The sequence below is a fragment of the Roseimaritima multifibrata genome (assembly GCF_007741495.1).
Taxonomy (GTDB): domain Bacteria; phylum Planctomycetota; class Planctomycetia; order Pirellulales; family Pirellulaceae; genus Roseimaritima; species Roseimaritima multifibrata.
Window position 1 is genome coordinate 5,248,101 of the sequence record NZ_CP036262.1, and the last position, 57,671, is coordinate 5,305,771.

Sequence of the window (57,671 nt, forward strand, 5' to 3'; positions counted from 1 at the left end):
TCATGCCTTCTCCCGTTAAGGGTTCGACATAGCGAGCACAATCGCCAATCGCCACGACACGTCCCTGACCGGCTTGCCTTTGCCGCCGCAGTGGCGGCGCGGACATCCAAACCGCATCCTGCTGGAGCCAGCTTTGCCAGCTCTGATCAGGAAGACGGTTCCGTTCAGAATGACTGTTCAGATCTGGATGGCTGAGCAATAACCGGACCACCCGATCCACTGGCGATCGCTGTCCCATCGAGGAGGTTTTCCCTTTGCCACGTGAACGCAATGCAGCCGCGATATCAATCGCTCCGTTGGGCATGCGCACCATGCCGACGTACCCGTCATCGCCACAAACCATCTGAATTTCGCCAACTGGAATCGGCCAAGCGGCAGCAAGCGGATGATCGCCCGGAACATGAGCGGCGATCCCAAGCGGCCCATGAGGCGGCTCGATCCAAGGCAGATCCCACCGTGTGGGCGAAGTCTGGCAAGCATCGCCAGAAGAATTTTCTGCCGGCACATCCCCCTGTAGTTCAGGGTCGATCCGACCTTGAAATGGACCGGTCAATCCCGTCGCCAAGATAACCGAGGAGTATTCGGTGGTCGTCGTCCACGAACCATTGCCACTATTGGCGGCGCCGTTGTTTTCACGATCCGCTGAAACCTGGTTCGCCTGTTCCACCCGCGGCCGATGCCGGACGGTCACCGACGTCGAATCACTACGTAAGACCTGGGCCTCGTGAGGCTGAAGCACGTCGACGCCGGCTCGTTTCGCCTGCTCTAAAAGATAGGTGTCTAATACGCTTCTTGAAATCGCAACGCCAGGAACGATCGGCAACCGAACCGGCGGCCGACAGATGCCGTCGGTGTTTGACGGAGAATCTTTCAACGGTCGCGCCGTTTGCAAGTATCCGACAAACGTGTGTGTCGGCACGCCTAAACGCCGAACGCCATCGCCCAATCCAAGTGCATCAAGCGCGGTAACCCCGGCTGCCCCTAAGCAACAACCACAAATTTTTTCACGCGGAAAACGGGCCCGCTCCATCAACGTCACGTCGAACCCAAGATGCCGTAAACGAATCGCTGCGGCACAGCCCGACACGCCCCCCCCAACGACCAACACTCGATGACTGGCCGAGATCGAATCAAATGATTCCACTGGAGATCTTTGCACCCCAGTTTTCATAGCAAGTCGCCCGTCAACTCAGATTCCGTTCGAGGGACGATTTCAGCTTTGCTTTGTTGGTCGATGACCGCCATCCACCGACAAGGGAGTGAGCGGCGAATGGCGACGTTCAAACCAAGCGACTGCTGGACCAGCGTTGCGAACTCCGCGCGGGTATAAGCTCCGCGGACGCTTGCCGACGCATCAAAATGGACGACATCGCTGCGAGTCACCAACCGTGCGGATGCAGCAATCAACGCCAGATTCATACGAGATCGCTCCAAATCACAAATCACGACCGCTCGCTCACTTGCACGCCACATTTCCTGAACCAAACGACTGACATCGGGTGGATCAAGGTGATGCATAAAGAGGGAACAGGTCACAATATCAAAACCATCCGGCAGCCCGTCTTGCAGGCAATCACGACAGATCGTCCCCAGTTCAACGCCTGCCTCAGCCGCCCATTTGCTGGCGGTCTGCAAAGCCACGTCGCTGATGTCCAACGCGGTCACCGACAACTGGATCCCACGTCGACGAGCCATTGAAAGCCACGCAATCGGCAGGTCACCACTCCCCGCCGCGATGTCCAGAACCTTTAACGGACGGTGCGGCGTGGCTGCCGCAAACCGCATCAACTGCCGCATCATCGCGCCCGACACACCGCTGATTTGATTCAGCCGATGCAACCCCAGCAGGGCATGGCGATGTCGTTCTGGCGACAACGCAGGATCATCCATCCATTCGGCAACGCGTTGGCGTGGGAAAGACATGTCAATCACGGTGCTTGGGATGGTTTAAAATGAAGGGATCTTGGGGATCTGTTTACAGCGCTGCGGCGCATCCATCCACCGCTTGTTGCCGCGTCCCCTAGTATACTAGCTGCATGCGTGCGAGTCCGATTATTCAAAGTCGCGATTCGCTTGCGACGCGGATCCTTGGCTTATCCCCAACAGCAATGCATCTGCCAATCGCTGGATTAAAAAGACCATCCCGACACCCTAGTGCCGAATGGCTTGGGCGCTGACCAAGGTGGCGGTGCTGGATGCTGCTGGAGGAAACTGACAAAATGTTTCGGCATCCGAACGCGTTGGGAAACAGGCGAAGACCGTGGGCCCCCAAGAACTTTGCCCGACGCCCTGAATCCCCATCTCTCGAAGCTGAGTAATCAACCGGGTCACTTCCGCTCCGTTATAGGCGCCCCCCTGGCTGGCTTTAAACAATTCTCCGCTGCGATGATTGTACTCGTAGACGGCTTCGGAAAACTCCGCGAAGTTCTGTTGTTCGACGGCGGAGACCAAACGCTGTAGCCCCTCCATCAGTGACCGCCGATGGGACTCCGCAGGGACCGGCAATTGCGAAAACCGCTGACTCTCTTCCAAACCAGCAACCGGTTCTAAAGCCACCTGAGGCTGCAACAGCACCATCGTCCATTCACCGGGAAAGTCGATCGCTCGCACGGGTGGCGTATCGACGATCATACCTCCAGAGAAAAAACCTTCGTTACCGACTCCAGAACGAGCGCCGCGACCCGCGACGGTCTGGATGATCCGCTTGGTTGCAAAGGTTGGCTTCAAATGTTGGCATAAGCCACTGGCGATGGCCAAGGCCAACTGAGTCCCTGTTCCCAGTCCCGTGTGGGCTGCGGGACGCTGGAAAACCGTGCACGTCACCGCAGGCAGTTCCGGAAAATCGGCCGCAAATTGTTGACAGAATCGGCGAGTCACACTCAACACGCGTTGCTCGACATCCGCTTTATCGCGATCGGATTGACCTCGATCCAGTTGTTCGGATACCGCGGGCGTGCGAACCGCAAAACGTTCGCCTGGCTCGACGCGAACAAACGTCTGCGGGCGATCGATCATCAACCCCACGCCACCGAATGGAGCCATGGTATCAAGCAATCCAAAATGCAACCGTGCCCCGGTCCGAATATCGATACCCGAGCGATCAGAGTTCACGTTTGGAGGCCGTTTGGTCAATGTATTTCTCAAGCAGCGCAAAAGCTTGCTGTTCGTTGTCTCCGCCGGTCCGCTCGACCAATGTGGCCAATTGTTGTAGCTGGGGACGAAGGACGTCATCGGTAATCAGGTGAACGCGAGTCGCCAAGATGGCCGCTTCAACCACCGCCGACTGAGCTCGATTGAAGCCAAAAAAATCGCGTACTCGCTGCTGCTGCAAGATAACGGATTGCACCGTCGGTCGCTGGGGGTGATCCTCCCAGTCGGTCATCTGCAGTGCATACCAGCGGCAGCAGTCCTTTAAGACAGGAAAGCGATCGCCCGCGATATCTACCCATTCAACCAGCGTTTCGGCCGGGACATATCCGATGGCCGATCGCGCCAACAGCAGGGAATCATCCGTGACATGGACAACGGCTCTGCCGGTCGCCTGCAAATTAGCGAAAGTCCGCGTCCCGACAAACGGATGCAATTGGAAACTTTCGAACTGCCGATCAACAACGGGCCCCAAAGGAGCAAGATGAGGTTTCCCAGTGGCATCGACCGTCGTGACCAGAGATTCCAGGATCACGATGTTGCCACAGTCGCAGGTTTCCGGACCGCACAAAAATTTTGCAAGATTTCCATCCCAAACTGAGTCAGCACCGATTCAGGATGAAACTGAACGCCGTGAACGGGCCAGTCTTGGTGCTGGACCCCCATGATTTGGCCATCTTCACTGACCGCGGTCACTTGCAAACAGTCGGGCAAAGAGTCGCGTCGTACCGAGAGGGCGTGGTATCGGCCAACCGAAAAGGAGGAGGGCAAGCCGGCAAAAACAGAAAGCCCTGAATGGCTCAGCCGACTACTTTGGCCATGCATGGTAGGGCAGGGAGCGACCGTTGCGCCGAACGCATGAGCGATCGTCTGGTGCCCCAAGCAGACCCCAAGAATCGGAATCTGCATGTGCAGTTGCTGCACCACTTCCACTCCACAACCGACATCGGCCGGACCGTGTGGTCCCGGCGACAGAACAATCGCTGCCGGATCGAGTTGCTCGATTTCCGCAACCGTAATCTGGTCACTACGGATCACCTTGGTTTCTTTCCCCAGCAATCGCAAATAGCGAGCCAGGTTCTGAACGAAGGAATCGTAATTATCGAGCAGTAAAATCATCCGCAAAGGTCATCCGCAAAAATCATTCAAAGTTCGATTCAGTGCGATCAGGAACGTATCCTCTTCTATGGCCGCTGATCCAGAGGCACAAATGCACGTTCGGTCGCCCCAGTGTAAACCTGACGAGGGCGATAGATACGTTTCCCTGGGGACTGATGCATTTCATGCCAATGGGCAATCCAGCCGGGCAACCGGCCGATCGCAAACAGGACCGTAAACATCTGCACCGGAATTCCCAAGGCTCGATAGATCACACCCGAATAGAAGTCGACATTCGGATAAAGTTTTCGTTCAACGAAATACTCATCCTGCAACGCCGATTCCTCCAATCGCTGAGCGACTTCGAAAAGCGGATCATCCAGGTCTAGTTTTTCCAGCAAGCGATCGCAGCTGGCCTTAATAATCTTGGCACGCGGGTCAAAGTTTTTATAGACGCGGTGACCAAAGCCCATCAAGCGGAAGTTGTTTGTTTTATCTTTCGCCATATCGATATACTTCTGGACGTCGCCACCATCGGCGACGATCTGTTCAAGCATATTGACGCACGCTTCGTTGGCTCCACCGTGCAATGGCCCCCACAGGGCACAAATTCCTGCGGAGATTGAAGCGAACAGGTTTGCGTTACTACTGCCCACCATCCGCACGGTCGAGGTACTACAGTTTTGTTCATGGTCGGCATGGACAATCAACAGCAACCGCAGTGCATCGGCAAAATCGGGATCGATTTCGTAAGATTCCGTCGGCGTGGCAAACATCATTTGCAAGAAATTCTCGCAGTACCCCAGGCGGTTCTGCGGGTACATGAACGGCTGGCCGTTTGATTTCTTATAGCTATAAGCAGCGATTGTCGGCAGTTTTGCCAACAAGCGATGAATGGAGATTTCCACTTGTCGCGGATCGGAAGGATCAAGTGAATCTTGATAGAAGGTCGACAGGCCTCCAACCACACTGCTCAAAATCGCCATCGGATGGGCATCGCGAGGGAAGCCATCGTAGAACGAACGCATCTCTTCGTGGATCAGGGTATGTTCACGAATGTTGCTGCGGAACTCAGCCGCTTGAGCCGCGTTAGGCAAATCGCCGTAGATCAGCAGGTAACTGATTTCTAGGAAATCGCAATTTTGGGCGAGAACTTCGATCGGGTAACCACGATAACGCAGGATTCCTTTTTCGCCGTCTAAAAAGGTAATCGCGCTGGTGGTGCTACCGGTATTAACGAAACCTTCATCCAAAGTAATCGCCCCGGTCAGCTTACGTAGCTGACTGATATCGATCGCAACTTCCCCTTCGGTTCCCTCAAGAACCGGAAGTTGTATGTCCTGCCCTTGTAGTGTCAGGTTTAGCGGGTCTTTCTTGGACGGTTCGCGACTGACAGCCGTAGACATTCTGCTCTCCGGAGGACCAATGATGCTTTGCAAACTATTAAGCCGCAGTGTAGCGGGCCAATCTCTGGGCGACAATCGACGGTCCCCCACTGACCACCAAATCAGGGCGAATCGGTAACCACGTAGACGGAATTAATCATCCCCCGCCCACGGGACGCCCACCGTCGACACCGGGCCTCGTCCCCATCCCCCCTTGGAAAGACGGTCACTCTCGTTACGTCCACCTGCAGTGGCGCCCCCACCTCGCCCAAGAGGGCAGGGCAGCAAGCAGGTTTCAAGGGCTGCAATCCGGCGAAATTGGTCATGGAAGAATAGGGACCTCCTGGATGAATCCAATCCGCATGGCTTAAACTCGAAGAACGCCGCATGGCTTAAAATCGAAAAACATCGGCTCCTTACAAGCACAACCTCGATATTGCGGGATGGACCTAGGTTCCGAATGGATATTCCCAAAGAGACACCGCGCCGCCCTCATTATGGTTTCTGGGTTGCCCTGGCATGCGTGGTTCTGCTGTTGATTTGCCAAGGGGTCAAACCCTGGACAGACAATCAATGGATGAACATGGGCAGCTACGTTCTTGGCGTGATTGCCTTGGTTTCGCTTAGTGTTTGGTCGATTCGGCGGGGACCGATGCCAGTCCTAAGGTGGATCCCAACGTTATCCGTGATCGCAGCGGTGGCACTGTTTCTATCGCTTTACAAGATCACCGGAGTGACCGGCGAATTGGTGCCGACCTTTGAATTACGTTCACTCCGGCGTCCCCCGGTCGCATCGCAAGGTCTGGGAACGGCCGATCTGCAAGTGACGCAGGTTCCGGAATTCGCAGGATTCTTGGGAAACATGCGAAACGGCGTCGTTCCGGTTCGCGAATTTTCCACCGACTGGACCGACGCAGAAGTTTTATGGAAGAAAACCGTCGGTCCCGCGTGGTCGGGGTTCGCGATCGCGGGAGATTACGCGATTACGCAGGAACAGCGTGGCGAAGGGGAATCTGGCGAGCAGTGGATCACCTGCTACCGGATCGACGACGGGGAATTGATTTGGTACCAAGCAACCCCCGGAGCCCACTACAACGGGCTAGGTGGAACGGGCCCTCGCGGCACTCCAACGATTTTCCAGGGTAACGTCTACGCCCAGACAGCCGTCGGCGTGGTCGTCTGTTTGGATGGCGCAACCGGGCAGCCGATCTGGCAACACGACCTATTCAAACGAGCCGGGCTGACGCAAGCCGAAGCGGAACAAGCCGTCACTTGGGGCCGGTCCGGATCGCCGCTGATTGTCGACACGGAAGAGCGGACGATCGTTGTGGTTCCCTATGGCGGCCCTTCGGAACCGGACAGCCCCTTGGCCCCCGATTCGCAACCCGAAATACCGGTCAGCAGCCTGATCGCATTCGACGCCTCCACCGGCGAAGTGCTGTGGACCGGAGGACAAACGCAAATCAGTTACGCCTCTCCCATCCTGGCAACCCTGGATGACCAACCACAAATCGTCTCGGTCAATGAATCGAACGTAACCGGGCATGCCATCGAAAACGGCGAGGTTCTGTGGACCGCCGATTGGCCGGGCGCCAGCAACGGAGGGGCGAACTGTGCCAGCCCGATCCCGTATCAAAGCGACCAATTATTGCTGGGCAAAGGCTACGGAGGCGGCTCAAAAATGCTCTCGATCGACATGGACGCGGACGTCGACGAACGGGTAACGACGGAATGGGCCGATTCACGGATCCTGAAAACCAAATTCACAAACGCCGTACTGGATGGCGACATTGCCTATGGATTGTCCGACGGCACGCTGGAGTGTGTGGACCTGCGAAAACCGAAACGGCTTTGGCGGCAGTCACGCGGCGACCGATACGGACAGGGACAAGTGCTGCGAATCGAAGACGTTTTGCTGGCTCAAAGCGAACCGGGGGCGATTGCACTGGTCCGCTGCGACGAGCAATCCTTTCAGGAACTCACCCGTTTGCCGGGGCTGTCTGCGAAAACGTGGAACTACCCTGCGGTCGCCGGGCGAATCCTTCTGATTCGCAACGCCCGCGAAGCGATTGCCTACCGCCTTCCTCCTCGCGTTACCCCATCATCCCCCTCCGAAAGTCTTGAATAATGGACATGCTTGTTATCGCTCCACACCCCGATGATGCGGAACTTAGCATGGGTGGAACGATCGCTAAAATGATCGCGGCTGGCTGGGACGTGGGGATCCTGGATTTAACCACCGGGGAACCGACGCCTCACGGAAGCGAATCGATCCGGGCTGCCGAAACGGCGGCAGCGTCCGAGGCGTTGGGAGTCCGCTGGCGAAAAAATGCGGGCCTTCCCAATCGATCCCTCCAACCGACTTTAGAAGCGAGGGCGATTATTGCCGGGTATATCCGGCAAACCCGCCCTCGCTGGCTATTCGCCCCGTACTGGGAGGACGCCCACCCCGACCACGTCGCGGCCACCGAACTGGTCGAAGCGGCTCGCTTTTGGGCAAAACTATCCAAAACCGACCTGCCGGGCGAACCTTATCACCCGGAACGGATCTACTACTACTTTTCGATTCATCTTCGCCTGGCAGTTCAACCGGCCGTCATCGTTGACATCAGCGACGAATGGGAGAAGAAATGGGAAGCGATCAACGCCTATGAAAGTCAATTTATCACAGGGCGTCCCACCGAACCGCCGACTCTGATGGACCGATTTCGCGACGATGGGGCTCACTGGGGAAGGCTGATCAACCGCAAATACGGTGAACCTTTTGCGACCCGCGAACCGCTGGCAGTCGATTCCCTACGTGATTTCCTGTAGGTCACAGCCCCCCCATCCGTTCAAAACCGGCCCAGTTTCTTCCAGGAAAGTCCTGATTTGGGCCTCTCCCTCATGCTACTGTTTCGCATAGCCAGCATTGTGGTTAGAATTCGTCCGACCTTCCGATCTCCTTATTTGTTTGTAAATCACGATGCCACAAGGCCTTCAAGTCGTTGTGACGGGTATTGGTGCTGTCACCCCAATCGGTGTTGGCGCGGATAGCTATTGGAATGCGCTTTGTAACAAAAAGAGCGGCCTGACCACTCTGCCGCATGCCAGTTCGCCGCCGCAGCCGGGAGACATCGGTGGGATCATCCCCGATTTCGACCCCAAGGCCTTTGTCCGGCCCCGAAAAGCCCTGAAGGTGATGTGCAGGGAACTGCAAACCTCCTTTGCGGCTTCTCGGATGGCATTTACCGACAGCGGATTCGAAGCATTCCTTGATCAGGAAGCCTCTTTCGATCGTGGGCGGATCGGGACCGTTTTTGGATCGGAGATGTTTTATGGGTCGCCTGAAGAATTGGCGGGGACGATCGACACATCGGACGACCCGGAAAGCAGTCCCATCGTTCACTTCGGCAAAGTGGCGATGAAAGAGATCTATCCGCTGTGGATGCTAAAGTACCTACCCAACATGGCTGCCTGCCACGTCGGGATCGCCGTCCAAGCCTTTGGCCCGAACAATACCTTGGTTCTGGGGGACACTTCCGGCCCTGCCGCTATCCTGGAATCGATGTCCTGCATCGAGCGAGGGATTGCGGATGCCGTGTTTAGTGGCGCCGCGGGAAATCGCACCAACGAGTCGGGAATCGTCTATCACGGACGAGTCCCCTTGGCCCCAGCAGCCTCCAGCCCCGAAAATTGGTCTCGACCTTTTGCTCCAGACCGCGGCGGGATGGTTGGCGGCGAAGCAGCCGCGACGCTCCTGCTGGAAAGCAGCGAATTAGCGACTCGACGAGGCGCCAAAACCTTGGCGACGGTCGTCGGATCGGCTGTCCGATTTGTCCCCTCGCAACAACGCGGAAGCCAGCGAGCAATTGAACTGGCGATTCAGGCGGCTCTAAAACAAGCGGGACGCCAGAGCGAAGAGATCGGGTTGGTTGTCTCGCATGCGATGGGCGACCCCGAACAGGACGCGGCGGAACTACAAGCGCTCACCAGCCAGCTTTCACAGGCGGCCATAACCACGCCGATGGCCTCCACGGGGCACTGCGGCGCCGCCTCGGGAACCCTGGCAGTCGTCACCGGAGTCCTAGCGCTCCAGCACGGAACCGTGCCGCCAGCGAGGACGTCCGAAGCGTGGCACAAGGATTTTCCTTTCACGCTTCCCTCCGAACCTCAACCGTTAGAAAAACGGTTGGTCCTGTGCGTCTGCCACACGGCACAAGGACACGCCGTCGCCATTCTACTCGCGTAGGGCTTCGGCTTTTTTAACGTTGAAAGGCCCCGCAATTTACCTCGCACGGTAATTTCCCTGCCGCGGGACAAGCCATGCGTCGATCTATTAAAGGCTTAATGCTTTAGGCCCTGCGTCCTTTGGCCCCTGTATTTTTCAGCCCCCGCTCCGCATTCATCCTGGCGGAGCGGCAACGGCTAGCTACCGGCTCCCCCCACAAGCCCGGCGAAAGCCCAAGGCTTCGCCGGCGAAGACCCGACCGCCTTACTAGGCAGGTTCGTTCACCAAATGGTCATCCAGGTTTTGACTAATTTCCTTCAGTCGCTGCAAGTCACCACCACCAACTTCGGCAGCGACCCAACCGGTGAATTTGATCTCTTTCAGGGCGGCTCGAACAGAAACCCAGTCGAGGTCTCCCTCTCCGATTTTGGTGAACTTATCGTTGGCTCGCGAAAAACCTTTTGCGTCCAGCTTGATCACGCGATGATTCAGGGTCCGAATCCAATCCGCCATATCACCATATTTCCAGTGATTCCCGATATCAAACTGCATGCCCACCATCGGCGAATCAAACGCGTCAATGAAGCGGACGTATTGTTCGGCGGTCTGCTTATGATCCCCGCCGTGGTCATACAGCATTTGGTTCCAAACGTTTTCGATCGCAATTTTGACGTTGTATTTTTCAGCCGTTCCCAATGCCTGCCGAATATTATCGACCGCTCGCTTAAAGATGACTTCCGGTTCGCCATCAGCTCCGACGCCTGGAACCAACAGAATGGTATCTCCGCCCAGTTCAGACGTTTCACGAATCCCGTTTTTAAGGCTTTCCAAAGCTTGCTTGCGGACCGCTGGATCAGGATCGGTGTGATGGATTTTCCAGTGCGAACCATTCACGGTTCCATCGATTGGCAATTCGGCTTCATCGCGAGCTTTTTTCGCCGCCTCGATATCGATCCCAGGAGCACTCAGTTCGATTCCATCAAACCCAGCCGCCTTGGCTGCCTTAAATTTATCGGTCAATGTTCCGGGGACCCGAACCATCCCAACCTTCAATGTTTTTAACAACCATTTCTTTGAATCCGCTACTGGCGGTGCTGCTGCGGAGGCCCAAGAGGGCGCTAGTCCAGCGGCAACGCTTGCAGTCGTAACACTTTTTAAAAACAATCGCCGAGACGCCATGAGGGAAACTCCGGAGGTAGCAGTAGAAACATAATCAGGGATCATTGTAATCGCATCCCAATCGACTTTGGCAAGCGAACTGGTAGATCGGCAGCGGATCTGCCCCGAATACGTCCGCCGAACCAATAAACCGAGCGACCGGCCGACAGCGGAGCAGTCGGGCGAGGAGGTCAGGGCAGGCACTGTCGCCATATTGAAGGGATTTATTGATCCGGTAAGCTGTTGCCAGAAGAGACGATCACGCTTGCCGCCTGTTCTTCGATCCGTACCACTTTTTTTCACGGTATCCGCGATGCTACGCCATCAACTGATTCACCCGCAAATCAATGGTATTTTGGGAACCGCTGGACACCACAGTTCGATCTTGATCGCAGACGGAAATTACCCCGCGGCGACAAAACGCGGCCCCAGGAGCGAGCTGGTTAGCTTGAACCTGATGCCGGGTGTCGTAACGTGCAATCAGGTTCTGCAAGCGATTCTTTCAGCGATCCCCATCGAATCGATCCAGACAATGGAAACCGAAAAAGATGGGCCCTATGCCTTAGAGGGCGACCCACCTGTCTGGGAAGAGTATCGCCAGACCATTCAAGCCGCTGGGTTGGAAATCGATTTACAACCAACCGAGAAGTGGGCTTTTTACGATGCGGTCACCACCCCTGACCACATACTGACCATTCAAACCGCCGACCAACAACGCTACGCCAATCTGCTTTTGTCAGTCGGCGTTCGCATGGATTGATTTATGACCACCTCTTTTAGCGACCGTCTATCCGCCCAGATCCGCAAAACGGGTTCGGCCACCTGTGTTGGCCTTGATCCTCGCAAGGCCTCGCTCCCCGGCGAACTGCGTCTTGCCGACGATGCATCGCCGGAAGCTTGGGCGGCTAGTTACGAAACTTTTGCAATCGGCGTGATCGATGCGGTCGCCGGCAAAGTCCCCGTCGTCAAACCTCAAGCGGCCTTCTTTGAACAACTAGGCCCCGCTGGGATGCAGGCCCTTTACCGAGTTGTTCAGCATGCTCATCGCGCGGGCTTGTTGACGATCATGGATGGGAAACGCAATGACATCGGCAGCACCGCCGAAGCCTACGCCGACGCCTACCTTGGGGCCGGCGATCGCAGCCCATGGGGAAGTGATTCGCTAACGGTCAGCCCTTACTTGGGCGCCGATAGTTTGGATCCGTTTATCGCCCGCTGTGATGAACGCGCCGCAGGTATTTTTGTGTTGGTTAAAACCTCCAATCCCGGTGGCGGAATGCTGCAGGATCGGCGGAGTGATTCCGATCAACAAACCATTTACCAAACGGTTGCCCAGCACATTGCAAAACAAAATGCGACGCGTGTTGGTGCATCGGGATATGGTCCCGTCGGTGCCGTCGTGGGAGCAACCTATCCCGAACAGCTAGCCGAATTGCGGAAAGCAATGCCGCAGGCCTACCTCCTGATTCCTGGCTTCGGAGCCCAAGGTGGCGGTGCCCAAGATGTTGCAGCAGGGTTCCATCCCAATGGACTTGGCGCGGTTGTCAATAATTCCCGCGGAATCATCTTTGCCCACCAGCGTCCCGAATATGCGGAGAAATTTGGAGCGTCCGCATGGCAAGACGCGGTCGCCGCAGCCACCGATTTGATGAACCAACAACTCGCAAGCGTTGTCCAGCCCGCTCAGACATAAAGGGACGGCGAACCTGGTTCGTTTCCGCTGTCGATTTCCCCACGATCGGGTTCGCCCAATGCCATCGACTTTGGCATCTGCGGGCGGTTTTCCTTGCCGGATCGGCGCAAGCCGACCGGCAATCGTATTGAAAACACAATGAATTTGCCGGACGGCTCGCGCCGTTCCGCTAAGAAAGCAGATGGCATTGCACAGGCCAACCCAGCGTTTACTCCAGCTGGCCAGCGCCGACATGGTAATTGTGGCACTTGATGCAGCTGTCTCCGGCAGCGGACGCCGTATGGCATCCTGCACAGGTCGCTTTACCGAGCGGCAGGAAGTCATGAGCTCGCTTGGCCGTACTTGTCAGTTCGATTTGTTTCTCGTCGCCGATGCGATGGCAATGGGTGCAATCGGCTAAAACGGGCAGATTGAAATGAGGCTGATGCGAGAATTTGGTGAATGGTCTTTCCATCACCCCACTCTTTAACGATTGCTCTAAAGGACTCCATACAAACGCGCCGTGCTGCCCACTTCGCCGCTGACCACCTCCGGGATGGCAGCGAAGGCAAGCGGCAACGGCTGGCGTCTTTAGCAATTCCGCAAGATACGGAGATTCGCTCGGCAACATTTGCAAGGTTTCAATCAGTTCCTTCAGAACCGGATCGGCATGCCCTTTGCCAACGTATCGCAATCTGGGAGGAAGGTCGCCAGGTTCCGCGGTGTGGCGTGCATAGGCTTCGATTTCTCGTTCCAGTGCGGCGGCGAACTTGCGAGCCTGATCTTCCGGAATCCCTAGTTCGGTCCAGCTTGAAACCAGTCCTGTTTGCCCATCGGTCTTGATCTGGTTGGACATCTGCTGGATAGCAAGTGCAATCGTTTCGGCCGCCTTCGCTTGAACCACTTGGACCGGCTGGATTCTTGAGAAATCACGATCGTACGGCAAGCGTTTCAGGGCGTCCGCCAGACGTTCATCCGAGGCCAGAAACAGGGCCGTCAATGGAGAAATTTTTCCATCATAAAACCCGGTCGCCGAATCAGGCCACGCGGTGGCTTCCTTCGGCGCGGTCGGTAGCGTCGGCAATGCAAACAGTTCAACCCCTTCCTCCGCCTGCAAGCGAAGTGATTGTTCGTGACACGCTGCACAGGTTTCCTGGTACGCGCCAGACCGAACCATCGCTCCCGAATCGGTTGTCGCATGACAGCGGACGCAGGAAACACCAGTTTGCCACTCCGCCTGCCCACTCGCGGCAAAATGTTCCCTTAAATGAGAGCCATGATCAAAAGCGATGACATCGGTTTTCCGATAAGCCCAATCTCCCCAGTCGGGATGGTCGGCAGCAAACGAAGCAAAACGATCTTGGTGACATGTTTGGCACTGATGGTTGGTCAAAGCCGACAAAGACCCATCGGTGCCATGGTGCTCACGATGGCAAGCCGCACACTGGGTCGTGTTGTTTCCGACCGCCGAACGAGGCATCCTGTCGTGCCAACTGGACGGGGCCGCGGACTTGCCTGCGCGCGTCGAATTCAGCGAAACGGTCTGCAATTCGGCTGCGGTCAGATTGTGCGCCAACGTCGCCCGGTCCTTGGCGATCGTCGCATGGTGACAATCCATACAAAGCTGTGTTTGGGTCACATTGGAATGGTCGTCATCTACCGGCAGAAACCAATTCAATAGCGAACCGCGGGCCGCCGGATGGCAGGCGGCACATCGTTGACTGGGCAAGGTTCCGCTAAGGATTTGTGCATGGGACCGGTGCAGCGGGCCTGGCCGCAGCGGCTCATCGGCGGCCGGAATACCAATCATCAATAGGAGACAGGCGATGGCCAACGCAGCCCCACCCAAAACCCACTGGCGTCTGCGTTGGTGCCAGCTGTAGCGAGGGATACAGGGGTTCGGCATCAACCCGCAGTTGCCATCGCCACCGGGTCCCGGGTCACACTTACCACCCAGGCATGCGGGGCGGCTGCATTTCCAAGACGTTCCATCTCCAATCGGCTGGCAGGGGCCTGCCAACGAACACGATCCGTCGGGTCCAGGACCACGCGTGCACGGTTCCCCGGCGTCCGCATTCCCACAGACCCAACGATCCAGTGGTCGGTCGGTACGCGGCGGTTGCGGTAATTCAAAATCTTCGCGTCGCATGACCGGTATTCCTAGGACCCCAAAAACTGCAAGGCCAGCAGGGCATGCGCCGAAGCCCAAACCAGCAAGCCAATCGAGAGCATGGAATGCACAACCAACCAAACACGCAGTCGAAATTGCAACGCGTAGTGATAGTCCAAATCGTCGCGCATCCGTACCAGTGCTGCAAACCGCCCGGCAACTTGCCTCGTTTCATCCTCAAGGTACCGATCCAGTTCACGCAACCGAGACAGCAAACGTCTCTTTCGTGCTCCACCTGGCATGGCCACGTACGACAGACTGGGAGGCGAGCGGAAAAAGGGGAACAAGTTATCGCGATAAAACCGAGCCAACACGGGGGCTGCGGTCGAACGGCTATCGGGATCGATCAAGCCGGAAGCCAACTGGGCGATCTGCTCGCGATGCCAGCCAATCTGTTCATAGCGAAAGTCCCCTTTGACAGCCGTCAAACGTTTCGGAGCCGTCCGACTGACATACAACCCATAGAAACCACTCAATGTGACTCCTAAAAACAGCAACGAAAGGCCTCCTTCGAAAAGTCCATCGGCGAACAATTTTGGTACATGGAAAACATAGGCAGCCGTGCAAAACAGGCCGACGTACAAATGGACTTGGACCCACGTCGACATCTTCCAAAGCGGCAACATACGAATCCGTCGCCGGACGCCGATCAGCATCAACAGAAACAGGCAAGCCAAACAGGTGGCGCCGGTCAGAATCGAGGCATGCCCCAACCGCTGCTTCACCAACCAAGCCGTTCCGCCTAGCAGCACCATTGCCAGCAGAGTAATGGTTCCACCCACCAGCCTTCGTTTACCGAATTGATTTAGAAAGGGCTGGTTCAAGGAATGTCTCCTGAATCGATGCCGCGTTCCTGCATCCAAGTTCCCAGCGGAGCCAAGTTGCTTAAATCGATGCGGACCAGTGCATCATGGGGACAGGCTGCCACACATGCGGGACCAGACGGTTGCGACTGACACATATCGCACTTCGTCGCTTTTAAGATGGGCATCGCGGTTTCTTCGTCGCGGAAGAAACGACCATTTTTATCGCGTATTTCTACCATCTGAATGTTCTGGTAGGGACAAGCCGCCGCACAGGTTCCGCAGCCAACGCAGATCGGTTCATGAATCCGGACCGTCCCCGTGGCGCTGTCCCGTGCAATCGCTCCGGTCGGACACCCGATCATACAAACGGGGTCCTGACAGTGCATGCAGGCCTGCGCAAACTGCAATCGCTGGTGCGACATCCCAATGCGTGCAAACCTTGGGTTTCCATCGTGAGTCGTCGCGCAAGCTTTCACACAGTCATCGCAACGCGTGCATCGATGCAAATCGATCAACATCGCCTGCTGACCATTGTTCAACCGATTTTGAACCAAAAATTCCAACAGGCCCGTCGGCAAATCCGACTCTCCGTCGGGACGTCCTGCCGCGGATAACGGAACCGGCCCAGCGGCCCCAACCTCCTTGTTTGCAGTCTGATTGATTGCAGCCCCACCACGCCGCTGAAAATCAAGGATGGGACGCGGCATTTCGCTTGCCCGGATGTAGGGCAGCACATCCGCAGCAACGACCTCGATCGGGATCTGCAGGGTATCTAAAAAACCGACGGCGCGGAGAGATTGCTGTAGTGGTATTGGCGGCGTCTGTTCCGGCCGACGCGCGTTGTGAGCGATCTCTTGCAGACCGAACAATTGCCCTTTCCCTAAGTAGGCACTCGTTTGATGTCCGGCCCCGTGCATTCGGCTCAGGCGTGCGAACCCCGCACGGATCAGTGTTAATTCGGTCGGCAAATGTCCTTCCGAAGCGACCAACGGCTCGGATTGAATCTGCTCGGCTGCCGGCAGTTCGCGGGTCTTGCGGAATTCCGCGTTCCATTCATTTCGGCCGTACGATCGCATGACAACCGAATCGGCCACGCGTTGCAACGCGTCGGCGGGCAGGTAGCGAAGCTGTGGAGTTTCCTTCAAATGGACTTTTAGCCAAGTGCTTCGGTAGTGTTGTTCCATCTGCTGGGCAAACGGAAGGTCGCGGCGTAGCAACCGCAGTCCTTGCCAGCGAATTTCTAGCAACGTCGCTTCAGTTGTCGCAATCACGGTCGCGGTGCGTGGCGACCGAAACATCGCCGCGATTTCGCCGAATAATTCGCCCGGTCCCAGCTCCAGTGACTTGTTCGATCGCAGAACCCCATCGAAGTCTTGCAGGAACACCGCCTTGCGATGGTCGACCGTTGATAACCTAGGACCCAAGCCGATATTGACTTCCGAGCGGTCGCGGGATTCGGCAAACGTCGGGCGCCGCCACAGCTGCTTCAGTGCTTGTCGCCAACTAAGTTGCTCGGGCACTTGGTGCCCCAGTTGCTCGGGAGGCAATTTGGAAAGGAGCGCATCGACACTTCCAGCCAAGACCAGAAAGGCACTATTTCCGTAGTCCCCTTCGCGGACAATGATTTCGCCAGGAGGAGACCTCCGCAACCGGCAATCATTGCGGAGAATCCCTTTCAGCGGGGTCCCGCGAGGAAAAGCGTTCTCGGACATTTGTACGAAAGGGGGACGCGTCAGCAGCCAAGCCACTTCGCTCTCATCCATGCCTGGATCGAACGGCTCGTCCCAGCGTTGTGGACGCCGTACAGGCACAGTGTTTCCGGTACTCTCCTCGCCCAACGCCATTGTATTGCTAGCAACCTTGCTCAATTATCACCCGCATCAAACCGCAACGGGTGGAGTCTAATTCAGTGAACCTGAGTATCGAAATAGGACGCTTGCGTCTGCGAAGTCAAGGGCAATGAAAAAACGGCCACCTATCCTTACGGAAGGGTGGCCGTCATGGCGATTCAAAGCTGGATTTTCGACCGTAAGACTGTGGTCTAGCGATTCAGGGTTACGCCGAAGGTATAGCCTGCAACGAACAGAGCTTGATCATTCGCATCAGCAATCCGGCCTCTCCATACCCCTTGAGCGAGATCCATGATCTGCAGGCCGCCGCGGAGACTGAAGTCCCGAGACAGGTTGTAGGAAAGTTCAGCACGCAGGTCGAATCCGAACACAAACTCATCGGCTCGTGCCACGACTCGTGAAGTCTCTCGCTGCTCATACCGGATCGTTTCTCCGTCGATTTCCGCATCGGCGTAAACCGTCGTGTCGATCGTCGTCACATCTTGATTGGCCTGGAAGTTCTGCATACCAAAGACTCGCAGGTCGGTGCTCAGCATGAAGCGGTTGTAATACTTGAAGTATCGGAAACCGATCTGCCCACCGTACATTCGATTCTCTGCGGTCGAAGTGTCGGCGATGAACGATTCTGTCGGATCGTCCGTCGGCGAAATAATGATCGGATAGTTGATCGAATCGGTCGATCGATACTCCGAGCGAAAGTACTGGTCTTTCAGGCTTACGTAGCGAAAACCGATCATTGGTTCCAGGATACCGCCATAGTGATAAGGCTCCATCCGAAAGGTCTTATTGAGTTCAAAGTTCCGCATTTCCATAATATTCAGGCTTTCACCTGGGAAATAGATACGCTCGGAGTACCCGGGGGTATTCCGGTCAGCGAACGGAACCATGTAGCCTCGCGAGTTGAGGTACTCAGGTTCGCCATCGGGCAGGTCTTCTGCACTCAGTCGATTGATTCGTTCTGTCGGAGTGACATTGTACGAGTTAGGACCGTCAAGATAGCTGTAAGTCGCTAACCAACCATGGTCCTTCTCGTTCATGAATCCGACGTCGTAGCGATTTCCCCAACCGTCATCAAGACGTGTGTAGGAAGTGCTATCTTCCGGGCGAGTCACGTACAGGTTCATGCGATCAATCGCACCGAACCAGCCGGTTGCCGCTCGTTTGTTAGGTCGCATGTCCGCGAGATCTTGATCATAGACCGGTTCGAACCACCGAAAATCGGGCTCGAATGCCATAGGGTCTACGAACGGTACATGCTCTCCATGCTGGGCTGATGCATTATGCATTCCGCATGTGATGGCAAAAATGGCCAAAAGGCCCAGCGTCAGCTTCCGTACCGACATGACTATATTCCACCGTTGTGCGTTCGAATTCCAGCGGGATCGCCCCCCGCTATGGTACCCCCTAGCCGCGGTAAATCCGGGCGTTGAGGTCTGTCTGTGCGGATAGTATCGGTCAGATCGATCGGAACAATTCAGCTTGTTTTGCTATTCCTGCCTGCAAAATCGGTAAATCTTCTCCGACTGGCGGAACCGGAGGTCGATTCCCAAAGACTTTCCTTGTGCCACGACACGGCAATCACCTTATAAAACGCTAGGTTTCAGGACGGTATCCCCTCAGATGTTATCGCCTCAGGTCAGATCGGGTACGATACAAATCTCAAGTTCCTCGCTGTAAGAAAGTTTCTCCTGCTGCCAGTAAAGCGAGTCCGACAATCGCCAATTCACCCTCCATTCAGTCTCGAACGGTGATTACCAACCGAATTAGTCGACTTGGCGTACACATCTGTTTCATCGCCTTGTTTGCGGTTCTGGGCGGATCCTTGCGTGGTTTCAACCTGCTGTTGATTGTGGCAGGGCTACTGTTTGGAACCCTGATCATTCAGTGGCGTTTAGCACGCCGCATCGGTGAGAAACTAACCGTGCGGCAACGGAGCCTTCCCGATGTGTTTGCCGACGAGCCATTCACGGTCCGCTACTCATTGAAGAACGAAAGCCGCTGGCTGCCTGCTTGGCTGATCGAATTAATCGTTCCAATCACGCCTGCTTCCAAGACGTCCACAACCCCCGTCCTGAAAGGACGCTGCGGCGTCGGGTTGCTCTCAGCCCAGGCAAGTCAGGAACCGCACTTCCATTGTGTCATCCATCGCCGCGGTCGCTATCACCTCGGCCCCGCCTCGGCAGTCACACGGTTCCCATTCGGATTCACGACATCGACAACAACCGACCCTCAAACGACGCAAGAAATCTACGTCTACCCTCGGCAACTTGCCCTGCGTCCGCGATGGGATGAACTGTTGGCGGCTCAGAATCGCGGGCTAAAAACCACCAGCAACCGCGCGGGGATGAACGAAGGGAATTTTTACGGTTTGCGGGGCTGGCAACATGGGGACAGTCGACGTTGGATCCATTGGCGAACCACAGCGCGTCTCGATACGCTGGCCGTCCGCCAGTTCGAACAACAGCGCCGCCATGAATACTGCCTAATCCTCGATACCAGCGTTGATCCGGACGCAGACGATTCCGAAAAGACTCAAACAGAGAAATTCGAGCACACGCTCAGTCTTACGTCGACTCTCTTGCTTCGGCTGACGCAGCTTCCATCCAACCGGGTCAGTTTGATCATCGCGGGAGCCACTGTCGAATCCCTGCAGGTTACCAATGCACGCTTAGCGATCCAGCAAGCGATGCGGCGGTTAGCGGAAAGCCAACCTCTCCGCAAGAAAGCCGATACAACCGCAGCCAATCTGTTCCCGGCAATCCTCGCGGGGATGGAACTATCGGGCAAGAACACTCCCTCACTGGTTATCAGCTCGCGTCCCAAAGACCCACAGCGATTAGTCCCTCAAGAAGGAACCGGGTGGCATGGAGCTCAGGACATTTCCTGGCTACAAGCCGATGGTCCCCTTGCATCCCTCTTAATTGCGGAAGAGAAAACCGATGCATCGACTTGAAATGCTGCTAAAAATTCACTTCGCATTGCTTGCCCTCCTGGGCGGCCTTGTCTTAGGGCTGAATGAACAGAGCGGGGGCTTGCCGGCCGTCGCAGTCATTTCGGCATTGGGAGGTTTCGTCCTTGTTGACTGGTTAAAACTGTTCGCACTTCCGCCATTCATTGGATACATCGCGATGGGGGGGATCGCGATCTATTGCATCGGCAGCTTTATCCCCTTGTCCCCAACAAGCAATCGCCAGCTCCTGGCCGTTGCCGAGCTGCTGGTTTTGGTACAAGCGGTTTTGTTGGTGCAGGCTAAATCACGGCGGACCTTCGAACAGATCGGCATCTTTTGTCTTTTGGAAATTGTCGTTGCCGCGGTTTTCAACGACGCGTTGACGTTTGCGATTCTATTGGTCCCGATCGCAATTCTGGGGATGAGTGCCGCGGTCCTCCTTCAGGCCTATAGCTTGGCATCGCCGCAAGACACCCCGTTCCTTGGGACTTCCCTAGTGCTAGGAAAGAAAAACAAGCAGGCAGCGGACTGGGGCTCCTGCCATTCGCCAAGCAGTATCCGAAACTGGGCACGTACCGGCGTACGGATGCCGCGGCCGATAATTGCAACGTTAGGTCCTGCGATTTCCATTATTGGGCTGGTCTTTTTCTATACGATTCCGAGGACAACCGAAAACGAGGGAATGGCGCTGGGAAGCACCCCACAGGTTGGTTTTAGCGATTCCGTTTCGCTTGAGCAGGTTGGACAGCTTCAGACGAACAGGTCGATCGTGATGCGTGTCGGCCTGACCAATGCGGAGGACGGCCAGCCCTACCACCTTCTCGGCCCGCTGTACCTGCGAGGGCGGATCGTCAACATGTACGATTTCGGAGGGCGAAGTGGTCGCTGGACTTCAAGCCCCGTCCCCCTTTTACTTGCCAATCGTCGATTGCCACGAGAGTATTGGCCGAACCGCCGGACCGACGATCTGTTTTTTGATCGCGTTAACGTTCAAATCCACCAACAGCCCCAAAGCACTTCGGCAGCCTTTTCAATCCCGCCGTATTACGCCATCGATTCAGCAAAACAGGTCCGCCACACCGTTGGCCGCTGGTTGCTTGATCGTGCAAACTTTGAACTCGAATCCTCTCGCAGCCGAATCACCTACCGGTTCGGCACCCATGCTTATCGCAAAGGGCAAAGCTCGCGAATCCTGCGAGCCTATGCTCCTGGCGAAGAGGAGACGATCGTGAAACGCCCCAAGTTCCAGCGTGAACAGTGGCTACTTCGTACCGACCTTCAGATCGACCCTAATCGCGTCCCCTCAGTCGTCCAAGCAGCGGACGACCATGTCGCGACGCTCCCGGAAAGCAAAAGAAATCCGTTTGATATTGCCACCTCGTTGTCGAACTATATTTCCCATGGCGCGGGTTTGCGGTACACCCTTGACCTGACGATGCCGCATGACCAGCAAGTCGATCCAATCGAAGAGTTTTTTGTTCGCAACAAGGCAGGGCACTGCCAGTACTTTGCTTCGACACTGGCTTTGATGTTACGCCATCAAGGAATCCCATCGCGGTTGGTCATCGGATACAAGACCAACGAATTTAATCCGTACGCCAGTCATTACGTTGTGCGTCAGTCGCATGCACATGTCTGGGTAGAAGCCTTGATTGATGACAGCGATATCCCGGAAACAGAACTGACGTTTGGACAACCAGCTTCGGGGCCCGCCTGGATTCGGCTGGACCCCACGCCTGGCAACGAGATGACTCCGCAGGGCCGTCTGACTCACGCAGCCAACTTTTTCAGTGGCGTCTATGAAAACTGGATCATGGACATGGATGGAAACCGCCAGAAAGAACTTGGGCTAGGTGATGGAGGCGAAGAGGAATCGAACCCGATGATGTTGACCTTCCGGGGAATCATCTTTCGCATCCAACGCTTCGCGAGCGGCAACCTTCACGGCGGCGCATTGGCGGCGGGCAAGTGGTTTTCGATCCCAGCGGCCATTGGCGGGATCGCGATCACCATCGGATTATTGCTGATAATTCGTCTGCGATTTCCAAGCTGGTTCCACTGGCGACGGCGAAGCCTATCCAAGGCAAACGAAACCGCCCGAGCACAGCTTCCCTTTTACGCAGAAACCGTTCAGCAATTGGCTCGACTAGGCCTGCAACGCGAGGGGACGATGACGCCTCAGGAATTGGTCCGGCGAACCGATCAGCAAATCGATAGGGAGAAAGAGAACCTGCTACCACCTTTGCAATTCCTAACAGACCTTTACTATGCTATCCGGTTTGGGAAGCAAAATCCTAGCGCAGCCCAATCCGATACCGTTCGTGATTCATTACAACAGATCGAACGTTCCATCGACAATCTAACCAATCAATCGAATTCGGATCTTCAGTCTTGATAGTCACCATCGATGGGCCAGCGGGAGCTGGAAAAAGCAGCATTGCTCGGGAAGTGGCCCGCACTCTGCAGTTCGCATTCCTGGATACGGGGGCCATGTATCGCTGCGTGACCTATGCCGCACTGCAAGCGGAAATTTCGTTTACCAACCAACACGAACTGCTTGCCGTTGCTCAAGAATGCCAGATCGATTTCCAAAACGATCAAATTATCCTAAATGAGGTCCCGGTCGACGATCGGATCCGCACCCCTGAAGTCACTCGTCATATTCGATACGCTGCAGACCATCCCGAAATCCGTGCTTTTCTGAATGGCCAACAACGCCGGATCGCAGCGAACCAAGACATCGTTACCGAAGGGCGAGACCAAGGAACCGAGGTTTTCCCTCATGCTGAGTGCAAGGTATTCCTAACAGCTTCGCCAGAAGAACGCGCGAAACGACGCTGGCAGCAACTACAAACGGCCGGTGGATCGACCACCGTCGAAGAAATTCTCGCCGCTCAGAACCAGCGTGACCTGGAAGACGAAACACGCAAAGTCGGTCGCTTGCGTCCAGCCGATGACGCGACCATTTTGAATACCGATGGATTGTCACCCACCGAGGTGCTTGAGCGAATCCTACAAATCGTCGCCGCTTGCTAAGATTGGCACGCGGTTGCCGCCACGCATACCGCACAGCCGCCACTGCACCCCGATCCCTCTTTGGATCCACAACCGGGGCCGCAGCCCTCCGCCAATAATTTTGCGAAGTGTTTGCTGTGCACCTTTTTCTCATACTCCGAAGTCAGGCGATCTGAAAGTTCCTGAACGGTGTCGTCGATTGGTCCCAAGAAAAAGAAGATCAGCGTTTTGCCATCGAACAGGGGATCGACTTCCAGCAAAGTGGTTTCTGTATTCGATTCGGCCAACAGTTGTTGACATCGGACCACAGCGCGAATTCGATATTTTTCCAGTCGGTCGATCAACAATTCGTCTTCGGGGGTCGTCCGCCGAACCACGGTTCCTTCCGGTTCGTCTGCAACGGACACCGTGGTCGTCACCTCTCCGATTTCCAAACCTCGAGGCGTTCGGCAAACAACGCGTTGCCCCCGCCGCGGCTCAAAATCGGCTACCGAACGACAGCGGAAAAGAGTCCCGAACGATCCAAATCGGACCAAGACATGAGGTGCAGGCTGATTCAAAATCGCGTTAATCCGTGTGAGTCAAGCGAGCCGTGCAGTTGAAATCGACCAATCGCAGCGGCAACAATCGGCATGCTCAGCATAATCGGTCACGGAGGGACTGGCGACCACTTGCGATTTCACGATTCGCTTGCCTCCCGACTGCTAAACTGTCGAATCTAAACCGACGTACAACGTTCCGTCCTGTCGAATCAAAGACTTGCTCTAAATTTTACCCAACCGAAATTCTGGTGAATGCAACGGACCCTAAAAATCCATTTGCCGAACCGTTGGTATCAGAACCTGCGGGCACGCCCGGCAGTCACCACCCCCGGCCGATGCGTCCCATCCGCTTGGAACGGGCTCGGCAAGCGATCCAGTGCCCACTGACAATCCTGTTTCTCAGCTATCTCAGCTGGTTGCTGTTGCTCGGTTTCATTTTCGCGGTGACCCTATTTGAATCTTTCACAGGCGAATCGAGCAGTCGGATCGGTCAATGGACCGCTCAGATCGTCGCCTGGACGGACGGTCTCTCCCCCTACAACTACCTTTTGGCGGCGTTCAGCGGGCTCCTTGCCGCGGCAGGGCTGTTCGGAATCGCCAACGGAATGCGACAACAAAACCTACAGATAACGCGTTGGGCAGCCCACCTCAGCTACCTACCGATCCTTGGGCCTTGGCTAGGCCTTCAAGGGTGGTGCGGAATATGGTTGCTCCTACGGCTTCGCCGACATGCGATCCGCCGCAGCTTTGATTCCGGCTGACCGGCGGCAACCTGCCGTCCCTTCACTTATTCACTATTCACAGGACCGTTTGCAGCGAGAGGATTCGATTGGTTTGCAACAAAAGCGGAGCAGCGCTCCATGTTTGTTGCAACAAACGGCGCGCCCTGCGTCCCCGCGATCGATCACGTTTCTGCAAAGCATTCAGATCACCGTAAAGGACTACAAGTTCGATGAGCAGTCCCCGAAAAACCAAACCGTGCGACGCGATCATTGTGCCGCATACCGCACCATCCGGTCCCTTGTTGTTGCCTCGCAAGAACCAGGAAGATTTCATTCGCCAGTTCAACCGGACGTACGCATCGATCGGGATGCGGGCCGAAGAAATACCGACGACGGAAACAAACACCGGTCCCGAGCAAATTTTACGGATCCGAGCGGCTTAGCGCCGCGAGAAAAATCTGACAACGCCAGCCTGCTAACTCGCCGGTGGCGGAGGCAGATTCAGCGTCGAAGCCTCGGAGGTGAGGGCAAGTTGGTACTGCTTTAACAAGCTGAATACCGACTGAAAAGCAGGCTGAGAGGCCAAAGCCTTATAGCGAGGATCGGCTGCGACGGTTTGGAATCGCAAAACCGTTGCCTGTAGTTCCTCGGGCTTCGGATGGCTTGTTCCAACAAACAGGCTAGGGGGCAAAGCCAAAAAGGATCGCCACTGTGGATCTAGCAACGCGTCTAACTGGGCTGCCAACGGTTCCAGCTGATTCCGCAGAACGTCCGTTTCTTGAGCGCCCATCCGTTGGGCGAGGGCCCCTGGTTCCCCAATCGGTGCGGCACCTCCCGCTGGAATCCCTGCCAAGGTAGCGATCGCGTAGGTTAACTGCTGAGCCGATTCGGGAACCACGACAGGCAGGCCTGGTCCCGGCGAGCGGTAGTAATCACCGGTTGCCAATGAATCGACGCGGACCACCGACCCGTCAATGGAAACGCCAGCGAACAGACCACGGCTGCGGGAATACGAATAGATCTCCGCTTTCAGTTGGCCGTCGGTCGCGACCCCTCCCTGCAATCCAACCGGTCCGGCGGCTGCGGAAGCGTCCGCCCCCAGCGTCAATTTCCCGGTCAGAATATTTTGGACGCTTCGTTCGGTTTTAAAAACCAGCACGATGTCGGACGACTGAAGGCCCGCTTGCCAGCCAATGTTTCCCCCGGTCAGAGTGATAAAGACCGGAGCATGCCATGCCCCGCCATTTTCGCGAACGAACAACACCCCTCGTCCGAACCTTGCTCCGACAATGAAACCTCCTTTGATCACGTTGGGAATGATCGCGACACCGTAAGCGTCGTGCAACATTGACTGAGGAATCTTGCTCAGCGGCCCCTTCATCGCTTCATTCAAGACCACCGCGGAAGCTTGAATGGTCTCCTCCTGAAGCTGCTGAGCCCGGGCGTGGCTGGGGAAACCAAGCGACACAATCAATAATCCGCACGAAATCCATAAAATCTGACGATGCATCGCTCTAAACTCCATTTCCAAGAAATACCTGACTAAACATGACGCGAAGCCCCTCTCGTCATCGTTTAAAACGTCAACGAATAGGCGATCGATGCAGTTTAGTGGCTTCGGGCAATCTACAGAAGAGAGATTACCTATTACGAGCCGCGACGTCGAAACGGTTGATTATCTCGCCGTGGGCTGGATCGCTTCCAGCATCCAATCGGCGATCCGTCCAGCCGCCTGACCGTCGCCGTAGGGACTTGAGAGGGAAGGGGCCCGAGTTCCGGACCGCTGCGATCCGGCATCCGCAGAATCCGTCTGCTGCAACCAATGGGTGACTCTGGCGACAATCCGTTCACGGTCGGTTCCCACCAATTCCGCCAATCCCGCTTCGACAGCTTCGGGACGTTCCGTTTTTTCACGCGTTACCAGCACCGGTTTGCCCAGCGACGGAGCTTCTTCTTGGACGCCACCGGAATCGGTCAAAATGACCTGACTGCGGTCCATCAGCCATACAAATCCCGGATAATCTGCAGGTGGCACCAAGTGCATGTTGGGCAAATGTCCCAATCGCTGATGGACAGGCCCTTTGACCTGTGGATTTAGATGCACAGGGTAAACGAATGCCGTTTCAGGAAACGCAACAGCCAAATCCGCAAGGGCGAGACACATGTTCTCCAGCCCGGAACCAAAATTTTCGCGACGATGCCCGGTGATCAAAACCATCGATCCTTCCGCCGCAAACGGATAGAGACTCGTCCACTGATTGGTCGCCGCACGCTCTCGCTCTGCGGTCCACAACAGGGCATCGATCACGGTATTCCCGGTCACCCGAATATTCGGTTCGGGGACTCCCTCACGGCGGAGTGCGTCGGCGGCCCCGACGGTCGGAGCACAATGCAGGTTGGCGACAATACCCGCGACACGGCGATTAAATTCTTCGGGCCAGGGAGCCATTAGATCCCCGGTCCGCAGCCCTGCCTCCAAGTGCACGATCGGCAAGCGATGGTAAAACGCAACGATCGCGGAGGACATCACCGTCGCGGTATCGCCCTGAACCACTAAACAATCAGGACGATGCTCCAAAATCGTTTTGTCGATCGCCAGCAGGCAATCGGCAGTCAAACCGGTTAGCGTTTGCCCCGGCCGCATCAAATCCAAATCAATGTCAGGAGTGATTTGGAAATAGCCCAACACCTGGGCGAGCATTTCACGGTGCTGACCGGTACTGCAAATCAGCGGGGCAAATTCGGAAGGACGATCCAGGCATTCTCGAATAAGAGGCGCCATTTTGATCGCCTCAGGACGCGTCCCCAACACGATCAAAGGACGTAGCGGCGAAGAAGTCATGATCAGGGGATCGCAGAAAGAGTCACGCAGTCATCCCCAGCACGAATCCGAGGAGGTTCACTTCGAGACTAACTGGACGCAGCGTCCATACAACTCTGAGTCAGCAAACCGCAGGGTTGGCAAGAAGGGGATCTATCGCACCCCGCACAACCGTCAGAACCCGCCACCCCAGAGGGCAAGCCCCCCCCAACACGCCGCGGAACTGGCGGTCAAGTGTCGCCTTTCGCTCGGAACGTGAAATCAATTGGTGACGGTTTCCGAGTGGGAACCACCGTCTCTGGCGACGGTAGCTACGGCAGTCACGTAGCCACGCTCGCCAGAGCGTGGACAGACCGGCAATGCATCAAAAATACCCAACCCGCTGCGTAAGCGAGGGATCGAGAACCTGGTCTGGAATCCCTCGCTTACGCAGCGGGTTGGGATTTCGACAGCCTACGGGGCCGGTGAGTCGGCCTGATGAAATGCTGGACAGACGCAGTGCGAACGGCTTCGGAGATCGTCAATAAGTCACCTATAAATTTCACGTCCCGAGCGAAAGGCGACAATCACCAACGCGGCGGGCTAGGATTTACAAAGGCCCTAAAACCTTGCTTGACGACTGATCAGATATTCGGTGAGTGCCGTATCGAACGGCATGCTGGTGTCCATCGGAACGTAGTCAATCCTTAGATTTCCACAACGCTCGCGATACTCTTGCTGAAAATCGGCGAGGTTTTGTAGGTAGTCCGCTCGGAAACCACTCGCATCGACGGTCAGTGTTTCGCCGGTCTCGGGATCTTCGAACTCAACCGGGCCATCGTACGGAAAATGGACTTCGGCTTCATCCAGAACGTGAAACAGAATGACATCGTGACCGGAATGCCGCAGCCTTGCCAGAGCAGCAAAAACCGGCTCGGGGTCTCCCAGCAGATCGCTGAACAGCATGACCAGGCCTTTTTGCCGAAGCATCGCGGCAACCTGATTCAAGCAGGCGGGCAGATTGGTTTTGCCAGCCGGTTCCAGATTGGTCAGATGAGCCAACATGTCGGCCAGATGTCCGCGGCGGCTGCGTGCGGGCAAACTGGCTTGCACTTTTTCACCAAAGGTGATCAAGCCGACCGGGTCCTGCTGCATCTGCATCAGATAGCAGAGCGAAGCGGCCAGACAGATACTGTATTCAAACTTTGTCATTTGCTGGCGATGCGTGAACCCCATCGACTGGCTTAGGTCCATCACCAGATACCCGGTCAGATTCGTTTCCGCCTCAAACCGTTTGATGTAGTATTTGTCGGTTTTCGCATAGACCAGCCAGTCAATCGTTTTGGGATCGTCCCCTCGGCTGTAGCGTCGATGCTCGCTGAACTGGACCGAAAAACCATGATAGGGGCTTGAGTGCAGGCCCTGCAAAAAACCTCGAACGACGGTACGAGCCCGCAGATCCAAACGCTTGATTTGGTTGATGGCATCCGGGGATAGCGGGCTGGGAGCGGCCACGACAGAGGACTCCATTAAATAACGCGAACGGAAACGACGAGTAACAACAATAAAGGCGACAAAACAGGCTGACGAGTCAAAAACGCCTTTACGGCAACAAAACGAATTGCGTAAAAGCAACGTCCATCGATCAAAACACTACTTAACAGGAACGTTGCCGGTAGGATGAGAACGTTTGTTGCATGGCTGATTGCGTTCACCGTATGGGGAATTCGCTATACGTGTCGCGTGAAAGTATATAACGAGTCACGGCCTGAATTGCAGGCCGGGGCAACACGATATGTCTACGCAGTCCTTCACGCCCACCAGTTTGCCGCCCTGATGGTCGCCGACAAGGGTCTGGGGGCCATGGTATCGCGTTCGGCCGACGGCGAAATGATTGTCCCCACGCTAAAGGTGTGTGGCTGCATCCCGGTTCGAGGCTCAAGTGGCCAGGGGACGGCCAACCGCGGCGGGCGAAATGCTCTGCAAAACCTAGTGCAACATGTGATCCAGGGGCGAACCGCTTGCCTAACGGTCGATGGCCCACGTGGGCCTCGAGGCCGAGTCCATAAAGGGATCGCCGAATTGGCACGGAAATCGGACGCGGTGGTTCTAGCCACCACAATCATCCCCCGCCGCCGCTGGAAAATCGTCAAAGCGTGGGACCGCCTGCAGATTCCCAAACCATTCACTACGCTGGAATTGCACTTTTCCGCCCCCATCCGCCATCGCGAGAATGAATCTCTTGAGGCCTTCCGGCGGCGAATTCAACGTGCGATTTGGGACTTAGAACAAACCACCGACCCTGACGAAGCCGAATACAGCGAACCAAGACTGCCTGAAGACGCCATCGGTTCGGCGACTCAAAGAGCCGCCTAATTCTTAGCGGAACCGCGTAAGTGGCCCGGCAAACGCTTGCCGAACCGCTTACCGTGGGGCCTCTTCTCAAAAATCGGCAGCGGACTACCCCGGGCCAGTCTGCCCGTTTCGGCTTCCACTTTTGCTAGTGGGCTTCCGCCCAAACGATTTGCAGCCCAAAATATTCAGGCACATTCCGCTGATTCTTTGGCTGCCATGTCCTGTTCAACATCGCCCTTATTTCCTCCACGCAATATCGCCATTGTCGGTGTCGGGTTGCTTGGTGGTTCCCTCGGGATGGCGATTCGACGGCAATGGCCTGATGCGGTGGTAACGGGCGTCTCCAGATCCGAAAAAAACCAGCGAATTTCCGTTGAATCAGGGTGTGTCACCCGCTCCGTCGCCGATCCATTGGCTGCGGCCGCCGATGCCGATCTTGTGATCATTTGCACACCCGTCGGCACCGTCGCTCCGTTGGCGATTGAAATCGCGAAAACGGCCGGGCCTGGCGTCACCATCACCGATGTTGGTAGCACGAAAGCTCAAATCGTGCAGGATGTTGAACAAGACCAGACAGCTGCCGGTCGATTCGTGGGATCGCATCCGATCGCTGGCGGAGAGAAATCGGGCCCAGAACACTCCCGCAGCGACCTCTTTAACAACAAGACGGTCATCGTCACTCCGACAGAAAATTCGGATCCAGCAAGGCTTCAATTGATCGGGCAGTTCTGGCAGGCGGTCGGAGCCAAGGTGGTTTCCATGTCACCAGCCCTTCACGACCAAAGGTTGGCGGGCATCAGCCACGCCACCCATTTCACTGCCTGTGCGGTCGCTTCGATTCTGCAACAGGAAGAAATCCTACTCGCTGGCAGCGGCTGGCGAGATACGACTCGCGTCGCTTCGGGCGACCCTCAAATGTGGTCCGATATCGCGTTTCAAAACGCAGGCCCCATCGCCGAGAAACTACGAGCCATCGCGGCTCAGATTACCGAATACGCACAGACCATTGAAAATCGCGATCAGACGCAACTTCGCCAACTATTGAACGAAGCCAAGCAACTTCGCGACTCCTATTCCCATCGCCAAACTCCAACGACATAGACAACGCCATGCCCCTCTGGCAAATCGACATCTATCCAGCTGAACAAGAAATCGACCGTGAAGGTCAACGCATCAGCGAAGAGATCCACGAACTTGGACTGGCCGATGATGTGTCTGTCACCTTTGCCCGAGGCTACCTAGTCCAAGGAGACTTTAACCTTGCCGCGGCACAAACGCTGGCCCAAACCCTACTGGCCGATCCGATTGCCGAAACCACCGTCGTGGCGTTGGCCGGACAGGATGCGTTGAACGAGCCTCCCGGGGATGACGCAACCTTGGTCTATGTGCTTCCCAAACCGGGCGTGATGGACCCGGTTGCGATGAGCACCCAAGCGGCGGCGTTGGATGCAGGCCTAGCGGTCGATGGAGTTCGCACCTTGCGAAAATACTGGCTACCCGAAATGCCAGCCGATCAACTGCGAGCGATCTGCCGTCGCGCCCTTTCGAACGATTCGGTCGAACAGGTGATTGTCGGTCCGCTTGAAATGGACCAACTGGATGTCGGTTCGAATTACAGTTTCGAAAACATCATCGTACCGATCCGTGACCTGGATGACGCAGGCCTGGAAGAGCTTTCGCGAAGCGGACAGCTTTATCTGACCTTGGTCGAAATGCAAACGATCGCTGCACACTTCCGCGACCAAGGACGCGACCCGACCGACATCGAACTGGAATCGGTTGCCCAGACCTGGTCCGAACACTGCAGCCACAAAACACTCGCCGGCCGTATCGCCTATCGCGGCCCCGGCGCCGACGGGACCCCCGAAGCCGATTCCCGGCAGTATGACAACATGCTGAAGGAAACGATCTTCGCGGCGACCCAGCAGATCCGCAAAAACTTGGGCGACAAAGATTGGTGCGTTAGTGTCTTTAAGGACAACGCCGGAATCGTCACGTTTGACGATGAATACCACGCTTGCTTCAAGGTCGAAACCCATAACCACCCCTCCGCTCTGGAACCTTACGGTGGTGCCAACACCGGGATCGGCGGAGTCATTCGCGACCCGCTGGGAACGGGAATGGGAGCCAAACCGGTATGCAATACCGACATCTTCTGTTTCGCACCGCCCGATACCGATCCACAATCCCTTCCCCCAGGCGTGCTGCATCCCCGTCGAGTCATGAAAGGGGTCGTTTCGGGAGTCCGCGATTACGGCAACCGAATGGGAATCCCCACGGTCAACGGCGCGATCTATTTCGATCCCCGCTACCTCGGCAACCCGCTGGTCTACTGCGGGAATGCTGGAATCATTCCGGTCGGAATGGAAGACAAAGAAGTCAAAGCGGACGACTACATCGTTGCCCTCGGCGGACGGACCGGTCGCGATGGAATTCACGGCGCAACGTTCTCATCCGCTGAACTGACCAGCGAATCCGAATCGCTTTCCGGCGGTTCGGTGCAAATCGGCAACGCGATCACGGAGAAAATGGTCGCCGACGTTTTGCTACAAGCACGTGACCTCGGGCTCTACAGCGCTGTCACCGACTGCGGGGCAGGGGGATTCTCCAGCGCTGTCGGCGAAATGGGCGAAGAACTGGGTGCCGAAGTCTGGCTGGACAAAGCACCACTGAAATACGATGGGCTCAGCTACACCGAAATCTGGATCAGCGAAGCTCAAGAGCGAATGGTCCTGTCGGTCCCTGCCGAGAACTGGGACCGCCTGAAAGAACTGGCCGATAGCGAAGGCGTCGAAGCGACGATTATCGGTAAGTTTGTCCCAACCGGTCGATTGCACCTGATGTACAAAGACCAAACAGTTGGCGACGTATCGATGGAATTTCTGCATGAAGGCCGACCGCCGATCATTCGCGACGCCGTCTATCATCCCGCTCCAGAAACCGAATTGGCGGTCACCTCTAGCGACGCTGCAGCCAATCAAACGGTCCTGGAAAAAATCCTTGGATCGTTGAACGTTGCCAGTAAACATTGGGTGATTCGTCAGTACGATCACGAAGTCCAAGGCGGAAGCGCGATCAAGCCATTGGTTGGTCCACAATGCGACGGGCCCGGCGACGCTGCCGTCGTACGGCCTCGAGTCGAAAGCCGCCGCGGGCTGGTCCTATCCTGTGGCATGAATCCATACTTCGGCGATTTCGACACCTACCACATGGCCACTTCGGCAATCGACGAAGCCATGCGAAACGCCGTTGCCGTCGGAGCCGACCCAAGCCACTTGGCGATTCTGGATAACTTCTGCTGGGGTTACACCGACCGCCCAGAAACCCTCGGATCTTTGGTCCGAGCTGCGATCGCTTGCCAGGACATGGCGTTGGCGATGGGCACTCCGTTTATCAGCGGCAAAGACAGCCTGAACAACGAATTTAGTTACCAGGATGAAGCGGGCGAAAAGCAGACGATTGCGATCCCACCCAGCCTGTTAATCAGTGCGATGGGGCAAGTCGATGACGTCCGCAAATGCGTCACGATGGACCTAAAATCGACTGGCAATGCGATCTACCTGATCGGGGAAACCCACAATGAACTGGGTGGATCCCATTATTCGCTGGTCACCAACCAGAGTGGTGGGCACGTCCCGCAAGTCGATTTCGAAATGGCCTTCAAGACTTTTGCGACCGTACATGCCGCGATCCAAGCCGGAGCCATCCGGTCTTGCCATGACTTAAGCGAAGGAGGCCTCGCCGCCGCCGCCGCCGAAATGGCATTCGCAGGCGGACTGGGGATGGAGATCGACATCACGTCGGTCGCCGCAAACCTACCTTCGCCGGCTCACGCATTGTTCAGCGAATCGAACACCCGGTTCTTGATGGAAGTCAAAGCCGACCAGAAGCAGGCGTTCGCAGCCATGTTCGAAAAAGCAGGCGTCCCCTGCCGCGAGCTAGGAACGGTCACCGAAAACGAGACCCTAAGCGTGACTGCGGCAGGCGAGAACGTTTTGAATGCCAAAACGCAATCCTTAAAAGCGATCTGGCAGAAACCACTCGACCTGTAACAAGCGTCCACAGCCCATCGGGCAAAAGATTCACCGCGTCCGCGGATGCGGTGAATCTTTTAGTGTCGCCTTTCGCGCGGGATGTAGCAGAGATAACCTGGCTCCCCTCGCCCTCAAAACAAGCTCGTTTGAATCGGGTTTAAAACGCGATCATCGGTTCGTCATCTGGTCCAATCGACTGCAATTCAAGAGCTTGTTTTTGGGGAGAGGGGAGCCAGACTTTCTTCTAGTAGCATTATGGGAGCGTTACTTTCGCGGGGGACGTGCGATAAATAAGTTGACGGTTTGACAGCAGCTGGCACCTGCCCAGACATCCGAGCGACACGTCCCCTTGTCGGTTTACCCGACAGGAACGCAAGATTTGAAATTAGTGGTGGTTGCCCCCGCGTTTTTCGCATCCAGTTCGGATTGCCGCTGAAAGCGGCAATCCGAACTGGATGCGTTTTCCTGGAGCCAAGCAGACTAATTTCAAATCTTGGCTTCATGCCAGGCAAGCTGGCATGGGGCCTTTTCTCCCTGCCACACTCACTGCTTATTTATCGCACGTCCTCCGAGCCGCAAGCGGTCGCCCTCCCCGCGCTTTCGGTTCGGAGAACCGAGCGACATTGAGACGAAGACGTACGGGATCGGTCTGGGGCTCAGAGATCCCCGCACTAAAAAGAAGCGGATGGGGTGGGATTCGAACCCACGGTAGAGTCACCCCTACGCCAGTTTTCAAGACTGGTGCCTTCGACCACTCGGCCACCCATCCGGTCACGTTTTTTCATATTCAGCAAGAGCTGAAACCATGGCGCCGCGGCTGCGGATACCCTTTTTCATACCCTCCACTGTCGATCTGATATGACGTGAATTGGAGGGCTCAGTCTAAGCGAAACCCTATCGACCGAAAAGTCCCTTACACGTCAGCCACTCTGGCGGTTGAAAACTAGGCGACTTGGCGGGCCTGCACCACCACCGGCAGTCCGTGGTCCTGGCCTAAATCTTCAGCCAATCGATCGAGACACCGCTGACTCTTGCCCCAATCAAACATCTGCCCGGGGATATTGGTGGCCGTTTCGACCACCGTTCCGGCTCCCTCACGCCGCAGCACAATCCGAATTTCTCCCTTCATTGCGCAAACGGAAGAGGGAAGGTCGGCGATGATTGTGCCCCCTTCAGACTGCTGCAGGACCTTCTGAAATGTTTGCCCATGCATCGCTAATGAGCAGAGGGCTCGAGCCATCACACGGCCGATGGGCGTTTTCAAACGCAGATTCTGTGATTTGCCTGTTTTGACGCCAAGCGAAGCATAGAAAGGCTGAACGAATCCGGCCAAACTCTCCATCGGGATCGGCGACCCGACCAATTTATCGCAAACGCCAAGGAACGCTTCCGCAGAGAACCCCATCGGAGCCGAGGCAGCATGCCGTGCAATTGTCGCCCGAACGGCAGGAACCGCTAAAATTCTTTCGTACTCACACGAATTTTCCCAATCACCGTCGGCCGGTGGCTCGGCCTTTTGCCGTTGATCGACCACCACCGACAAATGTTCGGCCGCACCGTCGCTCTGGTTCGATTCCGCGACGTACAACGGACTTCCACATTGAAAGCAAAACTTGCCATCGGCTCGCACGCCGCATTCTGAACAGTACATCCGTAGGTCTCCAATGATTAGGTCCCACCCCAAAGCCAGCCTCTCTTAGCGGCACGGCGCGATCCGTCCGGCCACACTCCACGCACCTCCCGCCGCTCCGCTAGTACTTTTCTCTCTCAAACGCCCTCTCAAACGTCCGGCTCCACCACTTGCCTTCATTTATCGGCCAATCGGGGGATGGCAAACCAGGCAAAATTTCCGGTTTGAACCAACCTTAAGCTAGCTCAACGCCTTCGTTTTCACCTTCTTGTAGGCTCAGGACTGGCCTCCCTCATTCTGCTTCGATAGCATTAGCAACATGACGACTCCAATGATGCGGCAGTACCACGAGGCGAAAGAGGCATGCGGCGACGCACTGCTGCTATTTCGCATGGGCGACTTCTACGAACTGTTTCACGAGGACGCCCAGCGGGCGGGTCGGATTCTTGGTTTAAACGTAACCAGTCGCGATAAAGACAGCGATAATCCGACCGCGATGGCAGGTTTTCCCCACCATCAGCTGGACTCCTATCTGCGGAAACTGATCACCGCTGGCTACCGGGCTGCCGTCTGCGAACAGATGGAAGACCCCAAACAAGCCAAGGGACTGGTCCGCCGCGAAATCACGCGGATCGTCTCCGCCGGCACGCTGACCGATGACGAACTGCTCGATCCTCGTGAAGCCAACTATTTGGCCTGCGTCTTTTCCATGTCGCCGGGAAAAGGAAAGCCTGATGCGGACGCTCCGGTCGGAATCGCCTGGGCGGAGTTATCCAGTGGCCGTTTCGAAGCCGGCGTGTTTCCGCTCTACCGCGTCGAAGACGAACTGGAACGTATCGGTCCGGCGGAAGTCCTTTACCGCGAGGACGATCCACGGATTAGTCCCGACACCACCGCACCCTGGTTAGCGACAATGCGTCCGGCTTGGACTTTTGCCGCAGACAGCAGTGTCGAATCGCTCTGCCGCCTATTGAATGTCCACAACCTTGAAGGGTTCGGTTTTCAGTTGGACGGGAATGGCAAAGGAGAAGACCTGCCGGCGATCCGAGCCGCCGGGGCGGTGATGACCTATCTGGAAGAAACCCAGCCAGGCGGACTGGACCATTTCGATTCATTGATCGCCCATCGTCGCACAACCGTCGTCCAGATCGATGCCTCCACACGTCGCTCGCTGGAACTGACGCGGACGCTACGAACCTCCTCGCGTGAAGGCTCCCTGCTGGACGTCGTCGACCAAACGCAAACCTCAATGGGAGCTCGGCTGCTGTCGGACTGGCTGTCGGCTCCGCTAGTCGAAGAAGCCGCCATCCTCCAGCGACACGATGGCGTCGAAGAACTGGTCAAGCAGACAAAGTTGCGTGAAGAGATTCGTGCGACGTTAAAAAACACTTTTGACCTCAGCCGACTACTGGGACGGATCGCGAACGCTCGCACCGGGCCCCGCGACCTGCAACAGGTCGCCCGCACCCTTGCCAGTTTACCGGCTCTAAAAGCCAAACTGAGCGGTCGCAAGTCGACTCTGCTGCAGCACATCGAAACCGAATTGCATCTCTGCCCCGAACTGCGAACCCGCTTGGAAGCCGCCCTCGCCGACGAGTGCCCGATATCGGCCGCCGATGGCAATTTCATTCGTGCCGGGTTTGATTCCGAACTCGATTCGCTACGGATCCTCGCCAAAGGGGGCAAAGAATGGATCGCCAACTACCAGGCGACCCAAATGGAAGAAACGGGAATCCCGAATTTGAAAGTCGGCTTCAACCGCGTCTTTGGTTATTACCTAGAAGTGAGCGCCGCCCACCAAGCGAAGGTGCCCGATCATTTCATCCGGAAGCAAACGCTAAAAAATGCCGAGCGTTACATCACTCCGGAACTGAAAGAGTACGAAGAAAAAGTACTCGCCGCCGACGAAAACGCCCAGCAACGCGAACAGGCCCTCTTCCAACAACTGCGCACTCAAACGCACGATGCCCTCAGACAACTGCAACAGGTCGCCGGTGCGTTGGCTCACCTGGATGTCGTGGCGGCGTTGGCCGAATTAGCCACCAGCCGAAACTGGATCCGCCCCACGATAACGCAGGATTCAGTCCTGGACATCGTCGAAGGAAGGCACCCGGTCCTGGACATCACGCTCCCACAAGGAGAATTTGTCCCCAACGATTGCATCACGTCGCCAGAACACGGAATGGTCCTGCTGATTACCGGCCCTAACATGGCGGGGAAGAGCACCTACATTCGGCAGATTGCCTTGCTGACATTGCTTGCTCAGGCGGGCTCCTTTGTCCCAGCAGCAAGAGCAACAATCGGGCTGACGGACCGAATCTTCGCACGTGTAGGAGCGAGCGATGAACTGAGTCGCGGGCAAAGTACGTTCATGGTCGAGATGGTCGAAACCGCCCGGATCCTCAACACCGCCACGTCACGCAGTTTGGTGATCCTGGATGAAATCGGCAGAGGCACCAGCACCTATGACGGACTTTCCTTGGCTTGGGCAATCACCGAATACCTGCACGAGCAGATTGGTGCCAGGACTCTGTTTGCCACGCACTATCACGAACTAACCGAACTAGCCGACAGCCTGCCACGAGTCGCCAACTACAACGTGGCGGTCCGCGAGTGGGACGATCAAGTCGTTTTCCTCCACCGGATTATCGCCGGGGGAGCCGACAAAAGTTACGGCATCCACGTCGCACGATTAGCCGGTGTTCCCGCTGCAGTGAACGAGCGAGCCAAAGACATCTTGGCGCAGCTAGAGGACAACGACCGCGATCAATTTGACCGCCCCGCGATCGCACCACGAGACGAAACCAAGACAGATTCACCGTTGCAGTTAACGTTATTCGGGATCGCGGATCATCCATTGCTAGATGACCTAAGGAAATTAAACGTCGACGAACTAACGCCGATGCAAGCCCTAACTTTCCTCAAAGCGGCGCAAGAGAAACTGTCCGACACAAGCAATTTCGTTAAGTAGCAGTGCAAGGATCTCCAAAAGAGAGACTATCCAAAGCGGCAACAGGCAAAGCGTTCTCTCAGACAGATTCTATCGCCCAGGGGGCTGTGATTGTCGCCTTTCGCTCGGGACGACAAGTAACGAAAACCTGGCTCCCCTCGCCCTCAAAACAAGCTCCCTAAATACAGTTTTGACATTGGATCAACGGTTCGTCAGCTGGTCCAATCAGCTGGAATTCAAGGGCTTGTTTTGGGGGAGAGGGGCTGGGGGAGAGGGGGCCGACAGCGGCAGGGCAAGGAGTGACGTAAACGCTTAAAACACGAGACGTTAACCGGGCGTTCGCGGCAAAATCGCCTCGCGAAAACTCCCCCTCACCCCCAGCCCCTCTCCCCCAAGCAAGCTCCGCAAAACCAAACAAAAAGGCAGTGATAAGACAATGAGTGATCCAAGGTTTCTTCCGCAACAACGGGCTTGCTTAGGGGAGAGGGGAGCAATATTTTCGTCAGTTTTAAATTCATATCCCGAGCGAAAAGGCGACACTCATTGCCTCAACCGGTCTTAAGAATCGCCCAACTCTTCAATTTCTCCTAGAACTTCTCGCAGCCTTCTTGCGACGCGACTTTTGGCTTTTCTTACCGCAGCTGACTGCATCCCTAGTTCGAGTGCTGCGTCCGTTGCCGATTGGCCGCCGACGGTCGTTAGCCAAAAGGCTTGCCAGGAACGCTGCGAAAATTCGCTTTGCACAAGTGCTGCCGCTCGCTGCACGACTCCTTTCCATTCCGAATCGGTCGGAGCTGCGATTGTGGAAGAATGGTCAGACGTCGCTTCCAATCGATCTCGCATGGCCGACCCACCAACCGCCGAGAGAACCTCCGTTCGTCGCCGTTGGTAGTCGGCGATCCGAAACTGAGCAATCCGGCAAAGCCATCCGCGAAAGGTATCGTCAGAATTTCGGTACTGAAATTTCGGCAGGGATTGATTGACCGAAAGAAAAGTCTCCTGCATGACATCTGCGGCCGCTTCGTGTCCTAGACCGCTACGCCGACTGAGCGAATAGACCAGCGGGCCAAACAAATCGACCAACCGGTTCCAGCTGATTTCATCGCGGCATCTCAAACCGCGAAGCAATGAGGGAGGCGTTGCACTTTCACGATTCATTCGGACCACCAACGCGGAAGAGACAATGGGCTAAAGGCAGTGTAACACTCACACGATCCATCTGTCCAAAAAACAAATCATCGACATCTTCCCCGACAGGGCAAACGGACACGCCCCCCAACGGCCAACCAACACAACGGCAGATAGGCTCACCGCCGCAAAATCATTCCACCTGTTTTCCATGCGACACCGCGTAAGCCAACCGGACTTCTCACAGCTCGCACGGCGGGGGCAATTTACTGTCACACTCTCACGATAGAATAGATACCAGAGGAAAGTCTTGCCTTTCCTTGCTTTTCGCCGTCGGGACCAGACTCATGATCTCTACTCAATGTCCTCCACCGGAACGCCTCCAGGCCTACAACGCTGGCAAACTAACCGAGCCAGAAATGCTCGATATCGACTCCGATCTAAAAACATGCTCGGACTGCGTTCAGCAGTTGGATGGCGTTGAAATGGAAGATTCCATCCTGACTTGGCTTAGCGTTGACGAAAGTCCTGATGACCATGCTCCGGAACCCGAATACCAAGAAGCTGCTGCGGCGATTAAACGGCAGTTATGTGGAAAATCCGCGGAACTCCCGTTGAACGGCTTGGTCGGTCCATACACATTGCTGGAACCGATTGGACAGGGTGGGATGGGCCAGGTCTTTCGTGCGTTGCATCGGCGTTTGAATAAGACCGTCGCCATCAAACTCTTACCGCATCAGCAACGCGTTGACTCGTTGGCAGTCGCCCGCTTTGAGCGGGAAGTCCAGGCGGTCGGCGCATTAGCACATCCGGCCATCGTTCAAGCGACCGACGCAGGCGAAATCGAGGGAGTCCCATTCTTGGTGATGGAACATATCGATGGGTTGGACCTGAGTGCTGTACTGCGCATCAGTGGCCCACTTCCCGTTGCCGAATCCTGTGAGGTGGTACGTCAAGCGGCTGAAGCAATCGCGTTCGCCCATGCGCATCACATCATCCACCGCGATATCAAACCGTCGAACCTGATGCTTGATTCGAAAGGGAACGTCAAAGTACTGGACCTCGGTCTAGCCAGAATGTCACACTCCTTTCTGAACACCAGTTTGACTGGAACGGGACAACTGCTAGGGACGTTGGACTACATGTCGCCCGAACAAGCCCATGAGGGCAAAGCCGACGAGCGGAGCGATGTCTACGCGTTGGGCGCGACGCTTTTTAAGCTGCTGACGGGATCTCCAGTCGGCGACATTCCGGGGGAACCATCTTCCGCCCTTCGCCGACTTCAGCGGCGCAGTCAGGATGAGGGGATTCCTTTCCTCGCCTTTGACATCCCCGCCGACTTATTACCAATCCTGCAGGCTTTGCTTTCGCCCGCTCCCGAACAACGAACCGCATCGGCCACCGAAACGGCCAGTTTGCTAAAACCGTTTACGGACGGTGCCAACCTATCCGATTGGCTTTCAGAAACACGTCAGTTTGCCCAGTCCCAACAACAAAGACTGCAGGAATCCCCAACGTTAGCTGGCCAGGGCTCCGCGACCACACACCCTACGGCGTCACCGCATTCCGCCCCGACAGGGGCTTTAAAGTGCCATAAAAAACGTAAAAGAAACCGGTGGTTACTGCTTGGGGGTGGACTTGGGTTTGCAAGTTGGCTGGGATTGTTGACCGTAGTCATCCTGCAAACGCAGCAGGGACAGATCATTGTCGAATCAGATATCCCGGGTGTTGAAATTCGTATTCTTCACGATCAAAAACCGGTTCGCGAATTAACCGTCCAAACCGAAGCCGAATCGATACGCTTGTTCGCGGATCAATACGAAATCAGCCTCCCTGCGGACGCCAACAAGCTTCAAATAAGCCCTCAAGAGATCCAACTGCGTCGCGGCGAAACGGTTGTCGTGCGAGTCACGCAACGTTCCGTAAAAACACGACCTTCTGAAACACCGAATTTAGGCGGCGCCCCTTCGACGCGCGGCAGGGTTGCGACGACCATTCCTCCGCTCACATCTGCATCGACGGCAGAAGCCAACAAATGGGAACCACTCTTTCAAGGGAAAGCACTAAGCGAATGGTTAAGGTTAGTCCGCTACGAACAGGAGCCAAAACTACTTGCAGAGGCTTTCGAGAAAGCGATCCCAAATCTCTTGCGTGCTGAAACACAAACGCTGATTGATGCAGCCGTCTTCGACCGTCTCTGCCATACCGACTTGGCCGACACCCGTTTTCTAAAATTGACGGACTTCGATAAGAAACGACGTGAATTAGCCTATTTCCATGGACGCCCAAACTTGCTGAACGAGCACGCGGATTTGCTCAGCAAGGAACTTCAGTCCGGCACTCCCAAGCGGCAAGAAGCTGCCCTGATCATCATCGCCAATCTCTTAGACTTGCATACGATGGCGAAATGGGATGCCAGCCTGCTAAAACAAATCGAACCCCTAGCACAAAACGAGTTGCCTGCGATCGCTTATGCAGCCAGTCAAATCTTGTTGGTTAAGTGGGACGACGACGACCCTCGGGCCCTTGAACTTGCCGAAAAACTGCTCGCCGATGATTCGCTACCAAATGCATTTTTAGGGGCAAAGCATCTGGTTGAAACCGACCAGAAGACTGTCGCTTTAGAGAAGATGATGCAAATCATGTCGACGTCGCAGGACCAGACTATCGCGAACCAGACGGTCGATTGGTTTTGCGCGGCTCCGCTTTCGGCCCCCGAGACCACACTTGCAGTCGAAACGGTCCTGATCCTTCAAAAGCACCCTCACCTTGAGGCCTGGAACGACCGAGCCGACAGGCTCCTCAGGCATGTCGCCACCAAGGGTACCGCAAGCGAAGCGACGGTCAAATATTTACAGACCGTTCTTAGACAACGTTATGACTACGCTTACAAGTTTGAAACGGAACGGGCACAGCGGAGACGCACGAACATGAGGATGGATGTGGGCATGGGCATGGGGATGGATATGGGCATGGGCATGGGCATGGCCGGTGGAATGGAAATGGGAGGGGAAATGGATATGGGAATGGGAGCAGAGTATCAGGGGCATCAATCACCGGGGGCACCACGTGTCGTCATCGACACATTATTTGAATTGACGGGTAATATCGATACGTGGGACGAACCGATCGATAGTTGGAACAGCTTCGAAGAAATCACCATCTTTTTAGAAACTTCGCCATCCACGCAAGCTGCTTCACAATCTCCTCACCAAGGAAAACAAACTCCTTCGCGGGACATGGCTCTCATCCATCGTTTTGCAAGAACCTACTTCCCACGCACCCTCCTTCCACGGTTGATCGACCAAGCCAGCCGTGCTTTTGATCATTCCACTGAAGAGAAAGAGATTCAGCCACTCCAGTTCCTGAAGAGTTCACTGGTCCGCACCCGTCGAGAACTTCAATCTAAAAATCAATTAGATGTAATGAGACAAGAAGGAAGCGGAATGGACGGGATGATGGGAATGGACATGGGGATGGAAGGAGGCATGGGTGCAATAGAAGGTGAAATGGGAATGGGAGGGGAAATGCAATCGGCAGAGCCAATTCCAGCGAAACAGATTTATGCATATCCTTTCTTCGAAACTTCGCCGCTCTATAGCCGAATCGCTTTCCAGCAATACATCCGTGCTGCTGAAATTTCGAATGTCGAACGCCTCGCACGACTCCGGCACTGGGAACAGACATTCACGCTCACAAACCCAGTCCCCATTGCATCGCGGATCGGACTGCAAGCAAGCGATGTTGCCGACACAGTCAAACAATTTGAAGGATCGGAGGATTCTTTCGACAGGCAAGTGACTTACCGAGTCGCCTCTGCGTTGGTCAACGAAAAGATGGCACTGTCTCTAATCGACGCACTCGAGAAAAATGGAACGATCTCTTTTCTTGACGAGAAGCTATTTTTGGCCGATGCAACCACAGCGATGTTACTGCGTCTGAACGCAGACGCGTCCCCAAACTCAACGACGGCGTGGACCGATCCAATCGCGTCAACATTGGAATCGTTGACTAGCACACTGCTTGCTCAAAAAGAAAGCCTTCCTCGGCTGTTTGCCGGCATGGTGGTTCAAGAGACTCATCACATTCTTTCGGAAGCGGAATATTCTCGTCTCCTTGAAACCCCAATTTCGGACACCGACCACGAAGAACTTGCTCAAGTGCTTCCCCCGAGGGAAGTTTCAACCGTTGTGACCTCCTTAGCACGATACAGTCGCAAAATGCTAAGAGAAGTCTCACCCGACCAAGGCAGAGCCGCTTTCCAACGCTGGAATTCCGAACCGCCTAAACCGAAATATTTATATCGGTGGTAGGCGAACCGGGTGTCTTAAGCCAAGACGACATCGGCTCTTTACGCCAACCGTTGTTGATAGAACCGCTTGATCCAGTGCCGGCCTTTCCACTGCAGGCAATGCTGTTCCCAGCCCCAGCGTTTTAACAAGCGATCACTGATTGCGTTGGTACTGACGTGGGCGACGATGGCTAGCGCGCCTTGGCTATCGGCGATTTCATCGAGCGTCTGCAATGCTCGTCGGAAACTGGCAAACCGTGTTTGCGGTCCACTTCGGACATAGTCCAAAGTCAAGAAACCAGGCGATCCTAGTGGACGATGAAAATCCAAGACGCAGCGATCGGCTTTTCCGTTGGCGAAATGGGTGTCCCACCAAACTCGAGCGATCGACGTTGGAAGGGCAAACCAACGTGACCGAATGGCGATAACCTGACCGTTCTCAATCACGATCCGGCCGCGACGAATGCGTCGCAGTGCGGAGGGGTTTTCGAAGGGCTTGATTGGACTGGGATTTGACATTTCAATCGGTTGAACAATGGGGACAATTGTTCAACCGTAGCTTACGGTTTTAATGTCAGCGGAATAATTTCCGTCCCGCGCTGCAAAACCAACTGGACTGGGTCGCGACGATCGATTCGCCTTAATCTTGCCACCAGATCGCGTTGACTTTCAATGCGTTGGTTATTGATTAGCAAAATCAAGTCATCCGCTTGCACTTTCATCGCCGCTGCGGGACTGTCGGCCCGTACATCGTCTACGTACGCAGGCGTTTTTTCCAGCACATCCGGAATCAAAATAATCCCTAGTCCACGGACCGAGTGCGCTTCATTGCGTGGTAAAACCGGTGCTGCATTGGCAGCCATGGATTGCTGTTTCCCACTCAGAATCGCTGCAATCGCGCCACGTAATGCACTTGAGGGCAGGGCATAATTCAACCAAACACCGGTCGATTCGTCTCGCAATTCCTTCCCCAACATTCCGATCAAATTACCTTTGGTATCGATCAATGCTCCGCCAGCGGCTCCTGGATTGTTGGCAATCAAATCAAGCAGAAGTACTTCCCCGGAGTAGGACGACTTAAACGTTCCGCGACGGGCCGCAAGCGGCGCCACCGTCGACACGACTCCGCGCATCACGCTGGCAGGCTCGTCGCCGGTGGCGATTCCAAAGAGGTTACTGATTGCCAAGACGGGAGTCCCTGCAGTTGGCATATCGCCTGCTCGAACTTCAAAAAAGGGAAGGTCCCCGGCGTCGATTTTTAGAACCGCCAATTCCAATGTCGGCTCAAACCCGACAATCTTCGATTCGAAGCGGCGTCCATCATCCAGAATGACAATAGGATCGACATCGAGCACCGAACTCCAAGCGGTAGCGATATGCCCTTCAGGCGAAACCAGAAATCCGCTCTGATAGCCTTCCATGGATGCCACACCTCCGGCACCATAGATTTTGACCACGCGTTTTTGGCCTTCATGGGCACGCGTCTGCAGCGACGATTCCGCTGAAGCGACCGTCCCCAGCAAACAAGCGAACGCACAGCAGAAAACCGTGAGATACGATTTTCTCAGACGAAGTATAAAAGCGGTCGCAGGAATTCGCGAATTCATCAATCTATTTCTCAGTTCGATTCAATCGAAGCTTGGGTAGTCCATGATTGGATTTTGATTCGAATATCGGTTTCCGTGCCAAACTTCAGCTCCAATTCCTCTGGCAGTTTTGCGGCGTTGTCCCCCGCGGGCCAGAGGAACAGCAATTCGGCGGGGTCGCGGTCACGCCCTGCGATGCCTTCGATTCCCAACAACCGATTCTTATCCATCAAGAAACGCGACTCCACTTCGCCTCGAGTTCCCACGAGGGCATCGACCAGGGGCAATCGACCGAGGAATGGAAGCGTTCCCATGTAATAGGTATCGCCATATTCAGCAGGTCCTACCTGCACCATTCGTTTCAAGGATTGCAAAACCGTCAAAATGGCTGTCGGCGATCGGTTCTCGATCGATTCATACCACTGACTCGGTTTATCGAGCTGCAATATTTGTGGTTCATCGGTTTCGGTTTTACCCAGCGTCAGACGTTGCAGATCGTCCTCAATCACCAGTTCGATAGCGCGTCCCGACGGAGTCTGCCCAGTTATCAACCAACCTTGCTTATTAGAAACGGTAGGGAACGCTTTACGAAGGGCCGCGTGCAAGTCTTTCTGGTACTGCAAATTGGGGTGATAATTCGCATACCCCTTTCTAGCGTTGTAGTTTTCTTGGATCGATTCGGGCAGTTTCTTTTCACCCCCGTGAGGATCCTTTTCGGCATCGGGACTAGGTGGAGGTGGTGGTAGAGCCCCCGCCATTTTCTCCAGCAGCTCGTCTTCCAAGTGGACTCCGGGAAGCCGCACGATGGTGTCGATCGTCTCCCCTTCATGTCGGTAGACGAGGGGGACTCGCCAATCTTTTGGCAACGTGCCAAGCACATTTTTAAAATCGTTGGCGGTCAAAATCGGCTGCCCGGCCAACTCCAAAATTTCGTCGCCATATCGCAAACCGCGTCGGAAGGCGTCGGAGGATTCAAGAATGTTACTGACAGCGGCGCCTCCATCGGGTCCTGTCACAACAGTCGCCCCTAAAGTTGCATGGTCCAGAATGCGGCCGCTGCGCAGGTAGCCCAAGAAATTCTTCGCTTGATTGATGGAGATCGCAAATCCCACCCCGACGTTCACACGGCCTCGTTTTTCAAAACCAGCCCGTCCCACGATCCCAATCAAATTTCCTTCCGCGTTATAGATCGGGCCCCCGGAATTGCCTGGGTTGATCGAAGCATCGGTCTGGATGCAGTTGGCATATTCCAGCAAAGTCCCTGCAGGATACTGATACCTGCGAACACCACTGATGATTCCCCAGGTCACGGTCGGCTGCAGATTCGAAGCGAGCAGAAACGGGTTACCGACGACAAAACACTCTTCGCCTGGCTGCAGAAGATCACTGTCGGCCAATTCCGCGACAGGAAAATCGTCGCGTCCCAGCAAGCGGATCATCGCCAAATCGCCCACCGGATCGATGCCCACAATCACGGCATCGTAAACATTCCCATCCGACAGCCCACAACGCATGTACGCTCCCGCAGGGCTACTCACATGAAAATTGGTCAGCGCGTAACCATCCTTCGATATCAAGACTCCGCTCCCACCACCTCCGCCACCGGGAACAAAGACCGCGACGGCGGTCGGTACGGCTCGCTGAATTGCCGCGATCCGTTGCTGTTGTGCCTGCATCACCGCTGGGGGAACCTGTACTTCTTCCGCCGCCAATCTAGCGTCGGACGCACCGCCACCCAGCCACTCGCTTCCTCCAATGAAAGCGAGAAAGAGTGCTAGTTGCAGAGGCAAAAGCCATCGCTGGGATGCTCGGTGATTGGGTTGCATATTGCCGTGATGTGAGAAAAGAGTATTCATCAGATCCATTATTTCAACAATCTTGGTTCACGAAGATGAACGATATCCCCAATGTCTCCATCCCCACCATAATCGACCTCAAAGGTCACACGGCTGGCATCGCCGATCGGCAGCATCAGCATTTGGGGGGCTTCGCCAATCTTCAGCGATTCCTCCCACACCTGTTTATCATTCAGGAGGACTCGAACGTCACATTTTCCGCCCAAAGTCACCGAAGGATCGATTTGAATTTCGGCTGCTAATTTACTGAACCCAGGATCAATTCGATAAGAGACCGACGACTTGCTTGGCATCACGAGGTAGCTGTCTTCCATACTTCGAACCCCCAACCACTTTTCCGTCAGAGCCGCATCCACCGAATCGGGAATTGCAATCAACGGTTGATAGGTTCTGCTAAGAGGTGTTTTGGTCGCAAGGAACTGTACGCTCCCGGCGAACTCAAGCGAACGAATCAAATCCAATCGGATCGAGTGTTTAGCACCTCCGACAGAAGTCAGCGTTACGGTCCCCTCATCGTCGCCTGCCGCTAAGGATGCGACATTCCAAACCGACCCAGAAACATCCTTCAAACGAAGCAGGCCGGGGGGCAACGAATCAGGATCGTTGCCTCCAAACAGGACGCCTTCCAATCGGTTGAATGGAGCGTTAACTGGCGAACCCTCCAGATCGAATTCAATTTTTTCATCCGCGATCGATTTAACCACTCCGGAAACCGAATCAAGCGTATCGCCTCCGCGGCGGATCACCAGGCGGTCTGCGGCCTCCGCCTGTTCCACCAAAGCCGCCCACTGAGCATCCACAGCGGCTGCTGGCGGGCGAACGCGAAGTCGTTTCAGCTGAGACAACGGCAGTTCCAAAATTCCTTGCCGGCGTAATTCAAGCTGAGCCGTTTCGTCTTGCAAAGAAATAGCATCGACCGATAACTGGCTGCCGTCTCGGAGCGTCACCTGCAGATTTTTGCGGCTTGCCTCCTTTTGCGAAGGCTGTTCAACGCGTTGAATCGCATCGAGCGTTAACTGCCGGGGTTCGCCGTCGACCGTCAGCATCAATTCTCCCTCCTGCATACCGGTCCACTCCGCCGCGTAGGGATCCCCTTCCAACGGGGTGATCTGGACGGTGACGCTGCCAGCAAGCATCCAAGCGAAAATCAAAAGCGGAAACGGCATCGTGGGATCTTATCCAAAGCACAGTACAGCGAAAGAAGAACGTGGTGGTTGTATTGTAGGCCGTGGCGCCCCTAGTCGCCAACGGTAACGGTTAAAGACCACCGCCTAGCGACGACAGCTTCATTTACCACCGTCCGGCAACGTAGCGACACTCGCCAGAGCGTGGACAGGACAGGGAGATTTTTGTTACAAGTTCCACAGAGTTGGTCATCCGTTCCCTAAAACCTTGAAAGAATCGTTGAAATGGGGAAGCGTAGTTTTGCAATCATCGGAAGCGGGGCCCTTGGAGGCCTTTACGGGGCAATGTTGGCCCGAGCCGGCTTTGACGTCCATTTTCTCTTCCACAGCGACGCCGAACATGTCCGCCAGAACGGGCTTCAGATCGATTCGAAGAATGGCGACTTCCACCTTGATTCGGTGAACGTCTATGACGATCCGGAGGCGATGCCCGCCTGTGACGTGACCATCCTAGCTCTAAAAACGACCAACAATCATCTCCTTCGCGACTTGCTTCCCGGCCCTACGGGAACCGGAGGGACCGTGCTGGTCCTTCAAAACGGTCTAAATGTCGAAGTCGAAACCGCCGCGATCGTTGGCCCCGGCCGCGTTCTAGGCGGTTGCTGTTTCCTGTGCAGCAACAAAGTGGGTAAAGGTCATATCCGACACCTCGATTACGGGCGAATCGTTTTCGGACGTTACACTCCAATCGACGCCCCACCTCCGGGGATCGACGCGTACACCCAATCGCTGGCGGACGAATTGCAATCGGCAGGGATCGATGCACAGCCCACCCCAGACCTATGGCAAGCGCGCTGGCGAAAATTGATGTGGAACATTCCCTTCAACGGATTGTCGGTCGTCTTAGATGCGTCGACAAAACAATTGATCGAAGACGAACACGCCTGTCATTTGGCCACCGATTTAATGCAAGAGGTAGCCAACGCATCCGAAGCGACCGGCCGCCCCCAACCAGACGACGCGATCGAAAAGACCATCGACCATACCCGTCACATGGTCCCCTACGACAGCAGCATGCGGCTGGATTATCTATCCGGTCGCCCGATGGAAATCGAAGCGATCCTTGGCAATCCAATCCGTATGGCAGCCGGTGCAGGGTTAAAACTTCCCAAAGTCGAAATGCTCTATCACCAACTGCATTACCTGCAATCAAAGAAGAACTCGGATACGCCTCAATGATCCGAGCACGCTGGCGGTGAGGCGAAGTGGCTAGAGCTCCGCTCCGGCCTTGGGGGCATGAAATTGATAACTGGCGTAGTGGACTAGGCAACGAGTCCTGCCCTTAGCGCAACGGCGCGAGCCGTCCGGCCACTGAACGTTTTTTTTGGGGCATCTTCTTAGCCCGGAGGGTGGCAGATCCCGATCTACTGGACGCTCAGTTCGTAAACTTCGACTTCCCCGTAGGCGGTTGGCTTGTCTCCTTTTTTGACGTTCGACTGTGTATAGCAGCCGACTTTGAAGTAACACCCGCTGCGGTCGATTTTCCAGTCCATCTTTTGAACTTCGTTGTACCACAACTGAACGCGTCCCCCGCCGGCGACGATTCGAAGCTGAAAGGGTTCGCCCAGTCGATATTCTTTGTCCAACATGACATCGTCGGCTCCATTCCTTTCGACGATCAACTTCGAATTTTCTAGACGGACCATGATCAAGTCGTTGTCGGCGTCGTGAATCTGAGCACAGACAACATGCCGTTTCACATCCGGCGTATGGGTAATCGCCTGCTTGACGACTAGCACTCGTTCTTCGGTCCCTTTGGTCGACCATTTCATTTCGTCTTTACCATCGGCTTTCATCTCACGCAATTCCGAGCGTGGGTACTTCGAATTCTCGGTTCCCAGACCACCGCATACCGCCCGAAAGACCACGGCTTGCTTAGCTTCGGAAACGAAGAAACAGGAAGCGTCGGCGAAGGATTCTAATTCGGGCTGAGTCACTTCATCTGGATTTCCTTTTCGCGACGTGTCGTATGGCAGCGTCAGTTTCCACACCCGCAAATCCAAGACCTCTGCAGGAACCTGAGCCAATACACGCCCAGAGGGACCAACGGTCAACAAGGTCCCGACAACCACCGCAACGAACCGAATGTTCACGAACAAGTCCAATTCAGGAATAGGGCACAGCGGATTTAAATGCTCGAGCGAGCTTTGATCATTCGAGTACCTGCAGTATATCCAATCCGATTTTCATAAAATTGAAAACATGGAATAAACAGGCCCTCTCGGAATGAAACAATCTAACGGATAGGTGCGGACACTTTCGGCAACTTCTCTGACCGATCAGCCCAACAGATTTTCAACCGGGATCGAGCGACCGCGATGAGATATACTGGAGCCCCCACCTCTCGCCTTCGGAGCCTAGCACGTGTCTTCCTATCGCCGCCCACAGACAACCCTATTGCGAATCGCGTTCATGGCGACGGTGTGCTGCTTTGCAGGATCGTTTGGTCAGGCAAACGACAAGGTCGACTTCGCGACACAGATCGCGCCGCTGCTGGAACAGAACTGCCTTGTTTGTCATTCTGCAGGCATCGACAAAGGAGATCTGTCGCTTGCGACCGCACAATCGATCCTCGACCAGGGACTGATCATCCCAGGCGATTCCGATTCAAGCCAATTGGTCGACATGATCACCTCGATCGACGGCGAACCGGCTCAGATGCCCAAAGAAAAACCTTCGTTGACTGCCGACGAAGTCAAATTGATTCGTCGCTGGATCGATGAGGGGGCGACATGGCCGACAGAGACCATCCTGCGTGAACCCTCGAAGAGTGACGCAAGTTGGTGGTCCTTTCAACCGCTCGCCTCGGCCCCAGCACTCCGCTCAATTGATGATTTCATCGATCAAAGCTTGGCCGAAAAACAGCTTCACCGCAGTCCACCAGCCGATCGTCGCACCTTGATCCGGCGTCTGACATTTGACCTTCACGGGTTGCCTCCTTCGCCGGAAGCGGTTGCCAAATTTGAAAACGACGAACGACCGGATGCGTACGCTCGTTTGGTCGATCAATTACTTGCGTCGCCGCGTTACGGCGAACGGTACGCCCGACATTGGCTGGACCTTGCCCACTACGCGGACACCCACGGTTTTGAAAGAGACCGCCGCCGCGACAACGCTTGGCGGTACCGCGACTATGTGATCGACGCATTTAACAATGACAAACCGTTCCCTCGGTTTCTACAAGAACAAATTGCAGGCGACGTTCTCTGGCCAGAAGAGCCCGAAGCGATTGTCGCTACCGGGTTCCTTGCTGCTGGGCCTTGGGATTATGTCGGCCATGTGGAAACGAAAAGCCCGATCCTCCGTCGCGCCGCTCGCACGTTAGATCTGGATGACATGGCGACTCAGGTAATGACTGCAACCATGGCGATGACCGTCAACTGTGCTCGTTGCCACGACCATAAACTGGACCCGATATTGCAAGAGGAATACTATCGACTACAAGCGGTTTTCGCAGGTGTCCAACGCAAAGAACGCTTGATCAGCCAAGCGAGTGCCGACGAACATCAAACCCAACGCGACCTCTTGCTATCGCAGATAAACAAACTGGACTTTGAAATCGGACTACTCGAAGACCAAGGCATCGATCTAGCCGATATCGTCGGCGGGGGCAACGGTTTTGGAGCAGGAACAAAACGTGCTGGCTTAGATCCGCGAAACGCAAACGCGACGTCAAAGGACGCGGGTGGGCTTTCCGAAATCACTCCCAATCAATTTGCCAAATCCAGTTTACCTTTCGTCGATGGACTGTTCATTCCCGATGGAAACGATGGCGCAACCCCCATTCCGATTACCTCGACAGGGCTGACGATTTCGGGACTTCCCGGCACATCGGGACAGGCCTGGGATGCGGTGCGGAACGGACCGGTCGCCAGCCAGCACTCTACGGTTCTCTCCGACACCGACTTTGCAGTCAGCCCCCACACCTTGCTTGGACTGCACGCCAACGCGGGAATCACATTCGACTTACAAGCGATCCGACATGCGACGAAACGCGTCCAGCAATCCGAGCAGGAATCGCTTCGTCTCACCGCCAAAGTTGGGTACTTTGGCGCTCAAGGCGATTACCGAGCGGATGCGTATTTATACGTCGACGGCAAACAAGTCGCTCATTTTTCTCAGCTTCGTCGCGAAGATGGACTGCAGGCAATTGATTTGATCCTTCCAGCATCGGCAGGGTTCCTAACGCTGATCTCTACCGATGGACAAAACGGCTACAGCCACGACCAAATCGGTTTCGGAGACGCCAGACTTCGCTCAACGGTTTCCGTCGAGCGATCCGAACAAGAACAACAAAAACTGTCCAACTTAAAAACGGAACGTCAAGAATTGGCCTCCGAGCTAAAGAATTTAGGATCACCGCCAAAATTCTACGGCGTCGAATCGGCAGCGCAAGTTCCCGCGGTCCATCTCTTACAACGCGGCGACCCTGAAACTCCGGTTGGCGAACCGTTGGCTCCCGGTGGCTTTGCAGCCCTGGCGATGCTTTCGCCTGAACTGGGTACAGCCGAATCAACGGCAGACGAACGTCGCGTAGCGTTGGCCGACTGGATCACCGATCCAACCAACCCATTGCCACCTCGCGTTATTGTGAATCGCCTGTGGCATTGGCACTTTGGCCAAGGAATCGTCAACACGCCAAGTGATTTCGGATTCGGGGGTGGTTCCCCTTCGCACCCTGAATTACTTGACTGGCTGGCGGTGCAACTGCAGCGAGAGAACGGATCCCTCAAAGCGATCCATCGCTTGATCCTGAACAGTGATACGTACAAGCAACAATCGCGTTTTACCAGTGACGATCCCGCAATCGCTGTCGATGCCGACAACCGCTTCCTTTGGCGTCAAAACGCGAAGCGTATGGAAGCGGAAGTGATACGCGATTCGATCTTAACCATCACAGGCAAACTGAACACCGAACGGGGCGGACCAGGATTTGAAGATTTCCAGTACCAGGACGCCTACGCACCGATCTACACCTACGTCACGGCCGACACGTCTCCGCTGTGGAAACGGAGCATCTATCGGTTTGTTGTTCGCACCACGCCGAATCCGTTTCTCTCGACTCTGGATTGCCCCGATCCGGCCAACCTGACTCCGACGCGACTGACAACCACAACTCCGCTGCAGTCCCTTTCGCTTTACAACAATGACTTTGTCCTTCGCCAAGCAACCTACTTGGCCAAGCGGATTCAGCATCAATCCGCAGACTCCCGATCCCAACAAATCACAACCGCCTTTCAGATCACTCTGCAAAGAAATCCGACGGCGGATGAATTGGCGACTGCCACCGAGTTTTTAGAAACCAAGTCATTGTTTGCCTTCTGTCGTGTTCTCCTAAACTCGAATGAATTCCTCTATGTCGACTGACAGAAAACAATTATTGCCCAGCAGCCGTCGACAATTTCTGCTTCATGCAGGAGGCGGATTGGGGGGTGTTGCTTTAGCGACGCTGCTTGCTGGGGATCAGCAAAGCCACGCATCCGCGCAACCCAAGCAAACGGCAAAGCGAATCATCCAGATTTTTTGCCCTGGAGGGATGAGCCAGATCGATACGTTCGATTACAAGCCGGAACTTGAGAAACGGGCTGGAAAACCATTTGACCCTGACGGCAACCTGCAATTCTTCGCATCCAAACCGGGAAATTGCCAGCCCAGCCACTGGAAGTTTCGGCAACATGGTGAATCGGGACGTTGGGTCAGTGACCTGTTTCCCAAACTAGCCACCTGTGTCGATGACATGGCGTTCATCCATTCGATGCACAGCAAGACCGCGTTGCATGGTCCCGCCTGCTTTATGATGAACACCGGTTTTACGCTCCCCGGTTTTCCCAGCATGGGATCGTGGGTGACCTACGGCCTGGGGAGTGAAGCCGAAGACTTGCCGGCGTTTGTCGTCCTTCCAGACCCGCGAGGACTACCTCCTGGAGGCGTGATCAACTGGGGTTCGGGATTCCTCCCCGCAGAATACCAAGCGACAACACTGAACACCAAGGATCCTGCCCGCCCGATCGCGGATCTATTCCCGCCCGATAACTTCAAACCCAAATCGACTGCCGCCAAACGTGACAGTCTGGACCTGCTGCAAAAATGGAATCGGCAACACCTGCAACAACGTTCCGGAAATACGGAACTGGAAGCTAGAATCAAAGCTTATGAGCTAGCCGCCCGCCTGCAATTAAGTGCTCCGGAGGTCACCGACATTTCGGGTGAATCGAAAGCGACGCAGGCGCTCTATGACATCGATCACCCTGAAATCGGACCGTTTGGTCGTCAGTGCCTCCAAGCCAGACGACTGGTCCAGCGTGGCGTCCGCTTTGTGCAAATTTACTGCGGTGCGGAAAACACCACCGCGAAAAAGATCCGCCCCAATTGGGATAGCCACGAAGATCTACCGCGAGACCATGGGTACTGGGGGGCCGTCCTGGATACGGGAGCCGCCGCACTGCTAAAGGATTTGAAATCACAAGGGATGCTGGAAGATACGCTGGTGATCTGCACCACCGAATTCGGCCGGCAACCAGGTGCCCAAGGGAGTGGAGGGCAGGGGAGAGATCACAACGCAGGGGCATTTACCAGTTGGTTGGCGGGAGGTGGGATCCGCGGCGGCGTCGCTTATGGAGCCACCGACGAACTTGGCTTCAAGGCGATCGAATCCCCGACCTACAGTTACGACCTGCATGCCACGGCACTGCACCTACTGGGCATCGATCATACCCAACTGACTTACTACCACAACGGTATCGAACGCCGGCTAACCGATGTCCACGGACATGTCATCAAAGAAATCATTTAGCAATTTTTAAGTGAAAGCAATCCGTCGCTACCGACGCCAGTCGCTGGACGATCACGCTCTGGCGAACACAGCAACGACGATGACGTCGAACGCTCACGTCTCTCGCGAAATCCGTTTTTCCCTGACCTTCCACAAAGTCGCAAATCATGCAACGACGTTCCTTACGGTTTTGGACACGTGTTTCTTTCAGCATCCTGGCATGTTGCTTCTCCATCGGTGCTCGCGCCGAAGACGGGCCTGGATTTAAAGTCCATTTACTGAACGCGGAATCCGAATTTAGTGCTGCGACAGCGATCGACATCAACCAAGACGGTAAAGTCGACATCGTTTGTGGGGCTTGGTGGTACGAAGCGCCACACTGGACGAAACATCGTTTTCGCGAAGTCCCACAAATCCGCGGTCGGTTTGATGACTATTCCAACCTCGCGATGGATGTCGACCGGGATGGTTTGAAGGATATCGTCAGTGCGAACTATCGGAGCAACAGTTTGTACTGGTGCCGCAATCCTGGAATTGACAAGAACGGAAAACCATTGCCCGAACCTTGGTCCATGCAGATCATCGATCGGCCGGGAGCCAGTGAAACGGGCCGCTTGGTCGATATCGATGGTGACGGTCACATCGACGTGCTGCCCAATGGGCTTAAATTCGCCGCCTGGTACGAAGCCAAAATCCCAGATTCGGCTGCAGCGAATGCCACATCTTCCGTTACCGTCGATTGGCAACGGCACGACCTACCGAGTGAACTGAACGGGCATGGGATTGGTGCCGGCGATCTAAATAACGACGGCAGGACCGATGTCATTGGTCCCAATGGCTGGGCCGAAGGGCCGAGTGATCCTCGCAATGGGCGTTGGACTTGGCACCCCGAATTCCAGCTAGCCAAAGATTGTGGCCTGCCGATCTTGGTCGCCGATGTCGATCAAGATGGCGACAACGACCTGATCTGGGGACGTGGACACAACGTAGGGCTGTACTGGACCGAACAGCGCTCGCCCGAATCCGAGGCTTGGTCCTTTGACGAGAGCATCGACGCAGACAACAGCGACTTGCAGGCAGTTCATCCCAGCCTTCTGCCTGGGCGTTGGGTGACCCACGCAATCGATACCAGTTTTAGTTGTGCCCACACCCTAATGCTTGCCGACATCGACCAAGACGGACGCGACGACCTTGTCGTTGGCAAGCGATTCCAAGGTCACGATGGCCGCGATCCAGGAGAAAACGATCCGCTGACGGTACGTTGGTACAAGATGCCAACGCCCGAAACCCCAACTTGGACCTCTCATATCATTTCTTCAGGCGGCAAATGTGCCATCGACCTGGATTCGGTTTGTACCGACTTGGACGGCGATGGAGACGTCGACATTCTCGCTCCTTCAAGAGGCGGCCTGCACTGGATTGAAAACCTAGGGTCAATCTCGCCGCTGCCCGAAACCACCTCCGTCTCCAACAACTCTAATCAGGCTGAATTACAGCAAGTCATCGGTGACAACCAGCTTCAAACGACGGCCGCCTTACTAGAACTTGGACAACGTCGCGAGGACATTCGCCGATCGATGGAATTGGTCATGGGACCGCTTCCAACGGCTCAATCTCGAATCCCTCTGGACGTGCAAGTTGAACAGGTTACGCGTTTAGAGAAGTACACGCGGATCAAGCTGACGTATACGTCCGATCGAACCAGCCGCGTTCCCGCATACCTATTGGTTCCCCATGCCATCGCCGAACCGGCCCCGGCAATGCTCTGCCTGCACCCAACTCAGTTCGAACTAGGAAAAGCCCAGATATGTGGCATGGGGGGTAAACCAAGTCGCTTCTACGCCCACGAATTAGCTTCACGCGGATTCGTTTGCTTGGCCCCTGATTACCCTAGTTTCGCCGAGTACTCATTTGACTTTGACACAGCAAATCCACCGTACGTCAGCGGGTCCATGAAAGCGATTTGGGATAACATCCGAGGAGTCGATTTACTGGAAAACCTTCCTTGCGTATCGCGAGATCAGATCGGTGTCATTGGACATTCATTAGGCGGCCACAACGCGTTATTCACTGCGGTCTTTGACCAACGTCTGCGAGCCACCGTAACCAGTTGCGGGTTCACCGCCTTTGCCGACTACTACGGAGGCAACCTGAAAGGTTGGACCACCCCACGGTACATGCCACGAATCCAAACGGTCTACGAGGGGCAACCCGATAAGCTCCCCTTTGACTTCACCGAAGTCTTAGAAGCAATCGCGCCAAGACCGCTATTTGTCAGTGCCCCCAAAGCGGACAGCAATTTTGAAGTCAAAGGAGTTCACACATGTGAAGATGCGGTCACGCCGGTCTATCAATTTTTG

General features: G+C 55.4%; 41 protein-coding genes and 1 tRNA gene (2 of these 42 cut by a window edge). 19 read left to right on the top strand and 23 right to left on the bottom strand.

Annotated features, from left to right (window positions below):
* The 6 genes from FF011L_RS19020 to FF011L_RS19045 all read right to left on the bottom strand — a co-directional run.
* Positions 1–1,144, bottom strand: partial view of an NAD(P)/FAD-dependent oxidoreductase gene (locus FF011L_RS19020; RefSeq protein WP_246109511.1) — the 5' portion only. The gene continues 311 nt to the left of window position 1, outside the view; 1,144 of the gene's 1,455 nt are visible here — the first part of the coding sequence; its start codon is at positions 1,142–1,144; its stop codon lies beyond the left edge, outside the window.
* Positions 1,145–1,167: 23 nt separating this feature from the next.
* On the bottom strand, positions 1,168–1,923 hold the full coding sequence (locus FF011L_RS19025) for a methyltransferase domain-containing protein (RefSeq protein ID WP_145355600.1): 756 nt from the start codon (positions 1,921–1,923) through the stop codon (positions 1,168–1,170).
* A gap of 228 nt (positions 1,924–2,151) precedes the next feature.
* Entirely contained in the window at positions 2,152–3,111 is a 960-nt protein-coding gene (locus FF011L_RS19030; RefSeq protein WP_145353329.1) for a hypothetical protein, read from the bottom strand.
* A complete protein-coding gene (locus tag FF011L_RS19035) occupies positions 3,101–3,682 on the bottom strand; it encodes a DUF447 domain-containing protein (protein ID WP_218932737.1) in 582 nt (193 codons plus the stop codon). The genes FF011L_RS19030 and FF011L_RS19035 overlap by 11 nt, the downstream gene beginning before the upstream one ends.
* Complete coding sequence (locus FF011L_RS19040; protein WP_145353333.1) at positions 3,679–4,266, bottom strand: anthranilate synthase component II; 588 nt, start codon at positions 4,264–4,266, stop codon at positions 3,679–3,681. Before FF011L_RS19040 ends, FF011L_RS19035 begins: the two co-directional genes overlap by 4 nt.
* Before the next feature lie 65 nt (positions 4,267–4,331).
* Positions 4,332–5,651 (bottom strand): citrate synthase, encoded by a 1,320-nt coding sequence (locus tag FF011L_RS19045; RefSeq protein WP_145353335.1) that lies wholly within the window; start codon positions 5,649–5,651, stop codon positions 4,332–4,334.
* Positions 5,652–6,090: 439 nt separating this feature from the next.
* Between FF011L_RS19045 and FF011L_RS19050 the strand changes: the two genes are divergently transcribed.
* The 3 genes from FF011L_RS19050 to FF011L_RS19060 all read left to right on the top strand — a co-directional run bounded on the left by FF011L_RS19050 (position 6,091) and on the right by FF011L_RS19060 (position 9,861).
* Positions 6,091–7,758 (top strand): outer membrane protein assembly factor BamB family protein, encoded by a 1,668-nt coding sequence (locus tag FF011L_RS19050; RefSeq protein ID WP_145353337.1) that lies wholly within the window; start codon positions 6,091–6,093, stop codon positions 7,756–7,758.
* Positions 7,758–8,444: a bacillithiol biosynthesis deacetylase BshB1 gene (bshB1, locus tag FF011L_RS19055; RefSeq protein WP_145353339.1), complete on the top strand. Its 687-nt coding sequence runs from the start codon at positions 7,758–7,760 to the stop codon at positions 8,442–8,444. The genes FF011L_RS19050 and bshB1 overlap by 1 nt, the downstream gene beginning before the upstream one ends.
* Positions 8,445–8,595: 151 nt before the next feature.
* On the top strand, positions 8,596–9,861 hold the full coding sequence (locus FF011L_RS19060; protein ID WP_145353341.1) for a beta-ketoacyl-[acyl-carrier-protein] synthase family protein: 1,266 nt from the start codon (positions 8,596–8,598) through the stop codon (positions 9,859–9,861).
* 246 nt (positions 9,862–10,107) lie between these two features.
* Here the strand turns inward: FF011L_RS19060 and FF011L_RS19065 are convergent, their stop codons facing one another.
* Complete coding sequence (locus tag FF011L_RS19065; RefSeq protein ID WP_246109512.1) at positions 10,108–11,211, bottom strand: sugar phosphate isomerase/epimerase family protein; 1,104 nt, start codon at positions 11,209–11,211, stop codon at positions 10,108–10,110.
* A gap of 100 nt (positions 11,212–11,311) precedes the next feature.
* On the opposite strand from FF011L_RS19065, the gene FF011L_RS19070 reads away from it, so the two are divergent.
* Together FF011L_RS19070 and pyrF are read left to right on the top strand one after the other, a co-directional pair.
* A complete protein-coding gene (locus FF011L_RS19070) occupies positions 11,312–11,758 on the top strand; it encodes an RbsD/FucU family protein (protein WP_145353343.1) in 447 nt (148 codons plus the stop codon).
* 3 nt (positions 11,759–11,761) lie between these two features.
* Positions 11,762–12,691: an orotidine-5'-phosphate decarboxylase gene (gene pyrF / locus FF011L_RS19075; RefSeq protein WP_145353345.1), complete on the top strand. Its 930-nt coding sequence runs from the start codon at positions 11,762–11,764 to the stop codon at positions 12,689–12,691.
* A gap of 208 nt (positions 12,692–12,899) precedes the next feature.
* Here the strand turns inward: pyrF and FF011L_RS19080 are convergent, their stop codons facing one another.
* The 4 genes from FF011L_RS19080 to FF011L_RS19095 all read right to left on the bottom strand — a co-directional run bounded on the left by FF011L_RS19080 (position 12,900) and on the right by FF011L_RS19095 (position 18,671).
* Positions 12,900–14,819 (bottom strand): hypothetical protein, encoded by a 1,920-nt coding sequence (locus FF011L_RS19080; RefSeq protein WP_145353347.1) that lies wholly within the window; start codon positions 14,817–14,819, stop codon positions 12,900–12,902.
* An 11-nt stretch (positions 14,820–14,830) separates the two neighbouring features.
* A complete protein-coding gene (locus FF011L_RS19085) occupies positions 14,831–15,664 on the bottom strand; it encodes a hypothetical protein (protein WP_145353349.1) in 834 nt (277 codons plus the stop codon).
* Positions 15,661–17,457 carry a cyclic nucleotide-binding domain-containing protein gene (locus FF011L_RS19090; RefSeq protein WP_246109513.1) on the bottom strand — a complete coding sequence of 599 codons (1,797 nt, stop codon included), beginning with the start codon at positions 17,455–17,457 and terminating at the stop codon, positions 15,661–15,663. The genes FF011L_RS19085 and FF011L_RS19090 overlap by 4 nt, the downstream gene beginning before the upstream one ends.
* A gap of 230 nt (positions 17,458–17,687) precedes the next feature.
* Positions 17,688–18,671, bottom strand: a complete 984-nt coding sequence (locus FF011L_RS19095; protein ID WP_218932738.1) for a BBP7 family outer membrane beta-barrel protein — start codon at positions 18,669–18,671, stop codon at positions 17,688–17,690.
* A 572-nt stretch (positions 18,672–19,243) separates the two neighbouring features.
* Between FF011L_RS19095 and FF011L_RS19100 the strand changes: the two genes are divergently transcribed.
* The 3 genes from FF011L_RS19100 to cmk are packed head-to-tail and all read left to right on the top strand — an operon-like array spanning position 19,244 to position 23,482.
* A complete protein-coding gene (locus FF011L_RS19100) occupies positions 19,244–20,449 on the top strand; it encodes a DUF58 domain-containing protein (RefSeq protein WP_145353353.1) in 1,206 nt (401 codons plus the stop codon).
* Positions 20,436–22,841, top strand: coding sequence for a transglutaminase TgpA family protein (locus FF011L_RS19105; RefSeq protein ID WP_145353355.1), 2,406 nt, complete (start codon positions 20,436–20,438; stop codon positions 22,839–22,841). The genes FF011L_RS19100 and FF011L_RS19105 overlap by 14 nt, the downstream gene beginning before the upstream one ends.
* Complete coding sequence (cmk, locus tag FF011L_RS19110) at positions 22,838–23,482, top strand: (d)CMP kinase (RefSeq protein ID WP_145353357.1); 645 nt, start codon at positions 22,838–22,840, stop codon at positions 23,480–23,482. The genes FF011L_RS19105 and cmk overlap by 4 nt, the downstream gene beginning before the upstream one ends.
* Here cmk and FF011L_RS19115 read toward each other — a convergent pair.
* Positions 23,479–24,021, bottom strand: coding sequence for a PSP1 C-terminal domain-containing protein (locus tag FF011L_RS19115; protein ID WP_218932739.1), 543 nt, complete (start codon positions 24,019–24,021; stop codon positions 23,479–23,481). The two genes, cmk and FF011L_RS19115, sit on opposite strands and share 4 nt — an antisense overlap.
* Positions 24,022–24,251: 230 nt before the next feature.
* On the opposite strand from FF011L_RS19115, the gene FF011L_RS19120 reads away from it, so the two are divergent.
* Both FF011L_RS19120 and FF011L_RS19125 read left to right on the top strand, forming a co-directional pair.
* Positions 24,252–24,764 (top strand): hypothetical protein, encoded by a 513-nt coding sequence (locus FF011L_RS19120; protein ID WP_145353361.1) that lies wholly within the window; start codon positions 24,252–24,254, stop codon positions 24,762–24,764.
* A gap of 191 nt (positions 24,765–24,955) precedes the next feature.
* Positions 24,956–25,168: a hypothetical protein gene (locus FF011L_RS19125; protein WP_145353363.1), complete on the top strand. Its 213-nt coding sequence runs from the start codon at positions 24,956–24,958 to the stop codon at positions 25,166–25,168.
* Between the two features lie 32 nt (positions 25,169–25,200).
* Here the strand turns inward: FF011L_RS19125 and FF011L_RS19130 are convergent, their stop codons facing one another.
* The 3 genes from FF011L_RS19130 to FF011L_RS19140 all read right to left on the bottom strand — a co-directional run bounded on the left by FF011L_RS19130 (position 25,201) and on the right by FF011L_RS19140 (position 29,040).
* On the bottom strand, positions 25,201–26,235 hold the full coding sequence (locus FF011L_RS19130) for a lipid-binding SYLF domain-containing protein (RefSeq protein ID WP_218932740.1): 1,035 nt from the start codon (positions 26,233–26,235) through the stop codon (positions 25,201–25,203).
* Positions 26,236–26,400: 165 nt separating this feature from the next.
* On the bottom strand, positions 26,401–27,567 hold the full coding sequence (gene wecB / locus FF011L_RS19135) for a non-hydrolyzing UDP-N-acetylglucosamine 2-epimerase (protein WP_145353365.1): 1,167 nt from the start codon (positions 27,565–27,567) through the stop codon (positions 26,401–26,403).
* A 579-nt stretch (positions 27,568–28,146) separates the two neighbouring features.
* The gene (locus FF011L_RS19140; RefSeq protein ID WP_246109514.1) at positions 28,147–29,040 is read right to left on the bottom strand and encodes a DUF58 domain-containing protein; all 894 of its coding nucleotides are present in this window, start codon (positions 29,038–29,040) and stop codon (positions 28,147–28,149) included.
* Between the two features lie 165 nt (positions 29,041–29,205).
* Here FF011L_RS19140 and FF011L_RS19145 point away from each other — a divergent pair, with 165 nt between their 5' ends.
* The 3 genes from FF011L_RS19145 to purL all read left to right on the top strand — a co-directional run bounded on the left by FF011L_RS19145 (position 29,206) and on the right by purL (position 33,932).
* Positions 29,206–29,901 carry a lysophospholipid acyltransferase family protein gene (locus tag FF011L_RS19145; RefSeq protein WP_246109515.1) on the top strand — a complete coding sequence of 232 codons (696 nt, stop codon included), beginning with the start codon at positions 29,206–29,208 and terminating at the stop codon, positions 29,899–29,901.
* Positions 29,902–30,096: 195 nt separating this feature from the next.
* Complete coding sequence (locus FF011L_RS19150; protein WP_145353369.1) at positions 30,097–30,981, top strand: prephenate dehydrogenase; 885 nt, start codon at positions 30,097–30,099, stop codon at positions 30,979–30,981.
* An 8-nt stretch (positions 30,982–30,989) separates the two neighbouring features.
* On the top strand, positions 30,990–33,932 hold the full coding sequence (gene purL, locus FF011L_RS19155; RefSeq protein ID WP_145353371.1) for a phosphoribosylformylglycinamidine synthase subunit PurL: 2,943 nt from the start codon (positions 30,990–30,992) through the stop codon (positions 33,930–33,932).
* Between the two features lie 664 nt (positions 33,933–34,596).
* On the opposite strand, the gene FF011L_RS19160 is transcribed toward purL, so the two are convergent.
* Both FF011L_RS19160 and FF011L_RS19165 read right to left on the bottom strand, forming a co-directional pair.
* Positions 34,597–34,683: transfer RNA gene (locus FF011L_RS19160), tRNA-Ser, on the bottom strand.
* A 174-nt stretch (positions 34,684–34,857) separates the two neighbouring features.
* A complete protein-coding gene (locus FF011L_RS19165; protein ID WP_145353373.1) occupies positions 34,858–35,565 on the bottom strand; it encodes a hypothetical protein in 708 nt (235 codons plus the stop codon).
* Positions 35,566–35,863: 298 nt separating this feature from the next.
* On the opposite strand from FF011L_RS19165, the gene mutS reads away from it, so the two are divergent.
* On the top strand, positions 35,864–38,515 hold the full coding sequence (gene mutS, locus FF011L_RS19175) for a DNA mismatch repair protein MutS (protein WP_246109516.1): 2,652 nt from the start codon (positions 35,864–35,866) through the stop codon (positions 38,513–38,515).
* 537 nt (positions 38,516–39,052) lie between these two features.
* On the opposite strand, the gene FF011L_RS19180 is transcribed toward mutS, so the two are convergent.
* On the bottom strand, positions 39,053–39,652 hold the full coding sequence (locus FF011L_RS19180; RefSeq protein WP_145353375.1) for an RNA polymerase sigma factor: 600 nt from the start codon (positions 39,650–39,652) through the stop codon (positions 39,053–39,055).
* Positions 39,653–39,969: 317 nt separating this feature from the next.
* On the opposite strand from FF011L_RS19180, the gene FF011L_RS19185 reads away from it, so the two are divergent.
* Positions 39,970–43,935 (top strand): serine/threonine-protein kinase, encoded by a 3,966-nt coding sequence (locus FF011L_RS19185; RefSeq protein WP_145353377.1) that lies wholly within the window; start codon positions 39,970–39,972, stop codon positions 43,933–43,935.
* 38 nt (positions 43,936–43,973) lie between these two features.
* On the opposite strand, the gene FF011L_RS19190 is transcribed toward FF011L_RS19185, so the two are convergent.
* From FF011L_RS19190 to FF011L_RS19205, 4 genes are all read right to left on the bottom strand, one after another.
* Positions 43,974–44,432: a hypothetical protein gene (locus FF011L_RS19190; RefSeq protein WP_145353379.1), complete on the bottom strand. Its 459-nt coding sequence runs from the start codon at positions 44,430–44,432 to the stop codon at positions 43,974–43,976.
* Between the two features lie 41 nt (positions 44,433–44,473).
* Positions 44,474–45,520 carry a S1C family serine protease gene (locus tag FF011L_RS19195; RefSeq protein ID WP_145353381.1) on the bottom strand — a complete coding sequence of 349 codons (1,047 nt, stop codon included), beginning with the start codon at positions 45,518–45,520 and terminating at the stop codon, positions 44,474–44,476.
* 11 nt (positions 45,521–45,531) lie between these two features.
* Positions 45,532–47,175: a S1C family serine protease gene (locus FF011L_RS19200; RefSeq protein WP_449314212.1), complete on the bottom strand. Its 1,644-nt coding sequence runs from the start codon at positions 47,173–47,175 to the stop codon at positions 45,532–45,534.
* A gap of 188 nt (positions 47,176–47,363) precedes the next feature.
* A complete protein-coding gene (locus FF011L_RS19205) occupies positions 47,364–48,521 on the bottom strand; it encodes an NPCBM/NEW2 domain-containing protein (RefSeq protein WP_145353385.1) in 1,158 nt (385 codons plus the stop codon).
* Between the two features lie 243 nt (positions 48,522–48,764).
* On the opposite strand from FF011L_RS19205, the gene FF011L_RS19210 reads away from it, so the two are divergent.
* Positions 48,765–49,718 (top strand): putative 2-dehydropantoate 2-reductase, encoded by a 954-nt coding sequence (locus tag FF011L_RS19210; protein ID WP_145353387.1) that lies wholly within the window; start codon positions 48,765–48,767, stop codon positions 49,716–49,718.
* Between the two features lie 185 nt (positions 49,719–49,903).
* On the opposite strand, the gene FF011L_RS19215 is transcribed toward FF011L_RS19210, so the two are convergent.
* Positions 49,904–50,632 carry a polysaccharide lyase family 7 protein gene (locus FF011L_RS19215; RefSeq protein WP_246109517.1) on the bottom strand — a complete coding sequence of 243 codons (729 nt, stop codon included), beginning with the start codon at positions 50,630–50,632 and terminating at the stop codon, positions 49,904–49,906.
* A 271-nt stretch (positions 50,633–50,903) separates the two neighbouring features.
* Here FF011L_RS19215 and FF011L_RS19220 point away from each other — a divergent pair, with 271 nt between their 5' ends.
* From FF011L_RS19220 to FF011L_RS19230, 3 genes are all read left to right on the top strand, one after another.
* A complete protein-coding gene (locus tag FF011L_RS19220; protein ID WP_145353389.1) occupies positions 50,904–53,906 on the top strand; it encodes a DUF1553 domain-containing protein in 3,003 nt (1,000 codons plus the stop codon).
* On the top strand, positions 53,896–55,332 hold the full coding sequence (locus FF011L_RS19225) for a DUF1501 domain-containing protein (RefSeq protein ID WP_246109518.1): 1,437 nt from the start codon (positions 53,896–53,898) through the stop codon (positions 55,330–55,332). Before FF011L_RS19220 ends, FF011L_RS19225 begins: the two co-directional genes overlap by 11 nt.
* Before the next feature lie 146 nt (positions 55,333–55,478).
* Positions 55,479–57,671: the 5' portion of an alpha/beta fold hydrolase gene (locus tag FF011L_RS19230; RefSeq protein WP_145353393.1), read on the top strand. Its footprint extends 108 nt past the window's final position; only the first 2,193 of its 2,301 coding nucleotides appear in the window; the start codon lies at positions 55,479–55,481; its stop codon lies off the right edge, out of view.

Bases quoted from the DNA above. Each gene is read 5' to 3' on its own strand.
- FF011L_RS19025 (WP_145355600.1), bottom strand. From the start codon at position 1,923: ATGTCTTTCCCACGCCAACGCGTTGCCGAATGGATGGATGATCCTGCG.
- FF011L_RS19040 (WP_145353333.1), bottom strand. From the start codon at position 4,266: ATGATTTTACTGCTCGATAATTACGATTCCTTCGTTCAGAACCTGGCT.
- FF011L_RS19045 (WP_145353335.1), bottom strand. From the start codon at position 5,651: ATGTCTACGGCTGTCAGTCGCGAACCGTCCAAGAAAGACCCGCTAAAC.
- FF011L_RS19050 (WP_145353337.1), top strand. From the start codon at position 6,091: ATGGATATTCCCAAAGAGACACCGCGCCGCCCTCATTATGGTTTCTGG.
- bshB1 (WP_145353339.1), top strand. From the start codon at position 7,758: ATGGACATGCTTGTTATCGCTCCACACCCCGATGATGCGGAACTTAGC.
- FF011L_RS19060 (WP_145353341.1), top strand. From the start codon at position 8,596: ATGCCACAAGGCCTTCAAGTCGTTGTGACGGGTATTGGTGCTGTCACC.
- FF011L_RS19065 (WP_246109512.1), bottom strand. From the start codon at position 11,211: ATGGCGACAGTGCCTGCCCTGACCTCCTCGCCCGACTGCTCCGCTGTC.
- FF011L_RS19070 (WP_145353343.1), top strand. From the start codon at position 11,312: ATGCTACGCCATCAACTGATTCACCCGCAAATCAATGGTATTTTGGGA.
- pyrF (WP_145353345.1), top strand. From the start codon at position 11,762: ATGACCACCTCTTTTAGCGACCGTCTATCCGCCCAGATCCGCAAAACG.
- FF011L_RS19080 (WP_145353347.1), bottom strand. From the start codon at position 14,819: ATGCGACGCGAAGATTTTGAATTACCGCAACCGCCGCGTACCGACCGA.
- FF011L_RS19095 (WP_218932738.1), bottom strand. From the start codon at position 18,671: ATGCGACCTAACAAACGAGCGGCAACCGGCTGGTTCGGTGCGATTGAT.
- FF011L_RS19105 (WP_145353355.1), top strand. From the start codon at position 20,436: ATGCATCGACTTGAAATGCTGCTAAAAATTCACTTCGCATTGCTTGCC.
- FF011L_RS19125 (WP_145353363.1), top strand. From the start codon at position 24,956: ATGAGCAGTCCCCGAAAAACCAAACCGTGCGACGCGATCATTGTGCCG.
- FF011L_RS19130 (WP_218932740.1), bottom strand. From the start codon at position 26,235: ATGCATCGTCAGATTTTATGGATTTCGTGCGGATTATTGATTGTGTCG.
- wecB (WP_145353365.1), bottom strand. From the start codon at position 27,567: ATGACTTCTTCGCCGCTACGTCCTTTGATCGTGTTGGGGACGCGTCCT.
- FF011L_RS19145 (WP_246109515.1), top strand. From the start codon at position 29,206: ATGAGAACGTTTGTTGCATGGCTGATTGCGTTCACCGTATGGGGAATT.
- FF011L_RS19150 (WP_145353369.1), top strand. From the start codon at position 30,097: ATGTCCTGTTCAACATCGCCCTTATTTCCTCCACGCAATATCGCCATT.
- purL (WP_145353371.1), top strand. From the start codon at position 30,990: ATGCCCCTCTGGCAAATCGACATCTATCCAGCTGAACAAGAAATCGAC.
- FF011L_RS19165 (WP_145353373.1), bottom strand. From the start codon at position 35,565: ATGTACTGTTCAGAATGCGGCGTGCGAGCCGATGGCAAGTTTTGCTTT.
- mutS (WP_246109516.1), top strand. From the start codon at position 35,864: ATGACGACTCCAATGATGCGGCAGTACCACGAGGCGAAAGAGGCATGC.
- FF011L_RS19180 (WP_145353375.1), bottom strand. From the start codon at position 39,652: ATGAATCGTGAAAGTGCAACGCCTCCCTCATTGCTTCGCGGTTTGAGA.
- FF011L_RS19185 (WP_145353377.1), top strand. From the start codon at position 39,970: ATGATCTCTACTCAATGTCCTCCACCGGAACGCCTCCAGGCCTACAAC.
- FF011L_RS19190 (WP_145353379.1), bottom strand. From the start codon at position 44,432: ATGTCAAATCCCAGTCCAATCAAGCCCTTCGAAAACCCCTCCGCACTG.
- FF011L_RS19195 (WP_145353381.1), bottom strand. From the start codon at position 45,520: ATGAATTCGCGAATTCCTGCGACCGCTTTTATACTTCGTCTGAGAAAA.
- FF011L_RS19200 (WP_449314212.1), bottom strand. From the start codon at position 47,175: ATGCAGGCACAACAGCAACGGATCGCGGCAATTCAGCGAGCCGTACCG.
- FF011L_RS19205 (WP_145353385.1), bottom strand. From the start codon at position 48,521: ATGCCGTTTCCGCTTTTGATTTTCGCTTGGATGCTTGCTGGCAGCGTC.
- FF011L_RS19210 (WP_145353387.1), top strand. From the start codon at position 48,765: ATGGGGAAGCGTAGTTTTGCAATCATCGGAAGCGGGGCCCTTGGAGGC.
- FF011L_RS19225 (WP_246109518.1), top strand. From the start codon at position 53,896: ATGTCGACTGACAGAAAACAATTATTGCCCAGCAGCCGTCGACAATTT.